This window comes from Aeromonas sp. 602200, assembly GCF_049173895.1.
Classification (GTDB): Bacteria; Pseudomonadota; Gammaproteobacteria; order Enterobacterales; family Aeromonadaceae; genus Aeromonas; species Aeromonas veronii_A.
Window position 1 is genome coordinate 171337 of record NZ_JAAKSL010000001.1, and the last position, 57671, is coordinate 229007.

Annotated in this window: 54 protein-coding genes (2 of these 54 only partly in view); 28 read left to right on the plus strand and 26 right to left on the minus strand. The window is 57.4% G+C overall.

Translation table 11 applies throughout. From position 1 onward, the window contains the following. The 7 genes from pabC to G5221_RS00815 form a co-directional block, all read left to right on the plus strand. On the plus strand, positions 1-30 hold the end of the coding sequence (gene pabC / locus G5221_RS00785) for an aminodeoxychorismate lyase (protein WP_421221736.1). 777 nt of this gene lie to the left of the window's left edge; the window shows 30 of its 807 coding nt (coding positions 778-807); its start codon lies beyond the left edge, outside the window; the stop codon is at positions 28-30. Next, entirely contained in the window at positions 20-1021 is a 1002-nt protein-coding gene (mltG, locus tag G5221_RS00790) for an endolytic transglycosylase MltG (protein ID WP_005333156.1), read from the plus strand. Before pabC ends, mltG begins: the two co-directional genes overlap by 11 nt. Continuing rightward, on the plus strand, positions 1021-1662 hold the full coding sequence (gene tmk / locus G5221_RS00795; protein WP_103252009.1) for a dTMP kinase: 642 nt from the start codon (positions 1021-1023) through the stop codon (positions 1660-1662). The genes mltG and tmk overlap by 1 nt, the downstream gene beginning before the upstream one ends. After that, entirely contained in the window at positions 1647-2594 is a 948-nt protein-coding gene (gene holB / locus G5221_RS00800; protein ID WP_069526838.1) for a DNA polymerase III subunit delta', read from the plus strand. The genes tmk and holB overlap by 16 nt, the downstream gene beginning before the upstream one ends. A gap of 25 nt (positions 2595-2619) precedes the next feature. After that, complete coding sequence (locus G5221_RS00805; protein WP_279504705.1) at positions 2620-3399, plus strand: TatD family hydrolase; 780 nt, start codon at positions 2620-2622, stop codon at positions 3397-3399. 373 nt (positions 3400-3772) lie between these two features. After that, entirely contained in the window at positions 3773-4714 is a 942-nt protein-coding gene (locus G5221_RS00810) for a tyrosine-type recombinase/integrase (protein WP_421262807.1), read from the plus strand. 160 nt (positions 4715-4874) lie between these two features. Further along, a complete protein-coding gene (locus G5221_RS00815) occupies positions 4875-5159 on the plus strand; it encodes a RepB family protein (protein WP_421262617.1) in 285 nt (94 codons plus the stop codon). Positions 5160-5385: 226 nt separating this feature from the next. On the opposite strand, the gene rsmF is transcribed toward G5221_RS00815, so the two are convergent. From rsmF to G5221_RS00835, 4 genes are all read right to left on the minus strand, one after another. Beyond that, positions 5386-6816, minus strand: a complete 1431-nt coding sequence (gene rsmF, locus G5221_RS00820; RefSeq protein WP_421262618.1) for a 16S rRNA (cytosine(1407)-C(5))-methyltransferase RsmF — start codon at positions 6814-6816, stop codon at positions 5386-5388. Positions 6817-6960: 144 nt separating this feature from the next. Continuing rightward, a complete protein-coding gene (locus tag G5221_RS00825) occupies positions 6961-9513 on the minus strand; it encodes an MlaD family protein (RefSeq protein WP_421262619.1) in 2553 nt (850 codons plus the stop codon). Between the two features lie 55 nt (positions 9514-9568). After that, positions 9569-10171 carry a paraquat-inducible protein A gene (locus G5221_RS00830; protein WP_005333132.1) on the minus strand — a complete coding sequence of 201 codons (603 nt, stop codon included), beginning with the start codon at positions 10169-10171 and terminating at the stop codon, positions 9569-9571. Continuing rightward, positions 10155-10781: a paraquat-inducible protein A gene (locus tag G5221_RS00835; protein ID WP_005345516.1), complete on the minus strand. Its 627-nt coding sequence runs from the start codon at positions 10779-10781 to the stop codon at positions 10155-10157. The genes G5221_RS00830 and G5221_RS00835 overlap by 17 nt, the downstream gene beginning before the upstream one ends. A gap of 147 nt (positions 10782-10928) precedes the next feature. Between G5221_RS00835 and prpB the strand changes: the two genes are divergently transcribed. The 3 genes from prpB to G5221_RS00850 are packed head-to-tail and all read left to right on the plus strand — an operon-like array spanning position 10929 to position 14410. Beyond that, positions 10929-11816, plus strand: a complete 888-nt coding sequence (gene prpB, locus G5221_RS00840; protein WP_421262620.1) for a methylisocitrate lyase — start codon at positions 10929-10931, stop codon at positions 11814-11816. Between the two features lie 10 nt (positions 11817-11826). Continuing rightward, complete coding sequence (gene prpC / locus G5221_RS00845; protein ID WP_278174036.1) at positions 11827-12954, plus strand: bifunctional 2-methylcitrate synthase/citrate synthase; 1128 nt, start codon at positions 11827-11829, stop codon at positions 12952-12954. 10 nt (positions 12955-12964) lie between these two features. Then, complete coding sequence (locus tag G5221_RS00850) at positions 12965-14410, plus strand: bifunctional 2-methylcitrate dehydratase/aconitate hydratase (RefSeq protein ID WP_421262621.1); 1446 nt, start codon at positions 12965-12967, stop codon at positions 14408-14410. A gap of 99 nt (positions 14411-14509) precedes the next feature. Here the strand turns inward: G5221_RS00850 and G5221_RS00855 are convergent, their stop codons facing one another. Then, positions 14510-15238 carry an FFLEELY motif protein gene (locus tag G5221_RS00855; protein ID WP_421262622.1) on the minus strand — a complete coding sequence of 243 codons (729 nt, stop codon included), beginning with the start codon at positions 15236-15238 and terminating at the stop codon, positions 14510-14512. A gap of 259 nt (positions 15239-15497) precedes the next feature. Between G5221_RS00855 and G5221_RS00860 the strand changes: the two genes are divergently transcribed. After that, on the plus strand, positions 15498-15830 hold the full coding sequence (locus tag G5221_RS00860) for a polyhydroxyalkanoic acid system family protein (RefSeq protein WP_164536816.1): 333 nt from the start codon (positions 15498-15500) through the stop codon (positions 15828-15830). Positions 15831-16085: 255 nt separating this feature from the next. Beyond that, on the plus strand, positions 16086-17516 hold the full coding sequence (locus tag G5221_RS00865; RefSeq protein WP_421262623.1) for a wax ester/triacylglycerol synthase family O-acyltransferase: 1431 nt from the start codon (positions 16086-16088) through the stop codon (positions 17514-17516). A gap of 115 nt (positions 17517-17631) precedes the next feature. Here G5221_RS00865 and G5221_RS00870 read toward each other — a convergent pair whose 3' ends face one another. From G5221_RS00870 to G5221_RS00885, 4 genes are all read right to left on the minus strand, one after another. Continuing rightward, a complete protein-coding gene (locus tag G5221_RS00870) occupies positions 17632-18420 on the minus strand; it encodes a hypothetical protein (protein ID WP_058058147.1) in 789 nt (262 codons plus the stop codon). Positions 18421-18445: 25 nt separating this feature from the next. Then, a complete protein-coding gene (locus tag G5221_RS00875) occupies positions 18446-19087 on the minus strand; it encodes a TetR/AcrR family transcriptional regulator (protein ID WP_227342928.1) in 642 nt (213 codons plus the stop codon). A 1-nt stretch (position 19088) separates the two neighbouring features. Next, complete coding sequence (locus G5221_RS00880) at positions 19089-20276, minus strand: patatin-like phospholipase family protein (protein ID WP_108612728.1); 1188 nt, start codon at positions 20274-20276, stop codon at positions 19089-19091. A 94-nt stretch (positions 20277-20370) separates the two neighbouring features. Then, positions 20371-20943, minus strand: coding sequence for a phasin family protein (locus G5221_RS00885; protein WP_005333118.1), 573 nt, complete (start codon positions 20941-20943; stop codon positions 20371-20373). Positions 20944-21191: 248 nt separating this feature from the next. On the opposite strand from G5221_RS00885, the gene G5221_RS00890 reads away from it, so the two are divergent. Beyond that, positions 21192-23165 carry an SDR family oxidoreductase gene (locus tag G5221_RS00890; RefSeq protein WP_421262624.1) on the plus strand — a complete coding sequence of 658 codons (1974 nt, stop codon included), beginning with the start codon at positions 21192-21194 and terminating at the stop codon, positions 23163-23165. 90 nt (positions 23166-23255) lie between these two features. Here the strand turns inward: G5221_RS00890 and G5221_RS00895 are convergent, their stop codons facing one another. Beyond that, on the minus strand, positions 23256-24131 hold the full coding sequence (locus G5221_RS00895; RefSeq protein ID WP_204383173.1) for an esterase/lipase family protein: 876 nt from the start codon (positions 24129-24131) through the stop codon (positions 23256-23258). A 170-nt stretch (positions 24132-24301) separates the two neighbouring features. Here G5221_RS00895 and G5221_RS00900 point away from each other — a divergent pair, with 170 nt between their 5' ends. From G5221_RS00900 to G5221_RS00915, 4 genes are all read left to right on the plus strand, one after another. Then, a complete protein-coding gene (locus G5221_RS00900) occupies positions 24302-24604 on the plus strand; it encodes a YebG family protein (RefSeq protein ID WP_005333111.1) in 303 nt (100 codons plus the stop codon). A 380-nt stretch (positions 24605-24984) separates the two neighbouring features. After that, the gene (locus G5221_RS00905; RefSeq protein WP_421262808.1) at positions 24985-26265 is read left to right on the plus strand and encodes a tyrosine-type recombinase/integrase; all 1281 of its coding nucleotides are present in this window, start codon (positions 24985-24987) and stop codon (positions 26263-26265) included. A gap of 200 nt (positions 26266-26465) precedes the next feature. Beyond that, a complete protein-coding gene (locus G5221_RS00910; RefSeq protein ID WP_216953580.1) occupies positions 26466-26801 on the plus strand; it encodes a hypothetical protein in 336 nt (111 codons plus the stop codon). Between the two features lie 724 nt (positions 26802-27525). Beyond that, entirely contained in the window at positions 27526-27675 is a 150-nt protein-coding gene (locus tag G5221_RS00915; RefSeq protein WP_216953579.1) for a hypothetical protein, read from the plus strand. 24 nt (positions 27676-27699) lie between these two features. Here G5221_RS00915 and G5221_RS00920 read toward each other — a convergent pair whose 3' ends face one another. After that, complete coding sequence (locus G5221_RS00920; protein ID WP_216953578.1) at positions 27700-28131, minus strand: hypothetical protein; 432 nt, start codon at positions 28129-28131, stop codon at positions 27700-27702. A 140-nt stretch (positions 28132-28271) separates the two neighbouring features. Here G5221_RS00920 and G5221_RS00925 point away from each other — a divergent pair, with 140 nt between their 5' ends. Continuing rightward, positions 28272-30248, plus strand: coding sequence for a Lon protease family protein (locus tag G5221_RS00925; RefSeq protein ID WP_421204908.1), 1977 nt, complete (start codon positions 28272-28274; stop codon positions 30246-30248). A 97-nt stretch (positions 30249-30345) separates the two neighbouring features. Next, the gene (gene fabA, locus G5221_RS00930) at positions 30346-30885 is read left to right on the plus strand and encodes a 3-hydroxyacyl-[acyl-carrier-protein] dehydratase FabA (RefSeq protein WP_216954370.1); all 540 of its coding nucleotides are present in this window, start codon (positions 30346-30348) and stop codon (positions 30883-30885) included. An 84-nt stretch (positions 30886-30969) separates the two neighbouring features. Here fabA and rmf read toward each other — a convergent pair whose 3' ends face one another. From rmf to G5221_RS00960, 6 genes are all read right to left on the minus strand, one after another. Then, entirely contained in the window at positions 30970-31149 is a 180-nt protein-coding gene (gene rmf, locus G5221_RS00935; protein WP_005315693.1) for a ribosome modulation factor, read from the minus strand. A gap of 158 nt (positions 31150-31307) precedes the next feature. After that, positions 31308-33218, minus strand: coding sequence for an ABC transporter ATP-binding protein (locus G5221_RS00940; protein WP_421204907.1), 1911 nt, complete (start codon positions 33216-33218; stop codon positions 31308-31310). A 73-nt stretch (positions 33219-33291) separates the two neighbouring features. Continuing rightward, complete coding sequence (locus tag G5221_RS00945; RefSeq protein WP_201951089.1) at positions 33292-33522, minus strand: glutaredoxin family protein; 231 nt, start codon at positions 33520-33522, stop codon at positions 33292-33294. Beyond that, a complete protein-coding gene (gene rlmKL / locus G5221_RS00950) occupies positions 33522-35711 on the minus strand; it encodes a bifunctional 23S rRNA (guanine(2069)-N(7))-methyltransferase RlmK/23S rRNA (guanine(2445)-N(2))-methyltransferase RlmL (RefSeq protein WP_421262625.1) in 2190 nt (729 codons plus the stop codon). The genes G5221_RS00945 and rlmKL overlap by 1 nt, the downstream gene beginning before the upstream one ends. 139 nt (positions 35712-35850) lie before the next feature. After that, entirely contained in the window at positions 35851-35976 is a 126-nt protein-coding gene (ykgO, locus tag G5221_RS00955; protein WP_005336596.1) for a type B 50S ribosomal protein L36, read from the minus strand. Next, on the minus strand, positions 35977-36240 hold the full coding sequence (locus G5221_RS00960) for a type B 50S ribosomal protein L31 (protein WP_005336598.1): 264 nt from the start codon (positions 36238-36240) through the stop codon (positions 35977-35979). A 248-nt stretch (positions 36241-36488) separates the two neighbouring features. Between G5221_RS00960 and G5221_RS00965 the strand changes: the two genes are divergently transcribed. Then, positions 36489-36632 carry a hypothetical protein gene (locus G5221_RS00965; protein ID WP_254127550.1) on the plus strand — a complete coding sequence of 48 codons (144 nt, stop codon included), beginning with the start codon at positions 36489-36491 and terminating at the stop codon, positions 36630-36632. Here G5221_RS00965 and G5221_RS00970 read toward each other — a convergent pair. The 9 genes from G5221_RS00970 to G5221_RS01010 all read right to left on the minus strand — a co-directional run bounded on the left by G5221_RS00970 (position 36620) and on the right by G5221_RS01010 (position 50311). Further along, on the minus strand, positions 36620-37156 hold the full coding sequence (locus G5221_RS00970; protein ID WP_216950796.1) for a cell division protein ZapC: 537 nt from the start codon (positions 37154-37156) through the stop codon (positions 36620-36622). The two genes, G5221_RS00965 and G5221_RS00970, sit on opposite strands and share 13 nt — an antisense overlap. 90 nt (positions 37157-37246) lie before the next feature. After that, complete coding sequence (gene pyrD / locus G5221_RS00975) at positions 37247-38257, minus strand: quinone-dependent dihydroorotate dehydrogenase (RefSeq protein WP_421258825.1); 1011 nt, start codon at positions 38255-38257, stop codon at positions 37247-37249. 77 nt (positions 38258-38334) lie between these two features. Then, a complete protein-coding gene (locus G5221_RS00980; RefSeq protein ID WP_421262626.1) occupies positions 38335-43194 on the minus strand; it encodes an NAD-glutamate dehydrogenase in 4860 nt (1619 codons plus the stop codon). A 278-nt stretch (positions 43195-43472) separates the two neighbouring features. Beyond that, positions 43473-43694, minus strand: coding sequence for a DUF2835 domain-containing protein (locus tag G5221_RS00985; protein ID WP_033136823.1), 222 nt, complete (start codon positions 43692-43694; stop codon positions 43473-43475). Between the two features lie 70 nt (positions 43695-43764). Then, entirely contained in the window at positions 43765-46389 is a 2625-nt protein-coding gene (gene pepN, locus G5221_RS00990) for an aminopeptidase N (protein WP_421262627.1), read from the minus strand. Between the two features lie 143 nt (positions 46390-46532). After that, positions 46533-48548: a carboxy terminal-processing peptidase gene (gene prc / locus G5221_RS00995; RefSeq protein WP_227342895.1), complete on the minus strand. Its 2016-nt coding sequence runs from the start codon at positions 48546-48548 to the stop codon at positions 46533-46535. Positions 48549-48556: 8 nt separating this feature from the next. Beyond that, the gene (proQ, locus tag G5221_RS01000; RefSeq protein WP_421262628.1) at positions 48557-49195 is read right to left on the minus strand and encodes an RNA chaperone ProQ; all 639 of its coding nucleotides are present in this window, start codon (positions 49193-49195) and stop codon (positions 48557-48559) included. A 102-nt stretch (positions 49196-49297) separates the two neighbouring features. Then, positions 49298-49756 carry a GAF domain-containing protein gene (locus G5221_RS01005; protein ID WP_216978778.1) on the minus strand — a complete coding sequence of 153 codons (459 nt, stop codon included), beginning with the start codon at positions 49754-49756 and terminating at the stop codon, positions 49298-49300. Positions 49757-49849: 93 nt separating this feature from the next. Continuing rightward, positions 49850-50311, minus strand: a complete 462-nt coding sequence (locus G5221_RS01010) for a hypothetical protein (RefSeq protein WP_267529354.1) — start codon at positions 50309-50311, stop codon at positions 49850-49852. A 281-nt stretch (positions 50312-50592) separates the two neighbouring features. On the opposite strand from G5221_RS01010, the gene ccoN reads away from it, so the two are divergent. From ccoN to G5221_RS01050, 8 genes are all read left to right on the plus strand, one after another. Beyond that, positions 50593-52017 carry a cytochrome-c oxidase, cbb3-type subunit I gene (ccoN, locus tag G5221_RS01015; protein ID WP_005336616.1) on the plus strand — a complete coding sequence of 475 codons (1425 nt, stop codon included), beginning with the start codon at positions 50593-50595 and terminating at the stop codon, positions 52015-52017. Positions 52018-52033: 16 nt separating this feature from the next. Then, the gene (gene ccoO / locus G5221_RS01020) at positions 52034-52648 is read left to right on the plus strand and encodes a cytochrome-c oxidase, cbb3-type subunit II (RefSeq protein WP_005336618.1); all 615 of its coding nucleotides are present in this window, start codon (positions 52034-52036) and stop codon (positions 52646-52648) included. 10 nt (positions 52649-52658) lie between these two features. Next, on the plus strand, positions 52659-52838 hold the full coding sequence (locus G5221_RS01025) for a CcoQ/FixQ family Cbb3-type cytochrome c oxidase assembly chaperone (RefSeq protein WP_005336620.1): 180 nt from the start codon (positions 52659-52661) through the stop codon (positions 52836-52838). Beyond that, complete coding sequence (ccoP, locus tag G5221_RS01030) at positions 52838-53821, plus strand: cytochrome-c oxidase, cbb3-type subunit III (protein WP_005336622.1); 984 nt, start codon at positions 52838-52840, stop codon at positions 53819-53821. The genes G5221_RS01025 and ccoP overlap by 1 nt, the downstream gene beginning before the upstream one ends. A gap of 140 nt (positions 53822-53961) precedes the next feature. Beyond that, complete coding sequence (locus G5221_RS01035) at positions 53962-54462, plus strand: FixH family protein (RefSeq protein ID WP_421262629.1); 501 nt, start codon at positions 53962-53964, stop codon at positions 54460-54462. Between the two features lie 86 nt (positions 54463-54548). After that, positions 54549-56933, plus strand: a complete 2385-nt coding sequence (locus tag G5221_RS01040; RefSeq protein ID WP_421262630.1) for a heavy metal translocating P-type ATPase — start codon at positions 54549-54551, stop codon at positions 56931-56933. Between the two features lie 138 nt (positions 56934-57071). Next, positions 57072-57260, plus strand: coding sequence for a cbb3-type cytochrome oxidase assembly protein CcoS (ccoS, locus tag G5221_RS01045; protein WP_005336630.1), 189 nt, complete (start codon positions 57072-57074; stop codon positions 57258-57260). Then, positions 57244-57671, plus strand: partial view of a sulfite exporter TauE/SafE family protein gene (locus G5221_RS01050; RefSeq protein WP_421262631.1) — the 5' portion only. 259 nt of this gene lie beyond the right edge of the window; the window shows 428 of its 687 coding nt (coding positions 1-428); its start codon is at positions 57244-57246; the stop codon falls past the right edge of the window. Before ccoS ends, G5221_RS01050 begins: the two co-directional genes overlap by 17 nt.

Below are 57671 nucleotides of genomic sequence, written 5' to 3' on the forward strand. Positions count from 1 at the left end.
TTACAGGAGCGTTTGGTCATTGAAGTTTAATCGGCTTTACACCCTGCTCGCGGGGGCGGCACTGACGGTAGCCGCTGCCGGGGGCTATGTACATTACAAATGGCAACAGGTAGAGACGCTCACCAACAAGGGGCCGACCCGGCTCTTTACGGTGGAGAAGGGCGCCCATGCGGCGCGTCTCATCGCCGAACTTGGGGAGGGGGAAACCAGCCCCTGGGCGGTGCGGCTCTGGCTGCGCAGCCATCCCGAACTGGTGGCCATCAAATCGGGTACCTATGAAATCAAGGAAGGGGCCCCTCTCAAGGAGACCCTTTCTCTGTTCGCATCGGGCAAGGAGTTTCACTTCAGCCTCACCTTCGTCGAAGGTTCCCGTTTCGAGGATTGGCAGAAGCAGCTCTCCAGCGCCCCATACCTTGAGCGGTTGACCGTTGAGCAATCCGAAGCCGACTTGGCGCAAGAGCTCGGCATCGAGAATGGCAAGCTGGAGGGGTGGTTCCTGCCGGAAACGTACGCTTATACCACCCATGCCAGCGATCTCTCGATCTTGCGCCGCGCCCATCAGGATATGGAGACCTTCCTGCAGCAGAGCTGGGAAAAACGTCAGGCTAACCTGCCTTACAAGACCCCCTATGAGGCGTTGATCATGGCCTCCATTATCGAGAAAGAGACCGGCCAGCCGGACGAGCGGGCGCAGATCGCCTCCGTATTCGTCAACCGTCTGCGTCTGGGCATGAAGTTGCAGACTGATCCCACCGTCATTTACGGGGTGAAGGATCGCTACGACGGCAACATTCGCCGCAGTGATCTGACCGACAAGAATCCCTACAACACTTATGTGATCGACGGTCTGCCGCCCACGCCCATCGCCATGCCGGGCAAGGCCTCCATCGAAGCTGCGCTTAACCCCAAGTCGACCGATTATCTCTACTTTGTCGCCAAGGGGGGCGGTGCCCACTATTTCTCCAAGACCCTCGATGAACACAATCGGGCGGTTCGTGAATACATATTGAAGAAACCCTAATGTCTAAATTTATTGTGATCGAAGGATTGGAAGGGGCAGGGAAGAGCTCGGCCGTTCGTTATGTGACCGACTATCTGCAGCGTCACGGCATCAACCGGATCGAGTGCACCCGCGAGCCGGGTGGTACGCCACTGGCCGAGCGGATGCGGGCCATTGTCAAAGAGGTGCACGACGAGCGCCTCACCATCGAGGCGGAACTGCTGCTGATGTACGCCTCCCGGGTACAACTGGTGGAGACCCGCATCAAACCCGCACTGGCCGACGGTGTCTGGGTGGTGGGGGATCGCCACGATCTATCCTCCCAGGCCTATCAGGGTGGCGGCCGTGGTATCGATGCCCAGCTTATCGGAGCCATCAAGCAGGCAGTGCTCGGCAACTTCAAGCCGGATCTCACCCTCTATCTCGATATCGATCCCGCCCTTGGCTTGCAGCGCGCCCGCCATCGCGGCGAGCTGGATCGCATCGAACTGGAGCAGCTCAGCTTCTTCGAGCGTACCCGGGCGCGCTATCTCGAACTGGCCGCCAAGGATGACTCCATTGTGGTGATCGATGCGGCGCAAACGCCGGAACAGGTCAAAACGTCCATTGAGCTTGCATTGGATCACTATCTGTCGAACGAGCCGCTATGTATCCCTGGCTGATCCCCGACTGGCATGCTCTGAGCCAGACGGCCCAGTCCGGTCGTCTCGGCCACGCCTGGTTGTTGCTCGGCGATCCCGGTCTTGGCAAGGAGCAACTGGCCGAGCGGCTGGCACGTTTACACCTTTGCCAGCAACCGGATCGTGGAGAGCCGTGCGGTCAGTGCCACTCCTGCCAGCTGTTTGACAAGGGCAACCACCCGGATCTCGGCACCATAACGCGCGACAGCAAGACCATCGGGGTCGAGGCCATTCGCGAGATCTGCACCCGGCTGCAGGGCTCTGCCCAGCTCGGCCGTGGCAAGGTGGTGATCATTCCTGATGCGGAGCGGATGACCGAATCGGCGGCAAATGCCCTGCTGAAAACCCTGGAAGAGCCGGCCGGCGACAGCTTGCTGTTGCTGATTGCCTCCCAGGTTTCCCGGTTGCTTCCCACCATTCTCAGTCGCTGTCACAAACATGTCTGTCAATTGCCTGCGGAAGGGGAAACAGTACGCTGGTTGGCCGAGCAGGGTCATCAGGCCACTCTGGCTCAGGTGCGGATCTGTCAGGGGGCCCCGCTGCGGGTACTCGACTATATCGAGCAGCAACAGGACGGGACTCGCCGCGAACTGCTGGAACAGTTTGTCGCCCTGAGTCAAAGTCCGGTCAAGGCGACGGCATTGTGCAGCCAGCTTGGTCAGGAGACGCAGGTCAGGTTGCACTGGTTGCAGCTCTTCTTGTGTGATGCCCTGAAAACCCAGGCTGGATGCGGTCACCATCAGCTGGCGATGCCGGACTTGGCAATCTTGAGCCAGCGGTTGGCGGAGCAGCACTCCAGCGAAAAACTGCTGGAGGCAGAACAAGATCTGGTAGCCCTGAAAGCGGCATGCCAGCCGGGCCAGCTCTCCAATCCCACCATCCATCTGATGAACTGGCTCAGTCGCTGGTTATAAGTACCGACAAGCAGAAAGGTTTTATATGTTACTCGTTGATTCCCACTGTCATCTTGATCGCCTCAGCTATGGCAGCAAGCAGACCAGCATGGCTGATGTACTGGCAAAGGCCGCGAAACTGGACGTGGGATATTTTCTCTGTGTCAGTGTAACTCAGGCACAGTTCCCGACCATGCTTGAGGCGATCGCCCCCTATCCCCAGGTATTTGCCTCTTGCGGGGTACACCCGCTCAATCAGGAACCCGGTGTCGATGCCGAGTTGCTGCTCAAGCAAGCTGCCGATCCACGTGTGGTGGCCATCGGTGAGACCGGTCTCGATTACTTTTACTCGCCCGAGAACAAGGACGTTCAGCAAGCCTCTTTCCGCGAACATATCCGGGTTGCTCGCGCGCTGAACAAGCCGCTGATCATCCATACCCGCGATGCTCAACAAGATACCTTGCAGATCATGCGTGAAGAGGGCGCGGATCAGGTTGGCGGTGTGCTGCACTGTTTCACCGAGTCTCTCGAGATGGCGCAAGCCGCAATGGCGATGGGGTTCTATATCTCAATCTCCGGGATCGCCACCTTCAAAAATGCGTCTGCCCTGCAAGAGGTGGTCAAGGCTCTGCCCCTCGACAGATTGCTGGTCGAGACCGACTCGCCCTATCTTGCCCCCGTGCCGCATCGGGGGAGGGAGAACGAGCCCGCCTTTGTGCGAGACGTTGCGCAGTTTATTGCCGATCTGCGTCATATTCCGCTTAATGAATTGGCAGAAGCCACTAGCCGGAATTTCTTTGAACTATTCAAACTGGCGAAAAAATAACACAGAAGCCCCGTTGCTCGGGGCTTTTTATATTTCAAATACCAAGCTGATTACCCACCTGAATATCAACACCGAGCTGTGTTATCTCTCACTTTTTCCTGCCAATTTTACTTTTTCGTTTCTGCCAAACTGGGTTGAATGATATTCCTATGTTTCCTTTATTCAGCGTGGTTAAAGGGCATTAAAACAAGATGTTCTAAGTATCGATAATATTCATTATCGATACTTGATGTATAGGGAAGATCCTGTAAGATCCTCTCAAACTTCATATGAATCATAGAGTTCCGTGGCATTTCCAACCTTGTCCAATCCGGCTCATCAGTCACTGCAGACTGTGTTCGATGCGCAACTAAATAGCCGGGCACGCCGCTTTTTGCGCAGTGCAAAAGCGGATTCCACCCTCAATGCCTATCAGGCGGATACCCGTATTTTTGTCTTCTGGTGCCAATTGCACAGGCTGGATCCGCTGCAAACCACCCATCACGACATCATGAACTTTCTGGCAGATCAGGCCGACGGCGTATTGGCCGACTGGGTATGGCTGGATAAAGAGGAGGGGAAGGGTGAGCTGCGTAACGGTGAACCTCGTAAACCGGCAACCCTGGTGCGGCGGCTTGCCGGGATCCGTTATGCCTTCAAGCAGAAAGGGATTCATCCCATGCCCACCGAGCATCCCGAAATCAAGGAGATGATGCGCGGTATTGTCAGATTGGGAGATAACCGCAAGCGCAAAACTGGCGCCCTGACGTTACAGCCATTGACCCAGGTACTCGATGGCATTGACACCCATGATCTGGCGGGCTTGCGCGATCACACCCTGCTACTGCTGATGTTCAGTGGCGCCTTGCGCCGCTCGGAAGCAGCCCGAATTGAGGTGAGCGATCTCGATTTTGTGGGGCAGGGGATCCGTCTTCGTCTCAAACCGAGCAAGCATCAGCTGCATGAAACCGAGATAGCCTTGATCCCGGGCAAGCACTATTGTCCGGTATCGGCACTGCAAAACTGGTTGCGCAAAAGCCGGATCAGCGAGGGTCCGCTATTTCGGCGGATGAACCGCTGGGGACAATTGATGGCCGAACCACTCGGCCCCCAGGGCATCAATCTGATGATCAAGCGCCGAACCGGCCAAACCATTGACGATCTTTACGTCAGTGGCCATAGCCTGCGCCGTGGATTTATCACCTCGGCGGTGACTGCCGGCAAGCCGATGAACAAGATCATCGAGGTGACGCGCCACAAGGATATGCGAACCCTGCAGGAGTACTTCGATGACGCCCATAAATTCTCCGATCATGCCCTTGATGGCTTGCTTTGACTTCACTGCGTCACTTCATTTTTTATGTTAAATGATATCTTGTTGATCTGATGATATATTTGCCGTGCAGCCAGCAGCCTAAAGGGGAAGGGCATCTTCCAATGGATAATGGCATGTGATGAGAGATAACAAACTCGGAAACGTAATATCGCAAGGACATATGAGCCAAGAAATGACAGTGCGTGAAGAGCAAGAGGCGGGGCCCCAAAACAATGCCGAGCGGCAGCGCCAACATGTAAAACGCAAGCAGGAGACCCATACCCGGCTGCAATGCTGGATCAGCAATCGCCACGCCGAACGATTGGCCACACTGGGTATCCATCTCGAAGACAGTCAGGCATCACTCATCGAGCAGGCGATCGATCTGCTCTACCAACATGAGCTGGGTAGAGAACCTCCGTTTGAAAACAGAGTCGCCACACAGGTCGAAGAGACCGTTGCATAGACACAAGAGTGAAGTAACAGCGATACGTGAAGAGATAAAAAAAGCCAGGTACGAATTCCTTGTACCTGGCATAGGGGAATTGGCTCCTTGCAGAGCCGTGCGCTAACTGGTGTTCGGATTGCCTTAAGCTTAGACAAGGCTCAAGGCTTTTCAAGATCCGAAGAAAAGTTCAACCAGAGTGTGGGTATTTCAGACTCGTTCAAGTGCTGATGCACCGAACGGCCCACTAGGCATTGAACAGATTGTTGTCACGCACCAGCTCGCGGGGGAGGGCATTCTTGACCCGACTCCCCACCCATTTCCCCATGCCCAGGGTATGCCCCTGATAGCGGACGATTACCTCGCCAGTGCCCGCATCCTGTTCTGGCCAAACATCCCGCCCCATCATGAATTCCCGCGCATTGGCGCTATCAAGCTCAACCACGCCCTTGCTCGCTTTATCGCCATAGGCCAGTGCCCACTCATGAGTGAGGCGATAACCTTTCTTGAAGGTCTCGGCCAACTTGATGCCGATGCGATCGAAGCGCAGCTTGCCCTGCACCTGATCAAACAGCTGGGGGAAGAGCCAGATCTCGTCATTGCGGCCAAACAGTTGACCCTGCGGTGCCACCCCGAAGTTGGCTTCGATCTCGCGCAACATGGGTTCCGCCTCTTTGGCAGGAAGCGGCGCAAAAGGGAATTTACCCAGCTTGCCAGGCTTGAACATGGTGTTGGGCACCGAGTGATGCTTGCGCAATCTGGCGACGAAAAAGCCTTCACTATCGAAGATCTGGGGCCAAACGTGCAGGTATCCTTCGTATGTACAGGCCTGCTCTGCATGGGGGAACAGGTCTGCCAGCGAGTCAAAACTCAAGGCGTCGCCAAACTTGTCCAGCAGGGATTGGCAGACCGCCTGATTCTCCTGCTCACTCAAGGTGCAGGTGGAGTAGACCAGCACACCACCCGGTTTCAAGGCATGGAAGGCACTCTCAAGCAACCCTTGTTGCACCGCCGCAATCTCGTCGATGCTCTCGATGCTCCAGTTGCGCAGCGCATCTTCATCCTTGCGCACCGTACCTTCACCGGAGCAGGGGGCATCGAGCAGGATGGCATCGAAGGTCTCCGGCAACCACTGGCCAAATACCTTGGCATCAAAATGGGTCATACCTACATTGGTCACGCCGCAGCGCTGGATATTTGCGCTAAGCACTTTCAACCGGCTGCTGGAAAACTCGTTGGCAACCAGCATCCCCTGATTATTCATCAAGGCGGCTATCTGGGTGGTCTTGGAGCCGGGGGCCGCTGCAGCATCCAGCAACATGCCATCCGCTTTGATCTTGTCACTGGCAAAGAGTGCCGTCACCGGCAGCATGGAGCTCGATTCCTGAATGTAGAAGAGCCCGCTCAAGTGCTCGGCGGTATTGCCAAGGGGGACGGTTTCGTCGCTGCGGGTCAGCCAGAAGCCGGTATCACACCAGGGCACAGGATCGAGCTGCCAACCCAGTGGCTCCATCAGGGCGACGAAATCCGAGACGGCTATCTTCAAGGTATTGACCCGAATGCTGCGGCGCAGCGGACGTCGACAACTGGCCACAAAGTCTTCCATCGAGAGATGGGCCGGCATGATGGCCGCAATGTGGCGTAAAAAGTAATCGGGAAGGAAGGTGTTGTCGTGCACTGTGCCGTCTCATTGACCGAAAAAGAGGGGCGATATCCTACCACAAGGCTAAGAATATTCTGAATCTGAACCCTATCAACAGGTACCGGAATATAAAAAAGCCCGGCACTGTGCCGGGCTTGGATGAGATACAAAGGGAAGAGATCAGGGCTGGATACGCGGACTCCACTCCAGCCACTCTTTCTCGGCCTTGCCGTAGAGCGGATAGCTGTGGCCAGCCTTGACGGTTGGACCCATCTCTTTCTCCGGCGTATTGAAAGCAATGCCGCCGGCCAGCAGGCTCTGCACCGTCTCCACTTCGATGGTGCCGCCGGTCAGCCCGATATCCGCCTTGACCCCAGAGACATTCCAGAAACGGGAGTTGGCCCGCACCAGATGGGCATACTCCTGATCCAGGTTAACGTCGATCACCACCTCGCTACCATCCCGAGCCAGCGCCACCTTGGTGACACTGCCCACCACCATCTTGCGAAACAGCAGCGGGCTACCGACGCTCAGGCCATTGACGGAGGGGCTCTTGAGGGTCAGGGCTAGACCCAGAGGACCGGTCTGACTCAAAGGGAAACGATCTTTGCCAGCGCCTTTACCGGGTTGTGCTTCTACAAACGCCCCCTTGATCAGGGTATCGAGGTGAGCGACACCGCCCAGCCCCAGCTTGGCTTGCACCAGAGTAAAGCGGGCGCCGGACTGCAGGAAACGCTCGGCATAGTGGCCATCGAGTTCCGCCTTGAAGATCACCTGACCCAATGACGACTCCAGCTCGATCTCTTCAATTTTGCCGATATCGACACCGCGATAGCGGATCGGGCTGCCAATCCCGAGCCCCGGATTGCTCTCTGCCACCAGTGACAGCTGGCGCACCTTGGCCTTGGCTTGCTCCCTGGAATCGAACAGTTGATGACTGCTGCGGCCATTGGCTAACCGATCGAACTCGATGGCACCGCGCAGCAAGGTACCGAGGTTGCCCACCTTGACCTGCACCCCATCGACCCGCACCTTGGTGTCGATGGCCGGTTTTTTCCAGAACTGGGGTTGCTGGGCGAGGAGGGGAGCATAGACCCCATCAATCTCGAGTTCGATCTCGACCCCCTCTTTGGCGGCGCGTAGCTGTTTGACCTTGCCCGCTTCCAGCCCCAGATAGAGCACAGGCGAGCCAATGCCAATGCCATCGGCCTGATCTGCCTTGAGCAACCAGCGCTGGGGCTTGGCATCACGGGTGCCGAGCAGTGCCAGCTCCTGACTCGGGTAGAGACGGTTAATCCGCTCACCACTGCTGGCTTGTACCAGCTTGATCCCGCCCCCCAACCAGGCACTGGCCGGACTGGTTTCTACTTTGATGCCGCTCAGATCGGCATCGATCTGCAACGGGGCGGCGCGATAGAAGCGGGCACGGTTGAGCAGATGGCCATAGTTCGGCGCCATCACCAGCTCGACGCTGGCATTGCCGCGCGCATCCAGGGTGAGCTGGCTGATGCGGCCCACCTGCAATCCCTTGTACCAGACAGGGGCATCCTGATTGAGCCCCGCCAGATCGTCAGCCTGCAGCGTCACCTTGGTGCCGCTTTGGGGGGCGCGATCGGTCAGGGTCATCTTCTGTACCGGTTTGCCCGCTACATAGTCGAGGCGAATGGCCGGGCCGGAGAGCAGGCGATCTGCATGCTGCACGCCGGTCGCGGAGAGGGAGACGCTCTCCCACACCAGTTGACTCTTGTCGGTAATGCGATAAGCCTGCTCCGGGTTGATCAGCGCTGTGACCATCCGGCCTTTATCGGTAAGCCGAATGGGGTCGATACGACCGATCTCGATCCCCTCATAGAGGATGGGCATCCCCTCCTTGACCGGAAGATCGCCAGCCGCAATGTCGATACGCTCGCCACGCGCCGCTTCCGCAAGCCCTTTATAGAGGACGAAGGTCTGTCCCTTCTCAGGCTCCGGTGAATCTTTGGGGGAGTCAAAGGCGATACCGCCGCTCAGAATGGAAGTGAGGCTGCCAGCCTCAACGCTGACGCCAGCCAGACTGAAAGAGCCCTTGATACCGCTGATATTCCAGAAGCGGGTATCAGCTTTGACCAGATGTTCAAAACGCGGCTCGATCACCAGATCCAGAATGACGTTCTGGTTGTCCTGACCCAGGCGGGTATTGATGACGCTGCCCACCTCGATACCGCGGAAATAGAGCTTGGCGCCAATCCCCACCGAACCCAGCGAATCGGCGGTCAGGTGCAGCATCCGCCCCTGAGCCTGATAGCCGGGGGGAGGGCCCTCCAGTGCATCAAAGGTCTCCTCCAGCGGATTGCTTTCACGCCCCGGTTGCAGGTTGATGTAGTTGCCGGAGACCAGGGTATCGAGGCCGGAGATCTCGGTGAGCGACGCCTTGGGGCTCACCAGCCAGAAGTCGGATCCCTTGCGGATCAGCGGTCTGGCACGGCTGTCAATCTTGGCCATCACCGCAATCTTGCGGCCATCTTCAGCCAGCTCCAGCTCTTGCACCACGCCGATGGCCACCCCCTGATAACGAACCTGGGTTTTACCCGGCAAGATGCCGTTGCCCTGGGCAAAGTTGATCTGGATAAGCTGGCCACGGCTCAATACCTGCTGATAGAGAAAGCCACCCGCCAGCAGCAGGGCTATCAGGGGTAACAGCCAGACCGGCGATAACCAGCGACGCTTTTCAATGACGGGTTCAGCCCCGATCATAGTGACTCCTTATTGGCTGGATTAAACAGCACATCAGACAAAAACAGAGAAATCATCAACGGGCCGCCTTGTCCCATAGTAAACGGGTATCAAGCATGCGAGCCGACATCATGGTCAGCACTACCACACCGGCAAAGGCGGTGGCTCCGGGGCCTGCGCGGACACTCAGCAGCACACCCCGATCGACCAGTGCCACCATCAGCGAAATCACGAACAAGTCCAGCATTGACCAGCGACCGATAAAATCGATCACCCGATACATCACCAGCTGGCGCTTGCGCCGAACCGGCTTGGCCCGCTGCAACTGCCAGCAGATCCAGCCCAACCCCAATATCTTGCCCACGGGTACCAGTATGCTGGCGGTGAGAACTATGGTGGCAATCCCGCTCATTTTGCTGCGATAGAGCATCATGATACCGCTGAAGATGGTATCTGACTGCAGTAACCCCTTGTTGTAGAAATGGGTAATGGGCAACAGATTGGCAGGCAGCAACATGAAGGTGGCGAGTGCCAGCAAGCCCCACGACCAGGCGAGGGAGCGGGGAATGCGCACCTGTAATTTGCTGCTGCAACGGGGGCAGACTGCCCCGGCTTGATAACGCACCAGCAGACCGCAGGTATGGCAGCGGCAGAGCCCCATCTCACGGGCGCTGGTCATGTTCCGGCTCCTTTAACGGGATCCGCGCCCAGTAGGGGGCGGGGTCAAACAGGATCAGCAGAGTCATGTTGAGCAGCATCAGAATACCGAGGCTGAGCAACCCGCCACCGAGGCGTACATCGGCGATGTCGATCAGTTTGAACAGGGCAACCAGCAGGCTGACGATATAGACCTCCAGCATGGCCCAGTGGCGAAACACCTCGACCAGCTTCAAGGTGACGGGAAGAATGTGCCAACGTTTGGCCAGACCCGAAGCCAGCACAAAGATCCCCGCCAATAATCCCACCGGCGCCAACACGGCGCACCAGAGCACCAGGCTGGCTACCCACCATTCACCTTCGCCAAACAGCACCAAGATACCGCGCAGCAGGTCGGCGTCGGTGTTGACCCCAGCCAGCCGCAGATAGATCAGCGGTTCAAAAAAGGCAGAGGGCAGCAGCAGAAATCCGGTGATGGTCAGGGCCATCAACTGGGAGGGACGAAAGGCATAACGGCCATAGAGATGCTGGTGACAACGCGGGCAGTGGGCATGGCGACGCAGCGGCAGTGCTTTGCGCTGGATCAGCAAGTCGCACGCCGGACAGACAATCACGGAACCGGGCTCCATCATACAATTCAACCTGTTGAAGCAATTGGTGAAATTTACCTTAAAACCGGTTTCCTGTCTTGCCTGCGGCCGGAATGTTACGAAAGTATAATTGACGTTAACGTAAACGTGATATTAGATAGCCAGACTAGACAGGTGAAAGGAGTCATGATGTCCAGTTTGTCCCCCTCGGCAGGCCTGCGCTTTCGCACCGCCCTTGCCAATGAACATCCCCTGCAGATCGTCGGCACCATCAGTGCCTATATGGCGCTGATGGCCGAACGCAGCGGCTTTCAAGCTCTTTATCTCTCCGGCGCCGGAGTAGCCAATGCCTCCTACGGCTTGCCGGATCTCGGCATGACCTCCCTCAACGACGTGCTGATCGATGCCGAGCGGATCACCGCCGCAACCCGTGTGCCGCTACTGGTCGATATCGATACCGGCTGGGGGGGGGCGTTCAATATCGCCCGCACCATTCGCGCGTTCGAGCACGCCGGAGTGGCAGCCGTGCACATGGAAGATCAGGTGGCTCAGAAGCGTTGTGGTCATCGCCCCAACAAGGCGGTGGTCACGCTGGAGGAGATGTGCGATCGCATCAAGGCAGCGGTGGATGCCCGCGAGAATAGCGAGTTCGTCATCATGGCCCGCACCGATGCACTGGCGGTGGAGGGGATGGAATCTGCTCTTGAGCGCACCGCCGCCTATGTGGCCGCCGGGGCCGACATGATCTTCGCCGAGGCGGTGACCGAACTTGCCCAGTACGACCAGTTCAAGCAGGCGGCCAAAGTGCCGATCCTTGCCAACATGACCGAGTTCGGCAAAACCGAGCTGTTTGACAAGGAGCAGCTCGCCGCCCACGGGGTCGACATGGTGCTCTATCCCTTGAGTGCCAACCGCGCCGCCAATCAGGCCGCCCTCAACGTCTATCACCATATTCGCCAGGATGGCCATCAAAGGGCCGTCGTGGAGACCATGCAGACCCGGGAGTCACTCTACGACTTCCTCGGATATCACCACTACGAGCAGACACTGGATCGTCTGTTTACAGCCAAGGAATAGGAGGCAGCTTATGGGACAGCAAAAACCGTTGGGCGGGGCCGGTCTGCGCGGCCAAAGCGCAGGGGAGACCAGTATCTGCACCGTGGGCAAGAGTGGCACCGGTCTTACCTATCGCGGTTACGACATCAAGGAGCTGGCCGACAGCGCCCAGTTCGAGGAGGTCGCCTATCTGCTGCTCAAGGGGGAGTTGCCCGGTGAGCAGCAGCTTGACGCCTACAAGCGCGAGCTGCGTCGCCTGCGCACCTTGCCCCAGCCGCTGCTGGAGGTACTGGAGCGCATTCCCGCCGATGCCCACCCCATGGATGTGCTGCGCACCGGCTGCTCCATGCTCGGCGATCTGGAACCGGAAGATGGTTTCGAGCATGAGCATGAAGTGGCGGATCGGCTGCTGGCCGCCTTTCCGGGCATTCTGATCTACTGGTACAAGTTCAGCCATGAAGGTATTCGTATCGCCCTCGACAGCGACGAGGAGTGTATCGGTGGCCATTTCCTCGCACTGCTGCACCAGAAGGCGCCGAGCGAGCTGGAGCGCCGGGTGATGCATGTCTCCCTCATCCTCTACGCCGAGCATGAGTTCAACGCCTCCACCTTTGCGGCGCGGGTTTGCGCCTCGACGCTCTCTGACATGTTCTCCTGCATCACCGCCGCCATCGGTACCCTGCGCGGCCCGCTCCACGGCGGCGCCAACGAGGCGGCCATGGCGATGATCGAACATTGGCAAGATGAGACGCAGGCAAGGCGCGAACTGCTGGCCAAGCTGGCGGCCAAGGAGAAGATCATGGGCTTTGGCCACGCCATTTACCGCACTTCTGATCCGCGCAACGTCATCATCAAGGAGTGGTCGGCCAAACTTGCCGAGGCGGTGGGCGATGATCGCCTCTATCGCGTCTCCTGCGAGGCGGAGAAGGTGATGTGGGAAGAGAAAGAGCTCTTTCCCAACGCCGACTTCTTCCATGCCAGCGCCTATCACTACATGGGGATCCCAACCAAGCTGTTCACGCCTATCTTCGTCTGCTCACGGGTCACCGGCTGGTGCGCCCACGTGATGGAGCAGCGCGAGCACAACCGGATCATCCGTCCGAGCGCCGATTATGTCGGCCCGGCCCCCCGTCACTTTGTCTCTCTACAACAACGATAAGGAAGTCACGATGTCCGCCAACGTCGACGTCAACCACAGACCAGACCCCGATCAGGTGCTGGTCGATATTGCCGATTATGTCTGCAACCACCCAATTACCAGCCAGGCAGCCCTCGACACCGCCCGCTACTGCCTGATGGATACGCTCGGCTGTGGCCTCTTGGCCCTGCGCTTCCCCGAGTGCACCAAGCACCTTGGCCCCATCGTACCCGGTACTGTCGTGCCCCATGGTGCCCGAGTGCCCGGTACCCAGCTCTGCCTCGATCCGGTCAAGGCAGCCTGGGACATCGGTGCCATCATCCGCTGGCTGGATTACAACGACACCTGGCTGGCCGCCGAGTGGGGTCACCCCTCCGATAATCTGGGGGGCATTCTCGCCACTGCCGATTGGCTCTCCCGTACTCGCGTGGCAGAGGGCAAGGCACCGCTCACCATGGCTGATGTGCTGGTGGCCATGGTCAAAGCCCACGAAATTCAGGGGGTGCTGGCGCTGGAGAACTCCTTCAATCGGGTCGGTCTCGATCACGTGGTACTGGTCAAGGTCGCCAGTACCGCCGTGGTGACTCATATGCTTGGCGGCACCCGCGATCAGGTGATCGATGCGGTATCCCAGGCCTGGGTCGATGGCCAGAGCCTGCGGACCTACCGCCATGCCCCCAATGCGGGGTCACGCAAGAGCTGGGCGGCGGGGGATGCCACCTCCCGCGCTGTGCGCCTCGCCCTTATCACCATGAGCGGCGAGATGGGCTATCCCGGCGTACTGAGCGCGCCAAAATGGGGTTTCTACGATGTGCTGTTCAGGGGCAATCAGTTCGCCTTGCATCAGGGGTACGGCAGCTATGTGATGGAGAACGTACTGTTCAAGATCTCCTATCCCGCCGAGTTCCATGCCCAGACCGCGGTGGAGTGCGCCATGAAGCTGCATGGGCAGGTGAAGGGACGGCTGGAGGAGATCGACCGTATCGAGCTCACCACCCATGAGTCGGCCATTCGCATCATCAGCAAGGTCGGCGCCCTCAACAACCCGGCCGATCGAGATCACTGCCTGCAGTACATGGTGGCGGTGCCGCTTATCTTTGGTCGCCTCATCGCCGAGGATTACGAGGACGATGTCGCCGCCGATCCCCGCATCGACGCGCTACGCGGCAAGATGGTGGTGCAGGAGGACAAGCGTTACAGCCGCGAATATCTGGAGGCGGACAAGCGCTCCATTGCCAACGCCATCCAGATCTTCTTCAAGGACGGTACTCACACCGCCAAGGTGGAGGTGGAGTATCCGGTCGGCCATCGCCGCCGTCGGGAGGAGGGGATCCCGCTGCTGGTGGAGAAATTCCAGCACAATCTGGCCACCCGCTTCCCGGCCAAACGGGTCAGCGACATCCTTGCCCTCTGTCAGGATGGGCCGCGCCTTGCCGCCACCCCGGTACATGCCTTCATGGATCTGCTGGTGATCTGACCGGTCTTGTATTGGGCAACATATCGGCAAACAGTGATAAACGAAAAGCGGGCTCATAGGCCCGCTTTGTTATTCTGGCGGCTTATCCCTCGATAAGCCTTACCCCAGCGCACTGCTGTCGCCGTTAAAGAGCGCCGTCATGATGGCCGTCTCGCGACTGGCGATGGTTTCGAGAAATTCGTTGGCACGCCCCATCTGATGACACACCTGATAACCACGCTCGACAAAAGAAAAGAGCTCGCCAAGCCCCGCCAGATGGGCGGGCCCTGACACAAGCTTGAGGGTTGCCCCCAGCAGCGGCTTTCTCGCCAGTCTGTCCAGCGTCATGCCAAGCTCGCTCACCAGCGCAATCTGATGTTCTCGGCGCGCCTGCTCGCCTACGGCACGATAGGCGATGGTGTAATGGTCCGGCGTGATGGGATCAATGCCATCAATGCGCCGCAGCGCTACCACCATCAGATAGTCCAGCTCTTCGGAGAGAGCATCAAGCTCGATCGCTTGGGCCAGCACCTTGAGACCGGACTCCGGCAACAGCCGCTCGGCGGTCGGCATCACCCGCATCACGTCCGCATCGCGGCGGGCGCAATCCCCGGGGCCATAGAGATCGGTCAGGAAAAACTCGGCCGCCGGGCCGTAGCGGTCACTCTCCAGCAGATCACGATGGGTTTGCCCCAACCGGTCGGCCTGCCACTGGCGTAGCCGATCCCGATCCTGCTGATCTTCCGGGTGGGCACGCATCTGCTCGCGCAAGGCTGCAACCCGCTTGAGCTGGCGGTAGAGCCGACCCAGGGTGCTATCGTCGTCGTGGGCATGTTCTTGATGCGTCATCTACAGCTCTCTGGCCTTGGGCCCATTGATGGGGATTCGGTGATACGAAGATACAAGTGAATGAAAAACAAGCAGCTTTTGCTGACCGTTCCGTGACAAGTGTAGCGCGCACGGTGGAGGGAATAAATGCCATGCCCCGCTGATGGCCTGCATCCCTCTCGACTCTGTTAAGTGAGTCCCATTTATGTGAACCATCCTTTCATTTGTTGTGAACATGTGTTTAATATCAATAACTAACTTATGACCCAGAGTAACGACCATGTTCTTCAACTCGCTCGCTGGCAGCAGCGCACTCTCTACCATCCAGATCAGCCGTCAGCATCCGCTGGGACTGGCCGCCGCCCGGATCGCAGCCGAAGCCATCGCTGCGGACATGAGCGAGAGCTATCAACTCGATTGCGAATGGGCGGATGAAGAGGAGACCGAGCTACGCTTTCGCGGCTCAGGGGTACATGGCACTCTCACCCTGGACGAAGATACCCTGGAACTGGAAGTGCATCTTGGTTTGATGCTGTTGCCGGTACGCAGCGTGCTGGAGCAAGAGATCCTCGATTATGTCGACAATCGCTTACCTTGCCCCAAACATGTTTGAAACTCTTCGTTGCATTGGTTTTAAATAAACCAGCTGTAAACGATGGCTGTTTGAAATAAGTTGGCAAGCCATGTGGCTTGTCAGATTTATTATCCGGCGAGGTCTCGATTCTATTTTGTAAGTAATATTTCATCTTTATTTCATATTTCGAGTCGGCACTCATTAAAGTCATTCTGATTGCATCAAGTCTTCATCCGGATATGAGGACAGGAGCAATTTGCCGCCTCGGTAAATTCATTTTGTAGGGAAACAACCATGCCACTGAGTGAATTTATCTCCTGCGTCGATACCGCCTGGTTACGCATGGACAGACCCAACAACCTGATGCAGATCATCGGTGTCCTGATGTTTGAAGGAGAGCTTGATGAAGCGCGTCTGCGGGCCGGATTGCGCCATACCATTTCGGTGCAACCCCGCTTCCACCAGCGGGCCGTGCTGGAGGGGGGCTCCTACTACTGGCGTCATGATCCCGATTTCGATCTCGATCAGCACCTCAAGCGAGTGATCCTGCCGGGTGAAGCAGGCAAGCTGGAGCTGGAAAAGCTGGTGGCCGATCTCGCCTCGACGCCGCTCAACCACCAGCGCCCCCTGTGGGATATGCACCTGACCGACACTTCGCTGGGTGGGCAAGCGCTGGTGGTGCGCATTCACCACGCCATGGGAGACGGCTTCTCGCTGGTGCGGGCCATGCTGACCATGATGGATAACACCCCGGAAGGGGCGCCGCGACCACCGTCACCGGAGCCACTGGATGACAGCGATGACGAGGATGAGGAGGATTGCCACCAGGGCAGCCGTCTGGTGCGGGCCGGTCTCAAACTGACCGGTAGCCTCTGGTCCAAATATGTCGAAGTGGTCACCCATCCCACCAAGGCGGTGGATTACCTCAAGACCGGACGGGATGTGGCGAGCGAGCTGTGCAATATCGCCACCCTAGGTGATGATTCTCCCTGCCGCCTGCGTGGCAAGACCACCAGCACCAAGCGGGTGGCCTGGTCGGAGCAAATTGATCTGCCGGATATCAAGGCGGTGGGCAAGGTACTGGGCTGCTCGGTCAACGATCTGCTGATCGCTGCCACCGCAGGGGCGTTTCGCCACTACCTGCAGGAGAAGGGGGATGATGCCAACAAGGTCAAGATCCGCGCCCTGGTGCCAGTCAATATGCGTGCGCCGGATGATGAGGGCGCACTTGGCAACCGCTTCGGGCTGGTGGCCCTGGACTTGCCACTGGATGTTGAACACCCGTTGCAGCGGCTCTATACCGTGCGTGACCGGATGCAGGCGCTGCGCACCTCGCTGCAACCCGTGGTGGTGCTCAACCTGTTACATGCCCTTGGCATGGCCCCCAATGCGGTGCAGCAGCAGGCCGTCGAGCTGCTCACGGCCAAGGCCAGTGCAGTGATCACCAACGTGCCCGGCCCGCAGCAGACCCTCTATCTGGCCGGCGCAAGACTGCGTCAGCCGCTGTTCTGGGTGCCGCAATCGGGGGATATCGGCGTCGGCGTCTCCATCCTCTCTTACGATCACAAGGTGCAACTGGGCCTTATCACCGACAAGAAGCTGGTGCCGGACCCTGATCAGGTTGTCGACCGCTTCGCCGTGGAGTTCGAGCAACTGCTGTTGCTGGTGCTGATGGAGCCGGAGCTGTTGTTTGACCCCAACGGACTGGATGCGCTGCTCGGTTGATCGTGCATTTGATAGACCGGTGGCGGCGTAGCCAACCGGTCAGCTCCCATCATAAAAGAGGCCAACCCGTGGGTTGGCCTCTTGTTTTGCTACCTCTTAGTGGCAGGAGTGACGGTTAATCCTCCAGCTCTTCGCGCGCCGCCTCCACATCGAGGCGCTCCATGGCATCCATGGGTTCGCACTCGGCCGCTTCGGCATAGAGGGCTTCGGCGGCTTTCAGGCGGCTCTTGCCGTGCAGCATCACCTGAGCGTTGGCGTACTCCATGCGGGCGATAGCCGAGTCGGGGATCAGCGCCAGCGCCTCCTTGAAGTGACGCTCGGACTCCTCCTTCTTGGCGCCATAGGTGAGGCCGCCGATCATGGCCCCCAACTTGTCGACGATCTCCGCATGCCAGGCGCCAAAGGCGATATGGGCCTCGGCGTGATCTGGTGCCAGATCCAGCGCCTTCTCAAGGCTTGCCTTGATCTTGTCGCCAATGCCTTGCGAGAGGGCCTTGGAGATGGAGATCACCTGACTGTAGCGACCGAGTGCCAGCGCGTGGAAATACCAGGCGTTGGCGTTCTTGGGCTGGCGTTTTTGCAGCTTCTCGGCATGGCTGGCCGCCCGCTCGAAGGCGGCGCGCTTGGCATACTTGTCCTCCAGCAGGTAGCTGGCGTGGATCACCAGTGCCTTGTTTGCCACATTGAGCCCCGCCTCACCGGCCGCTTCACCAAGGGCGACGGCTCGGGCAAAATCCCCGGCATGATAGGCCCGCCAGGCATCCTGTACCTGCTCATCCTCGGGCCAGGGTTCGGCATCCCCCTGATGGAGACGATCCCAGTTGTCCGCCAGCTTCTGGCCGGCATACTCATAGGCCGCATCCGCGTAGGGGAAGGGGACAAATTCGAGTTGTGAAGTGGTCATGCTTGTTCTCCCTGTAGCATGTGAATCAAACCTTGTCGGTGTAGTGGTGGGCGAGGGCGCCCAAATGAGCGCGAGCATCGGCCCGCAAATAGGGTGCGACCAGCTGCATCACCTGAAAGACGCCGAGGGCAATATCGGCGTCCGCCTTGGGGTGCAGTGCCCGCTGATAAGAGATCCAGAATGTGCCCACCAGCGCCACATTGGCCGCCAGCGTGCGCATCTGTTGCGCCGTGCCCTCCATCAGCCCGACCGTTTGCAGATGGTTGCAAATGGCGATGGCAGTCTGCTCCTTGCGGCGCAGCAGGGCGGAAAAGCGGTGCTCTACCTGATGATAACCACTCATCAGGGTCGCGATATCGTAGTAGAGGAAACGGTACTGCCAGATGGCTTCAAACATCAGGTGGAGAAAGAGCCAGATATCTTCTGGCTCATCGGACGGGGTGCTGACCGCCTCCAGCAGGCGATCCATCTGCTGTTCAAATTCGCAGAACAGGGCGTTGACGATCTCCTCCTTGTTGTGGAAGTGGTAGTACAGATTGCCCTGGCTGATCTCCATCTCGGCCGCAATGGCCGAGGTGGTGACGCTGGGTTCCCCTTGTCGATTGAAGCAGGCGAGGGCAGTGGTCAGGATCCGCTCCCGGGTACGACGTTTGGGTTTGCGATCCATGCTACTCCTTTGGTGATGAACGACGCACGCCGTGGCGATAGCGTTTGGCAAGCCAGTGCTGCAGCTGCTCCAGCGACTTGTCGAGGGCGGCAACCGAGCCAATGCCGGGGGCCAGCAGGGTGCGATCTTCATCGGCCAGCGCGGCCAGATTGAGCTCGAGGCCATGCTTGGCCAGCACCGGCGCCAGCTCGTCACGGCGCTGCCAGAGATCGCGGCGGGTATGCTGGTAAGCGTGCTCGCAGAGGCGGCGGCGATCCCGATAACTGAACACATTGGTGAAGAACATCTCGCCATCGGCAGAAGAGGGCTCAAACAGCAGGGCGTCGGCGTCCGGATATTGGTGTTTGTAGCGATCCATCCCCACATGCATGCGGGAGTGGATGATGGCGCGAAAGGTCTGGGCCAGTACCACCGGCAGACCGCTGTCCACCAGATTGGTGGGCGCGCCGGCGGCCATGTCCGCATCATAGGGCACCAGCGGATTGATGCAGAACACCAGATCCGCCCCCTCTTCCAGCGCTACCGAAGCGTGCAGAGTCTTGATCAGCGCCCCGTCCACATAGTAACGCCCGTTAATCAATGAAGGGGGAAAGAGGCCGGGCAGGGCGGCCGACGCCTGTACCGCCGCCGAGATGGGCACGTCATCGAGCCCCGGGCTGCCGAAGGCGACCGGATGGCCGGTATCGAGTTCGGTAGCGACCACAAACAGTCGGCTGCGCAGCTGGCGGAAATCGTTGCTGCGGCCGGGACGAGAAAAAAACTGGGTCAGGGTGCGATCCACCCCGCGGTTGTCGAACAGTCCGGTCGGAATGGCCTTGGAGAGCCCCTGCAGCGATTCAAACAGGCTGCGTTTCCAGGGCGCCGCCAGATAGTAGGTCAGGCTCTGCCACGCCAGTGGTGGGATCGAGGTCAGACGGTCAGCGTATTCACGAAAGGCGGGGCGCAGCAAGGTGGCCGGGTCAAACATCTCCCCCGAATCATCGCTGAGCAGGATCCGCACCAGCTTAGCCGGCGAGATGCCGTTGGCCAGCGCCGATGCCACCACGGCCCCCGAACTGACGCCGACATAGATATCGGCATGGTCAAGGCGCAAGCCACTGATGCTGTCAGAGAGGGCAGCGCAGGCACCGATCTCGTAGATGCCGCCGAGGGGCCCGCCGCCAGCAAGGGCAATTGCGATGGTACTCATAGCGTCGCCTCCCTATCCATGACATTCACCATGACAAGACCGGCCCAGCGCAGGGCATGGGCCGGTATCAATCACCTTCCGTCACCGCGAGGGATCAGGGCAGAACGCTCTCGGCCTTGGCCTTCACCTCTTTGACTGCATCTTCTGCAGCGGAGAGAAGATCGGCGGCCTGCTCAACCACGGCCTCTTTAGCCTTGGCTACCGGTGCCTTCTTTACCGGAGGCTTGCGGGCCGCGGGCTTTTTGGCGGCAGCCGGTTTGGCTTCAGCGGCAGGGGCCTCCTCTTCCTGTGCATCCAGCAGTTGCTGGACCACATCGGTCAGCTCAGCCATGCGCTTGGAGAGCTTGTCGATATCCTTGCGGGTCGGAATGCCGAGGCTGGCCACAGCGCGGGCCACGCGATCTTCGAACACCTGCTCCAGACGGCCCCAGGTATTGGCGGTCTTGTCGGTCACCGCGGCAATCTTCTCATCTGCGCTCTGACGGGTTTTTGCCTGCAATGCTTCCCCTTCCTGCACCAGGGCTTCAAAGATCTTGCCGCCCTCTTCCTGCGCCTTGGCATAGGCACCCAGACCCGCCAACCAGATCTGCTGGGTGGACTCCTTGATGGTGGAGGTGAGTTGGTTGTCGGTCACTGACCCTGCCAGCGCTTTCAATTTCTTAGCCATGATCTTCTCCTTGAATAACGACTGTTAAATGTAATGGCGACAACGAAACTGCAATCGGGTTGTGGCATTACTGATTTTTCAACTTCAGTCTAGGGACAAAAAATAGAGGGTTCTACCTAATAACGGAACTGGCACACCACCGAAATTAGGGTTTGCTCACGAACCGACAATCAAATTGCGGATTCCCATATGAATCGTGATATATCTAACAACCTAGTAACACCCTAATCAGTAGCAGGATTCTCTTTATGAACTATTTCATTACTGGCGGTAGTGGTTTTATCGGGCGTCGATTGATCAAAAAGTTATTCCAACAGCATCCCGACTGTACCGTCTATTTTCTGATGCGCGCCTCTCATCAGGAAAAATTGCCAGAGCTGTTCTCATTCTGGAATGTGGATGAATCGCGCGCAGTCCCGGTTTTTGGGGACATGACGCAACCGCTGCTGGGGGTATCGGTCGAGATGCAGGAGCCGTTGATCGGCAAGATCGACCACTTCTTCCATCTGGCTGCCATTTATGATCTCAACGCCAAGGCCGGGATCCAGCAGCAGGTCAACACCGAAGGGACCCGTCAGGCTGTGCAACTTGCCGAGCGGCTAGGGGCAGGGCAGTTCCACCACTGCAGCTCCATCGCTGCAGCGGGCCTGTTCGACGGTCTGTTTCGCGAGGACATGTTCGATGAGGCCGAACACCTCGACATGCCTTACTTCCAGACCAAGCACGAAGCGGAAGGGATTGTGCGCAATGAGTGCACAGTTCCGTGGCGCGTCTACCGTCCTGGCATCGTCGTCGGTGACTCCAACACCGGCGAGATGGACAAGATCGACGGCCCTTACTACTTCTTCAAGACCATCCAGAAGCTGCGCCGTCTGCTGCCGCCCTGGATGCCAGCCATCGGGGTGGAAGGGGGCCGTATCAATATCGTGCCGGTCAACTTTGTGGTCGATGCCATGGTGCATATCGCCCATCAAGAGGGCGAGGAGAACAAAACCTTCCACCTGACCGACCCCAACCCGATGCGGGTTGGCGACATGCTGAGCACCTTCTCCCGCGCCGCCCATGCGCCGGAGCCTGCGATCCGCATCAACGCCTCTCTCTTTAATTTCATTCCCCGCCACCTGACCGCCATGCTGATGACCATGGCGCCAGTGCGCCGCATCCGCGATGCCGCCATCGCCGATCTGGGTCTGCCCAAGGATGTGTTCCGCCTTATCAGCTATCCCACCCGTTTCGACAGTCGCGAAACCCAGCGGGTACTGAAAGGGACAGGCATCGAAGTGCCGCCGCTGAACAGCTACGCCTGGCGGTTGTGGGATTACTGGGAGCGTCACCTCGACCCGGAGCTCTTCATCGATCGCTCCCTGCGTGGTCGGGTAGAAGGCAAGGTGGTGCTGGTGACCGGGGCCACCTCCGGCATTGGCCGAGCAACCGCGCGCAAGCTGGCGGGAGCGGGGGCCAACGTCGTTACCATCGCTCGCGACGAGCAGAAAATTGCCGAGACTAAAGCTGAGTTTGCCGAGCTGGGGCTGACCATCGAGATCTATCAGGGGGATCTCTCCAATCTGGCGCAGGCCGAGGAGATCACCGCTCGCATCGTGGCCGATCACGGTGGCGTCGATATTCTGGTCAACAATGCCGGCCGCTCCATCCGCCGCTCCATCGAGGACTCCTTCGATCGCTTCCACGATCTGGAGCGCACCATGCAGCTCAACTACTTTGGCGCGCTCAAGGTGATCATGGGGGTGCTGCCCACCATGATTGAGAAGAAAAAAGGGCACATCATCAACATCTCCTCCATCGGGGTGTTGACCAATGCGCCGCGCTTCTCCGCCTATGTTGCCTCCAAGTCGGCCCTCGATGCCTGGGTGCGGACTGCCGCCTCCGAGTTTGCCGACAAGGGGGTGAGCTTCTCCATCATCAATATGCCGCTGGTGAAAACGCCGATGGTCGCACCGACCAAGGTCTATGAGCAGGTACCGATGATGACGCCAGAAGAGGCGGCCGATCTGGTATGCGATACCATCATCAACAAGCACGTTCGTCTGGCCACTCGCCTCGGGGTATTTGGTCAGGTGGTTCACGCTCTGGCTCCGCGTGTCGCTCAGGTCATCATGAACACCAGCTTCCGCACCTTTGCCGATCCCAAGGATGGCGACAAATCCAAGGCCACCGCCGATCAGGTTGCCGTCTCGACCCTGATCAAGGGGATACACTTCTAACCGGGTGATGGGATAAAGAGATCAACAGGGACCTGAGCAATCAGGCCCCTGTTTTATTTGGAATAGCAGATGAAGAACGGTTAAGGAGGGTCAGACTCGGGACAGCAGATAAAGCAGCAGATCAGTCGTGCGGCGCGAGTAGAGCAGAGAGAGATGGCCAATGGCAGGCAACTCGATATCTTCCATTCCCGCCAAGCGTTGCCGCTCCTGCGGCATCACCACATTGTCGTGACTGGTGCGCACCGAGATGCCGGGTACGCAGAGAGGAACCGAGGCGAAACGCTGCAACCAGCCGGAACCGGGCTCCATCTCACGGGCATTGGCCCCAAGCCCAAGGGCGGCAAGCTGACTGCCCTGATGGGGGGTGGCCAGGGTGATCAGGCACTCTACCTTGTCACCACCATGGATAGCCAGATAGTCGCGGCAGACCAGCCCGCCCATACTGTGACCGACCAGCACCAGCTTGTCAGCCCCAGTTTGCGCGAGCACATCGTCAATTCGCTTGGCCAGTAGCGGCACCATCTCATCGATATGACCAAATGGTGGCATCAAGGTAATGGTGGCGACCACATGGCCTGCGGTCTCCAGTCGGGTGCGCTGGGTACGCCAGATCCCGCGACTGCAACCGTAACCATGCACCAGCAATACGGGGCGCTGGCACGGACGCAGCCGATCGGGTGCCATTAGCAAAGGCTCGAACGGTAGCAACAAGGTGAAGGTGTAAAGGTAGGCCAACATCTCCTGCGCCATCATCTTCACCCTGCGCCAGGGGCCGATAGCTGGGGAGGGGTAGAAACGGGTAAACAGCCAGCTGCTGAGCACCACCAGACAGCGCAATCCAAGCAGGGCAAACACGACAAACAGCAGGGTCAGTAACCAGGGGAGTCCCACGACCAAATGGGCGATACTCCCGAGGAGCAGCACCTCTACCATCAGCAGAATAAACAGGTGTCGTACGATCGTCATAAGGCCATGATCCGACCAGTCTGGCGTGGAAGTCAAATGACACTTTGAGACAGCTTGATCCAACGCGGCTTTTGTCGCTAAACCCCGGCGAACTCTTTTCCGGTGAGGTTATTTGCAATACTGTATATCCATACATATACTCTATCCATCATCACCAAGAGGAGGCCATCATGGCTGTCGAGATCAAATATGTGGTTGTTCGTGGGGGAGTGGAAAAAATGACCTTTGCCAGCAAAAAAGAGGCCGATGCCTATGACAAGCTGCTGGATACGGCCGATGAGTTGATGACCCTGTTGGCTGGCGCCCCGATCGAACTGGCACCAGAGCAGCAAGAGAGTCTGGCATTCTACCTGGCAGAGCAGCGCGATGTGCTGCAAACCCTGCTGCGCGGCGGTAAGGTTCAGGCAGGCACGAAAGAGGAAGAGGCCCCAGCAGCCAAGCGCAAGGAGAAGCCACTAAAGCAGGTGGCCTGATTGCCCAAGCCTGCTATTTCTCGGGATAAACAGCTCGCCACATTCACTTTATTTGCATTTAAAACCACTTTTACGGCTATTTACCCCGAGAATTTTTTAACAACGGTGCATATCCAATGCATAACTGATTAGCGTGCACCACTGAGCTCCATCAGCCAGATCTATGAGGAAATAATGAGCAAACAGTGGAGAGAACGTTATCCAGATCGCTCCCGGTTACCTTAATCAGCAACAACAAGAGGCAGTACCAATCCCAATAGAAGCCGCATTCATCTATCACGAGCACTTTTCTATCAACTCGGCTCACAGGCTCATATCGACTCATCTCAGCATCAACAAGCAACACCATGACTCAACAACCATTATCCTTGCCGCCAGCCATGCCGCTGTTTGACAGCCTTATCTATCTGGAAGCTGGCAATCCGCAGGTCAATCAGTACCTTGCCAACCTCAGCCTCAACGATGTGCCCGATGCAGGGCTAGTTTACGAACTGGCGGTCGATTGGCTGCTGGAGCAGCGCAACAGCGAAAACAACTACAAAACCTATCGCAGCGAACTGACCACTTTTTTACACTGGTGCTTTCGAGAGGCGGCCATCAGCCCGAAAGATCTCACTCGCCGCATCATGATCCGCTATCTCGACTACTGTCAGTCCCCCCCTGACGAGTTGATCGCCTACCGCAACGTAGCGCAATTTGTCCTCGACAAGGAGTGGGGAGAGCGGTTGCCCAATCCACAATGGCGACCGTTTCTCGGTAAGCGGGAGCTGGGCCGCACCTTGCCCTATCGTCTTAGCGAGCAGGCGATGAAGACCAAACTGGCCATCCTGTCGGCCTTCTTCCAGTTCCTGATCCAGGAGGAGTACATGGACAGGAATCCCGCTCTGCTACTGCAGCGGGTCAAACGGCCGCAACAGCAGGAGGCCGATGATCAGGTGCAGGCCTTCAGCGAGTTGCAGTGGTCATACGTGATGCAAGCTGCCGATACCCTTGCCAACGACCATCCGGAGCAGCATGAGCGCAGCCGTTTTCTCACCATTCTGATGTACGCCTGCTATCTGCGGATCTCTGAGGTTGCTGCCCGGCCGGGCTTTACACCAGTGATGGGGCAGTTCAGGCGGGATCGCAAAACCGGCGTCTGGGGCTACTTTATTCCGCAAAGCAAAGGGGGTAAACGGCGTACCGTGGCGGTATCCCAAGCGCTGTTGGCGGCACTCGAACGCTACCGCCGTTTCCTCGGTCTCTCTCCCTTGCCGACACCGGATGAACAGACGCCACTGTTCGTTCGTCATAAAGCGGCAGCCCACGGCCGCGAGCAGGGGGAGATCAACGCCAACCTCGGCATTCGCCAGTTACGGGATTTGATCATGGTGATCATCGGTAAAGGGGCAGAATTGGCAGAGCAGGATGGATTTGCCCAGGATGCAGCCGAAATGCGGCAACTATCTCCCCATGCGATCCGCCATACCGGGATCACCCATGACATCAATCTGCACGGGCGGCCGCTCTCCCACGTACAGGCCGATGCAGGACATGACAGCATCGACACCACTTCGAAATACCTGCACACCAGCAACAGTGAACGACATGAGAGCGCGCAACAAAAACCGCTAGACAGATTGAGCCAACAAACGAGAGATAATCGTTCAAAGGGCGGGTGAGCATCGTGACCTAAAAAAGTGATTCATTAAGGTCTCATTCAAGCTGGTGCCGTTATTTTGTACTTCTCTGGATAGCAACCGGTTCAGGGAACAGCAGGGCTGTTAAGAACGAGCAGGTAGCCATCCGCGGGATCAATATTTATTCCGTATCAGAGAGAAAAATAACCAAATCGCTTGCTCAAACATCGAGACAACCCCCTATGCCGATAGACATTATCAAGAAGACCTACAAGATTGTCGGACAAGGCGATCTGATGGCGCAATTTACCCTTATCCCCTCAGGCACGTTGAATATCTGGTTTCCCGAAACAGGATTGCAGATGGAGGCACCCTGTAGCCAACTTCGTTTTGAAAATGACACCCTGCTCTATACCAACGGCATGCACTACAGCCAGGCGAGAGCATTCTGGTCGTTAACACTTCACTCTGTCGATATGAATGAACTGAAGAGGTTAATCATGGATATGTGCAGCAATGTCCACATATCCCATCCGCGAACGCCCATACCCAAACGCAAACATTGGCTAATAGCCTGATCAGCCGGAATGAAAGAACAAGACCCGTCTCGCAAAAGGCGGGTCTTTTTCATTCTCTCTGTGGAGTGCATTGAGGTCTAAAAAGGTGATTTGATGACTTATACGAATGGTCATCGTCGTGGGCTACCGAAAACTCTCAGGAGCCAGACGCCACCTAACGTAAATATATGAATGGTTACGTTAAATTCACCATTATAAAATTCACGGAAACCAAGAGGGAAGGGAGCGCTTATTGCATCAAGGGCATTGATGATCCGGCACTGTTGTAAGTGTGAACTATTCAATACGGGAAATTTGCATTTTTAGCATTTTGAGTAAGGGCAGGGGATCTGTCACCCATTAAGGCGACTACTTTAACCAGGTCAAGACAGCCTCTAATAGTGGACTCTTGTCTCAAGATGGGACATTTGTGGTTTCAGAATATCGACTAAGGGGAGGGGACATGGTCCCAAGACATGTTCGGGTACAGCTAAATGAGCAGTTGGTGAACTAGCCAATTCTATTGCCAACGCTATGGCACCAAGCACGATGCATTGCCTGCTTTAGGTGAGGTTCTTCTGCATTTGGCTGCAAGGTATCAAGATGGTTCTTCATCATGGATCGCATTGACCGGAGTTGTGTCGCCGTAGTGGTTAAATTCACTCAATGTTATCTCTCACAGAGATGCCGATAAATGGGGTTATCGGCATAATTTGTAAAGACTCTGTTATTTTTGACCTTCAACATGTCTCACCCAGAAATGACCGAGATCATCAGCGTCCTGCAAACCGGCAGCGCCTGGCCTGTGGATGTGGTGCGGCGCATCAGCCCAGGGGAAATGTCCGACGAGCTCCATGCTGCACGCCGCGAGGTCGCGCCAATCGATCATGCCTGAGCCATCCAACCCGGTGAGCAATGTTTAGGGCTGGCCTATAGCACTAGCGTTCACCGACAGGCCACGGGCGCGGGCCTCCCGCAGGCAGCGCTGCCAAAAGTACCTGCCACTGGGCGAATCCCATTTAACCTGGTAACGACTGGATAGCCAACAAATCGCCTCCAGCGGCAGATGGGCAAAATCCTGTTGATGGGTGTACCAAAAGGCCCGCCAGTCGTGGATAACCGCCACACGGTTGACCAACTGCCAGCGGCAGATCCACAACGGGGTGTCCTTATGAATCAACACCAACGCACCGGCCAACGGGAACACGTCGAACCACAGCAACTGGTGGTCATCGGGCACACTGATATCTAGCTGCCGAAACCGATGGCGCCGCAGTGGTGTCAACAGATCGACACCGGCGGTTAATGCATCCAGCAAGAGTCGATCCTGTGGGCGACGGCTGTGTTTCATCGGAAATAACTCCAAAACGTAGAAACCCATCACTGCGCATAATGCATATTATGTTAAATATAGTATCTTGTTTCCTGTCACCGCTTATTGAACTGTGTATAATGGCAACAATTGATCCTATCTTCGACCGGATGTCTTAAGTGGCTGAATTAACATCAGAACAATTAAAACCCGCTTTTGCGATTGAACAGTTCCCCAGGCTTTGTGAGCTTGAGCCCATCCCCTTTGCCGCTCTGCAACCCAGAGCAATCTCCGGTATCAAACGTCTGGCCAGTTTTGATGGTGATTGCCCGGTTATGCTGCTCAACGGTTTCCCCGGTGCCGATTATGAAGATGTGTGCCGCACTCTGATTGCCGACTCCAATGGTAAGGATGGCGATCTGTTCGACCTCTGCTATACCGAGAATCTCAACAACCCGTTCAAACCTATCTGGCTGCGACTGCAACCCGGTACTGGCGTTGAGTTTTGCGAAATGGTTGGCGAGCTACTCAAGTTGCTTAGCCACCATCTCGATGCCGAGCGAATCGTAACCCGCATCATGCGCAAGCAAAACAACGATCCAAAGATCGATGACTTTCTCTCGGATCTGGCGGCCCATGTGGCATTGGGACTGGAGTTTCAGCATCCGGTGCTGATCAACCTGCTTATTCATCACGAAGAGCAGGAAGCACCGGTAATTTACGGTCGTGATCTCAACTGGGATACCCTGTTTGGTTCCATCAACTATCAGACAGAACAGGGTTCTGTCTACGCGAATCAGCACTTGCTGGAACCAGGTTTGCTACGTCAGGCCAATGGTGGCTACCTTATTCTTCAACTGGATGAGCTGCTCGACCAGCCTCATCTTTGGTTTAAGCTCAAAAATGCCATGCAAAAAGGCGAGCTGGACTGGAACGCCTATCAGGAAGGCAAGACACTAACCCCCTTCTTTGCACCTGAAGCGACCCCCATCAAGCTCAAGCTGATCCTGGTGGGTGACCGACTCGACGTGGCTGAGTTCCAGATGCTGGATCGCGATATGTCCGAGCGCATCTTCCTGCGCGCGGATCTGGTTTCAGAGGTGAATATTGAAGAGGATCTGCAGGAATTTCTGCAGTACCTGGCCTGGCTGCGCCAGCGCTGGAACCTGCTGGACTTCACGCCAGCCGCCCTCGCCGCCCTTTGTCGTCATGCCAGCCGCCTCTGTGACCATCAGGAGTGGTTGTCGCTCTCCGAAGTGCAACTCTCCGCCATCATGCGGATGGCTGACAGTCTGGCCCGGGAGCTGGAATCTGATGTGGTCACCGACGAGCATATTCGCGGCGCACTGGAAGAGCAGGATTACCGCCTCAACTATCTGGTTGAGCAGTCCGATCAGGGGGTTATCGACGGCCAGATCCTGCTGCAAACCGATGGCGAAGAGATTGGCCAGATCAACGGCCTGTCTGTCATTCAGGTCTCCGGTCACCCTTATGACTTCGGCGAGCCGGTGCGCCTCACTGCTACCGTACACCTTGGTGATGGCGATGTGGCGGATATCGAGCGCAAAGCTGAGCTGGCCGGTCATATCCACGCCAAGGCGATGATGATTATCCACGGCTATCTCTCCAACAAATTTGGCGCAGAGAACCCCTCCCCCCTGTCGGCCAATCTGGTGTTTGAGCAGTCTTACCACGAAATTGATGGCGACAGTGCCTCACTGACCGGCTTGTGTGCCCTGCTCTCTGCCCTCGCCCGCCAGCCTATCTATCAGCACTTTGCCGTGACCGGCGCGGTCGATCAGTTTGGCAATGTGCAGGCCGTTGGTGGTGTAAACGAGAAGATTGAAGGCTTCTTCCGGGTATGCAAGATCCACGGACTTACCGGCAAACAAGGGATTATTCTGCCAGGCACCAATGTGCAGCAGTTAAACCTTTCTGATGAAGTGATCGCAGCGGTCGAAGCAGGCCAGTTCCACATCCATCCGGTGGACCATGTTGAAGAGGCCATCGAGCTACTGACCGGTTGTGTGGCCGGTGAGCCTGATATGCCTGACACCTTGTTTGGCCGTATTCAGGAGCGTCTGGATGAACTGAACGGCACCACAGCAAAAGCCGGGCTACTACGCTCGCTGCTGGAGCGCTGGTTGGGCCGTTAATGAAGTGATCGGAGTTGTTTAGCTAACAACTGTACGCTAGATTGACGCAGCTTTATTCATTTGAAGGAAACTCAGTGTGACCGTAGACAATCCAACCATGGAAGCCCGCCTTTCCCTGTGCGAACAGGGCAAGAACTCTTTTACCCGTGAGGAGCTGCTGGCTTGCAGCCGTGGCGAACTGTTTGGTGAGGGTAACAGTCAGCTGCCCGCCCCCAACATGTTGATGATGGATCGCATCGTCAAGATTAACGACCACGGCGGCGAGCACGGCAAGGGAGAGATCCTCGCAGAGCTCGACATTACCCCTGATCTCTGGTTCTTCGATTGTCACTTCCCCGGCGATCCCGTGATGCCTGGCTGTCTCGGTCTGGACGCCATGTGGCAGCTGGTTGGCTTCTTCCTAGGCTGGAAAGGCGGTCCTGGCAAGGGTCGTGCTCTGGGCGTGGGTGAAGTGAAATTCACCGGCCAGATCCTGCCGACCGCCAAGAAAGTGACCTACAAGATCACCTTCAAGCGGGTCATCAACCGCAAGCTGGTGATGGGAATTGCTGATGGTGTGGTCGAAGTCGACGGCCGTCCGATCTACAGCGCCACCGACCTGAAAGTGGGCCTCTTCAAAGATACCACCGCATTCTGATCTCTCTGATTGGTGGTAAAACAGCATTAACGCAAAGGGGCCACAACGGCCCCTTTCCTTTTGTAATGAGTGATGAAGTACCTGCTACTTCATGAAGAGGCCTGAGCCCCGCCCTTCCATGGCGTCACGCCAACCACCAAGCCAATGCCCACGGGCATCCAGGCATTGATACGGACACGCTTCTTTCTGTTTGCCGACCACGCCAGCCTGATAACCACGAGCACGAGCTCTTTCCAGACGGTCCCGCTTCTGTCTCTTCATCATCTACGACCCTCTTCGTGGAACAAAAAAAGCGACCAAATTCTCATCGGTCGCTTTCATCTTTACTCCTGCGAGCGCACTCGGTCAAACAAAAACTTCCACCCTAACCGGGCTATGTGACACAAGGCACTGAACTGGATTAAGTTTTAATTACAGGGAACTTACTCCTGATTTTTGAGTCCTTCCAGCTCTTCCCAACGAGCAAATGCCTCCTCCAGCGCCGTCTCGGCTGCACTCAATTCGGCCAGTTTGGGCTGGGTCTGCTCGCTTGGCAGGGAGAAGAAACCGGGCTGGTTGATCTCGCTTTGCAGCGCATCGAGTTCGGCTTCCAACTGCTCAAGACGCGCCGGCAGACCATCCAGTTCAAGCTGTAGCTTGTAGGAGAGTTTTTTGCCTTTCTTCGGCGCTTCGCTCACTGTGGCTACCGGCTCGGGAGCCTTCACAGGCGTGCTCTTGGCCTGTTGCTGAGCACGCTGCTGCTCGCGGGTCGCAATCATGTCGGCATAGCCGCCCACGTAGTCGCTGATGCGGCCATCCCCCTCAAACAGCCAGCAACCGGTTACCGTATTGTCGATGAAGCGACGATCGTGACTGACCAGCAGCAGAGTGCCTGGATAGTCCGCCAGCAGCTCTTCCAGCAGCTCCAGAGTCTCGACGTCGAGGTCGTTGGTCGGTTCGTCGAGGATCAGCAGGTTGCTGGGTTTAAGGAACAGCTTGGCCAGCAGCAAACGGTTTTTCTCACCGCCAGAAAGCGCCTTGACCGGCGTTCTGGCCCTCTTGGGTTCAAACAGGAAGTCCTGTAGATAGCCGAGGATATGGCGGGAGCGACCGCGCACCATCACTTCCTGCTTGCCCTCCCCGACGTTGTCCACCACCGTCTGCTCGGGATCGAGCTGTTCGCGGTACTGATCGAAGTAGGCCACTTCCAGATTGGTACCCTGACGCACCGAACCACGAGTGGCATCTAGCTGACCCAGCAGCAGCTTGATCAGGGTCGACTTGCCGCAACCGTTGGGGCCGACCAGCGCAATCTTGTCCCCACGCAGCACCTGCAGATCCAGCCCCTCGAACAGGGTGCGATCACCAAAGTCGAGTCCCAACCCTTCAGCTTCAAATACCAGCTTGCCGGAGCGGCTCGCCTCGTCGAGTTGCAGCTTGGCTTTGCCCTGCAGTTCGCGACGCTGGGTACGCTCCATGCGCATCGCCTTGAGGGCGCGCACTCGCCCCTCGTTACGGGTACGGCGCGCCTTGATCCCCTGGCGTACCCACACCTCCTCCTGCGCCAGCTTGCGATCGAACTCAGCATTTTTCAGCTCTTCGACCCGCAGCCACTCCTCTTTGCCCTGCTGGTACTCGTCATAGTTGCCGGGCCAGGAGGTGATCACGCCGCGATCCAGATCGATGATCCGGGTCGCCAGCTTGTGGATGAACTCACGGTCGTGGGAGATGAAAACGATGGCGCCACGGAAATCCTTGAGGAACTCTTCCAGCCAGTTGATGGCCTCGATATCCAGGTGGTTGGTCGGCTCATCGAGCAGCAGCAGATCGGGATCGCATGCCAGTGCACGGGCCAGCGCTACCTTGCGCAGCCAGCCACCGGAGAGACTGTCGAGGGTCACGTCAGGATCAAGACCAAGCAGGGTCAGCACCTGATTGATGCGGGTCTCGTACTGCCAGCCATTCTGATAATCGAGCTGCTCCTGCAGCTGGCTCATCTTGCGAATGTTGGCATCGGACGGGTCACTCGCCAGCGCCATGGAGACGTGGTGATACTGCTTGAGCAGCTCACCGACTCCGGCCAGCCCTTCGGCGGCGTAATCAAACACGGTGAGCTCGCTCGAGGTGGGCGGATCCTGCTCAAGACGAGTCACTTTCAAGTCCTGCTGCAACACCAGACGGCCATCATCGAGGGGCAATTCACCGGCAATTACCTTCATCAGGGTGGACTTGCCCGCCCCGTTGCGGCCCACCAGACAGAGGCGCTCGCCTCGCTCTATGGTCAGCTCGGCCTTGTCGAGCAACGGAAAATCACTGAACGACAGACACGCGCCGTGCAATGTTAAAAGAGCCATGTTCGTTCCTTATCTCATATGAAAAAACGGGCAACAGACTGGGTCTGCTCCCGTTTCATCGTCAAATCACAAATCAACCCTGACGAGCGAGCCAGCCTTTGAGCTCCACCAGCGTGAAGGGCCAGCCCAGCTCGCGGCCAGCCTCGTCCCGCAGCACCGGAATACGCACCCGATAGGCCTCAAGCCAGCTGGCATCGTCCATGATGTCGCAGCGGCGGGTCACATCGCTTGCCCCCGCCTCCTCCACCAGCGCCCAAGCTTGCTCACACAGGTGGCAACCGTCGGTGTGAAACAGGGTCAGCATCAAGCCTCAGCCTCCGCATGGGTGATGATCCAGCAGTTGTGGATGTGCTGGTTGCGCTCGAAATCCTTGGGCCGGGTCTTGCCGGTGATGTTCTGCGCTTTGAGACCGATGGCCTCGAGACCGGCCAGATCCATCTTGAAGTGGCGCTTGTTGTTGGAGAACACCAAGGTGCCACCAGCAGCCAGCAAACGCTTCAGGTGCTGCATGAGCAGCAGGTGATCGCGCTGCACATCGAAGCTCTCATCCATCCGCTTGGAGTTGGAGAAGGTGGGCGGATCGATGAAGATGAGGTCGTACTGCTCGTCCGCTTCAGACAGCCACTTCAGGCAGTCAGCCTGCACGAACTTGTGCTGACGGCCCACCAGCGAGTTGAGGCGCATGTTGTCCTGTGCCCAGTTGAGGTAAGTGCGCGACATATCCACTGTGGTGGTCTCGCTGGCACCGCCAAGACCCGCGTGCACGGTGGCACTGCCGGTGTAGGCAAAGAGGTTCAGGAAGCGCTTGCCCTTGGCCATCTGACCCAGCATGCGGCGGGTCTGACGATGGTCGAGGAACAGACCGGTATCGAGGTAGTCGTAGAGGTTGACCCACAGACGGGCACCATACTCCTGCACTTCCATCCGGTGCTGCTCTTCGGATAGCTTCTGGTACTGCTGCTTGCCCTCCTGACGCTCGCGTACTTTCAGGATCACCTTCTCGCCGTCCATCCCGGTCACCTTGATGGCGGCTTGCACCATGTCGAGCAGACGCTGACGGGTCTTCTGGGCAGGAATATCCTTGGGCGCCGCGTACTCCTGCACCACCAGATAGTCCTGATAACGGTCGATGGCGGCGTTGTACTCAGGCAGGTCGGCGTCGTAGAGACGGTAGCAGTCGAGATTCTCTTTCTTGGCCCACTTCTCGAGCGCCTTCAGATTCTTGCGCAGACGGTTGGCAAAGTCCTGTGCCACCTCTTTTTGCGAGGCCACGGAGTCCAGTGCGATTTGATAATTGCGCAGCTGACACTCGAGGGCGCCGTTGAACAGGCGATATTGTTTGTCGGCGCGCAGGCGCAGACAGCTGAGCAGCTCGGGCGATGCAGAAAGAATGGAGACTTTCCAACCCTGGAAGCTGCGACGCAGGGCATCGCCGAGGGCCTGATGCACTTCCAGCAGGGCCGGGAACTCGCCAAGACGCTCGCCATAAGGCGGGTTGGAGATCAGCATACCGACCTGGCGGGCCTCCCCTTGACCTTCTTCCCCTTCAACAGGGGCAGGCATCGGCAGCGGGTTTTCCAGCTTGGTGACATCGGCCTGCTTGAAGGTGATGAGATGGGCCACACCGGCCGCTTTGGCATTGTCGCGAGCTTTGAGCAGCACGCGCTGGTCGGCATCACAGCCAAACAGCTTCACTTCGCAACGTTGCATGCCGCGTTTGGCACGCACTTGCGCTTCCATCATCAGGCTCTGCCACAGCTCGCTATCGTGCTGCAGCCAGCGATCGAAACCGAAGCGCTCGCGGCGCAGCGCAGGCGCCATGTCGGCGGCGATAAAGGCCGCTTCAATCAGCAAGGTACCGGAACCGCACATGGGGTCCATCATGGGCTCACCGGCCCAGCCGCTACGGGCAATCATGGCGCAGGCCAGGTTCTCTTTGAGGGGTGCTTCACCCGTGCCCTGACGATAGAAACGCTGGTGCAGCGCCGGGCCTGACAAGTCCAGCGTGATATTGGCCTTGCCTTTGCCCAGGTGCGCCATGATGCGAATATCCGGCGCCTTTTTGTCCACGTCCGGACGCACGTGACCGCGCTTGGTGAAGCGGTCGACGATGGCATCCTTGATTTTCAGCGCGCCATATTGGGTATTGCGAATGGCAGGGTTGGTACCGGTAAAGTCCACCGCGATGGTAGAGGTACCGGAGAAGTGCTCTTCCCAGGGGATGGTGTGGGCGCCCAGATAGAGATCCAGATCGTCGTTCATCTGGAATTCGGAGAGCACCAGCACGATGCGGGAGGCAAAACGGCTCCACAGACAGGCCTTGTAGCCAATCGCCAGTTCGCCTTTGAAATGGACGCCAGCCACGGTCTCACGGACCTGCTCTGCGCCAAGATTGGTCAGCTCATCGGCCAACAGGTTTTCCAGCCCCTTGGGGCAGGTTGCAAAAAATTCTTTCATCACGCTCACGGGGAACCCATAAAAATAGTGCCGCATTATACCTCATCAGGCGGGCTGGAGCATGCAAAAGTCGGCGCAAACAGCAGGATGGAAACAGATTGATAGGTGGCGAAAAGGTAAAAGGCCCCATGACTACCCGATGGCGAGATCATGGGGCCAGACATCATTTAGCGGATCACTTCATACGAGCCTTGAAGCGGGGATTGCTTTTGCAAATCACGAACAATTTGCCCCGACGACGCACCAACTGACAATCGGGATGACGCGCCCTTGCGGATTTGAGTGAACAGACGACCTGCATTCAGGACTCCTTCTTGCTTGAAAATGCGCCAAAGCGCTTGTTGAAACGGGCCACACTCCCCTCACTCGATACCTGCTTCTGCTTGCCGGTATAGAACGAGTGCGACTGGCTGGAAACATCGAGCGATACGTAGGGATACTCCTTCCCGTCTTGCCACGTATAGCGGCGATCGCTCTTGATGGTTGACCCGACCAGGAAAAAGGCATCTGCTGCCGTGTCATGGAACAGCACCAAACGATAATCAGGATGAATATGAGGCTTCATGGCAACTCCATTTTGTTATGTTATAACAAAATGTAAGTGAGAATAGCTCTCGTTTCAAGCATAAAATGTCGTATGTAGAAAATCGCAGCAGTGAGTGATGTGTTGATAGCGAGGTGGAGGCACTAGGCAAGCAGAACGAAACAAGAATGAGACACCATGCTTGCAGCACGGAAGACCAAGATACTGCGTGGGTCAGAACACAAGGTACAAGTGGATGTAATAAGCCTCAGAGAGGCTGGATCACAACCATGAAGATCAATGAGAATGGGCAAGATGTTCGCGGATCAATGAAGGATCAGAAACGAGGCGCGATTGAGGTGTCCACAGTTAAAACAGGCAGCGGTGTAATCACAGAGATAAAAAGATTGATGAATATATATCAACTGACCTGACGATATTGCTCGGTCACGGTAATACGCGGCTTCATCCGGTTATTCATCACCTTGATCACCCCGAAACGCGGCAGAGTTTTACTGGTGGTCAATACCAGATCGGCTGTGAGGTTCAAACAGACGCTGGCCTGCTCCCCTGTCTCAATGACCATAAATTCGCCGTTGCCATGAGGTGTATTCATCAAGACCAGATCACCGTTTTGCGGGATCACTTGCGGATGCTGTTCACTAAAAAACCAGCTTTGCGGCATCAGGGGTTTATAAAAACGACTGACCGCGATGGCATTAAGCACCAACTGAACCTGATGGGGAATACTCCACTCAAGTTCGACTGCTTTATCCATCAACTGATAATAGAGGGCTGCATCATCGACACAAAAAGGTTGGGTCGTAAACGAGCTGGGCACCAATTGCCGCCCTTTATACTCGGTCGCAAATAACATGTTATCAGACAGGTCCAACATCAGACGGTCACTCTGGGCATCATAGTGCCATTGCCAGCTATCGGTCGGTTGGATAAACATGTTGGAGCCCTTACTTGATAATTACCAGTTGACTTTATTCCATATGCAGGAAATCAGCAACGTCAAATAAAGGGCCCCGCCATCTATTTCTTAAATATTGGTCACAATCTCTTTGACCAACCCCGGCCCATTATAAATAAAGCCGCTATAAATTTGTACCAGACTGGCACCGGCGGCCAATTTTTCACGGGCGGCCATGGCACTATCAATACCACCCACACCGATAATTGGCAGAGCACCATTGAGCGCCTTGGCCAGATGACGGATCACCTCGGTACTCTTGTGCTGCAGCGGACGACCACTCAGGCCACCCGCTTCACCGGCGTGGGGCATGTCATAAATCATCTCGCGCTCGAGGGTGGTATTGGTGGCGATAACCCCATCAATACCATTCCGTACCAGCGACGCGGCCACCTGATCTATTTCTTCAAGGCTTAAATCCGGGGCAATTTTAACCGCCAGCGGCACATACTTTTTATATTGGGCGGCCAGCTCTTGCTGACGTACCTTGAGGGCTGCCAGCAATTCATCCAGCGCCTCGCCATATTGCAGCGAACGCAAACCCGGGGTGTTGGGGGAAGAGATATTGACGGCAATATAACCGGCATGATCATAAACCTTATCCATGCAGATCAGGTAATCATCCTTGCCCTGTTCGATGGGAGTGTCTTTGTTTTTGCCGATATTAATGCCGATGACTCCCTGATATTTGGCCTCTTTTACCTTGGCCACCAGATGATCCACCCCCTTGTTGTTGAATCCCATCCGGTTGATGATCCCCTCTGCCGGAATAACCCGGAACAGGCGCGGCTTGTCATTGCCGCTCTGGGGTCTGGGGGTGACGGTTCCTACCTCGATAAAGCCAAATCCCATGGCGCCCAGCGCGTCAATGCACTCACCATCTTTATCCAGACCGGCCGCCAATCCCACCGGATTGGCAAAAGAAAGCCCCATGACAGTGACGGGGCGTTTCGGCAAATTCTGGCGGAAGAAACAATCGAGTGGCGTACCGAGAAGGCGGGGCAAATATTTCATGGAGAGATCGTGAGCCTGTTCCGGATTGAGCTTGAACAGGAAATGCCTGGCGATGGGGTACAACATCTTTGCTCCTTAAAGAAAGCCCCGGCGACTGGCCGGGGCTTTGGGTGTAATGTCGGTGTCATGCCTTAATCTGGCAATTAAAGTGCCCGACAATTCAACTGGAGCAGGTTCAACTCTCGCAAGGCCACCGAGAACTTGGCGAACTCGTGGGTGCTGGTGGTCTTGAAGTCGGCCAACATGTGGGTCCAACGGGACAAGAGTTGCTCATGCTCCGAAATCCAGTCGGCCAGTATGGTAGCGCATTCTCCCTGATCTTTGCACCCTTCCAGTACCACAGAAGTGAGACTGCGTTGCTGCCAGTCCAGATCTTCGCGGAAGGAGGCTCGCGCCATCGCCTGCCAGTGGTTGCCGACCGGCTGATGGTTGATCTGGTCGAGGAACCAGTGAAGATCCAGTTTGGCCCCGAGGCGATAGTAAACATTGGCGGCGCGCAGAATATCGGTCTTGTGCTCCGCGGCAATCTGCGCCAGATCTAGGCTGGAGAAGAGGCTGCTCATATGGGCGACCTGACGGGCAATGGCCTCCGGCACCTGTTTATCCATCCACTTGGCAACAGCCTGACGATGCTCGGCCACTTCGCTCTCATCCATCACCTCGTAGAGGTGCTTCCCTAAGGTCTCGAACGCAGGACGGAAGAAGGCGATGTTCTCGCTGATGCTCCAGCTGCGATTGCGGGCACGCAGGAACCAGCGGGTGGCACGGCGCACAATGCGGCGGCTGTAGAACATCAGCTCGAGCTGAGTCTGGGCATCCACCAGGTTGTCGCACCCTTCGATATCGCGCCACAGCTGGTTCATGCCAAACACTTCGCGGGCCATGGCAAAGCAGCAAGCCACTTCGGCGACCGAGGCACCGGTTTCGTCCTTCATCCGGCTGGCGAAGTTGAGCCCCATGTCGTTAACCAGCATGTTGGCCACCCGGGTAGCGATGATCTCGCCGCGTAGCGGGTGATCGGCCAGCTGGGCACCAAACTGCTGCTGCACCTTGGCCGGGAAGCTGGTGACAAGCATGTTGGCCAGGAACGGTTCGTCGGTCACTTCCGGGCAATTGAGTTGCTCTTTCAGTACCATCTTGCCGTAGGCCACCAGCACCGCCAGTTCGGGGCGGGTCAGCCCCTGCCCTGCCGCCATCCGCTCGGAAAGCTCCTCATCAGATGGCAGGAACTCCAGCGCACGATCGAGCTTGCCTTCCCGCTCCAACCCCTGAATAAAGCGCTGTTGCTCTTTCAGTTGTTCAGAGCCGCGGAAGCTGGTGACCGAGATGGACTGGGACTGGCGATAGGCGTTGGTGATCACGATCTGCGCCACGTCGTCGGTCATCTCATACAGTATCTGGTTACGTTGCTTGAGGGTCAGATCCCCTGCCGCCACCAACTGGTTCAGCAGGATCTTGATGTTCACCTCGTTATCGGAGCAATCCACCCCCCCCACGTTGTCGGTAAAATCGGTATTGATGCGACCGCCCTGACTGGCGTACTCCACCCGACCAAGCTGGGTAAAGCCGAGGTTGCCCCCCTCACCCACGATACGGGCCCGCAAATCGCGACCATTGACCCGCAATGCGTCGTTGCTGCGATCCCCAACTTCCCCATCGCTCTCCCGAGCGCTCTTCACATAGGTGCCGATGCCGCCGTTCCACAGCAGATCGACATTGAGGCAAAGCAGCGCCTTGATCAGCTCGTTTGGCGCCATGCTGGCCTTGTCGGTGCCGAGCAGTGTCTGCATTTCTGGGCTCAGCTTGATGGACTTGGCCGAGCGCAGGAAGATGCCGCCCCCTTGTGATATCAGCTCGCGGTTGTAGTCATCCCAGCTGGAACCCGGCAGATCGAACAGGCGCTGGCGCTCGACAAAACTCTTGGCCGCATCCGGAGTGGGGTCGACGAAGATATGCATGTGGTTGAACGCGCCCACCAGCCGGGTGTGCTCGGAGAGCAGCATGCCGTTGCCGAACACGTCGCCGGCCATGTCGCCGATCCCGACGCAGGTAAAATCTGTGGTCTGGCAGTTGACGCCGATCTCGCGGAAGTGGCGCTTGACCGACTCCCAGGCACCACGGGCGGTGATGCCCATCTTCTTGTGGTCGTAACCGACCGAGCCGCCGGAGGCGAACGCATCGCCGAGCCAGTGGCCGTATTCGAGGCTTATTTCGTTGGCGATGTCGGAGAAGGTGGCAGTGCCCTTGTCGGCGGCGACCACCAGGTAGTAGTCATCCTCATCGTGGCGCACCACGGATTTGGGCGGGATCACCTCGCCTGCGATGATGTTGTCGGTCACATCGAGCAGACCACGGATAAACAGGCGATAGCAGGCCTTGCCCTCTTCCTGAATAACGGCGCGAGGGGCCCCCGCCGGCATCTGCTTGCAGTAGAAACCACCCTTGGCCCCCACCGGCACGATGACGGTGTTCTTCACCTGTTGGGCTTTCACCAGACCCAGCACTTCGGTGCGGAAGTCCTCTTTGCGATCTGACCAGCGCAGGCCGCCACGGGCAACCTTGCCCCAGCGCAGATGCACCCCTTCCACCCGTGGCGAATAGACGAAGATCTCGAATTTCGGCAGCGGCAGCGGCATGTCGGTAATGCTGGAGGGAGCCAGTTTGAAGGAGATGTAGGGCTTGATGTTGCCCGCCTTGTCCAGCTGGTAGTAGTTGGTGCGCAGGGTTGCGTCGATCATCTCCACATAGCGGCGAATGATGCGATCGTCATCCAGGTTAGCCACCTGATCCAGCTTGGCGGCAAGCTCCTCGTGCAACTTGGCGGATGCCTTGGCATCTTGCGATGGCACCTTTGCGTCCTGCTTGCCGGCCGGGTCGAGGCGTTGCTCAAACAGGGTAAACAGCAACTGGGCGATGTCGGGGTAGCGGGTCAGGGTCTCTTCGATATAGGACTGGCTGAAGGAGACGCCGGTCTGGCGCATGTATTTGGCGTAAGCGCGCAGCACCGAGACCTGACGGCCGGTGAGACCCGCCCCCAACACCAGCCGGTTGAAGCCGTCATCTTCCAGCTGCTTGTTCCAGATGGCGGCAAACGCCTGCTGGAAGCGCTGTTGGCTCTGGGCCAGATCAAAGGGCTGCTCGCCGTGCAGCAGCATGGAGAAGTCGAGGATCCAGAACAGATCACCGCCCGGAGTGCGAACCTGATACGGAGTCTCGCCGATCACCCGCAGTCCCATGTTCTCCAGCATCGGCAGCACGTCGGAGAGGTGAATGGGCTCGGTGCGGTGGAACAGCTTAAGCCGTACCCGACGATCGTTCTCCTCCTCCTGCGCACGGTAGAACAGCATACCCAGCGGCTCGGCTTCGCTCAGGTTATCGAGCGCCATGATGTCGGCCACGGCAGAGCCAGGCAGCACATCTTCCTTGTAAGCGCGGGGGAATGCGGTACTGAAACGGCGGCGCAGCTCGTTGCCACGGGCCTCGCCATAGTGGGAAAGCAGCACGGAGTCGAGTCTGTCGTCCCAGCTGCGGGCCGCTTCAATCAGGTTGTTCTGTACTTCGTTCACATCCACATCCACGTTGTTGTTGTTGACCCGCACTATGTAGTGGGTCCGCGCCAGCACGCCTTCGGTGAAGTAGACGTTGAACTCCACCTCTTCATTGCTGCCAAAATATTTCTGCAAAATTTGCTGGGTCTTGATCCGCAGCGCCGTGTTGTAGCGCTCCTTGGTGACATAGACCATGCAGGAGAAGAAACGACCATAGACATCCCGGCGCACGAACAGCCGCAGCATGTCACGCTCCTGCATCTCCAGCACGCCAAGGCCGGTAGCCAGCAGTTCCTCTTCACGGGCCTGGATCAGCTCGTCACGGGGATAGGTTTCCAGCACGTTCAGCAGCGCCTTGTAGGCGTGGGAGCCCTTCTCATGACCGGAGGCCGCCATGATGCGTTCGAGGCGATGGCTGATGAGCGGGATCTGGGTCGCGCTGGTGTTGTAGATGGAAGAGGCGTAGAGGCCGATGAAGCGATCTTCCCCGATCACCTTGCCATGCTCGTCAAAGCGCTTGATGCCGATGTAATCCACATAAGCCGGACGGTGTACCCGGGACTTGCTGTTGGATTTGGTGAGGATCAGCAGGTCAGAGCTCAGGGCGGCGTGACGGGCGCTGGCAGGCATGTTGCCAAGGCGCTGGCCTACCTCCTTGATGGAGTTCTTCATCAGCCCCAGGCTGGAGCTCGCCTGCGGCAGGATCTCGTGATCCCCCTCCACCGCCTTGACGTCGTAGCGGCGATAGCCCATCAGGGTAAAGTTGTGGGCAGCTACCCATTTGAGGAAGGCAACGCAGGAGGCCACCTCCTCCTTGCTGACCGGGTGCTTGCGCTTGGGCAGTTCGTCGATGATCTCATTGAGCTTGGCCAGCATGGGCTGCCAGTCGCCCACGGCCAGCGCCACTTCACCGGCCACCGAGTTGAGCTCGGTAGCCAGCGCGGCCATCTGCTCCTCGCTGGTGAGGTGATCGATCTCGATAAGGAATGCTGTTTCAACCGAGGTCTGCCCGTCGGTGTTGTCGAGTTCCAGAATGGCGTCAATCTTGCCATCCGCACCGCGAATGAGGTGCAGCGGTTGGTGCAGCATCATGTGGGCGGTGATATTGAGCCGTTTAAGCGCCATCCGGATGGAGTCCACCAGGAAGGGCGAGTCCTGCAGGATCACCTCGACGATGGTATGGGGCGATTGCCAGCCGTGACGGGTCAGCTCGGGATTGTAGACCCGGATGTAGGGATCGGTACCGCTGCGCTGATTGAGGGCATTCCACAGGCTCAGGGCCGCGCCATAGAGATCGCTGTCATTGCGATCGTGCAGGTCGGAGCTCGCCATGTTGCCGTAGAACTTGGCAACGAAGCGCTCGACCAAAGAGGCACTGTTTTTGGGCAACTTCTGATGGATCAGGCTGAGAACGTTTTCGAGCAGAACTGAGGTAGGGGCGTCTTTCAATGCCATTTTTATATTCCTTATCGGACGACATTAACCACCGACGCAGAGGCAACCACCCTGGTTACCCGCTGGTGCAGAGTTGTTGCGAAGTGTAATGGCTTGGATAAGGGAAGGCGAGGAAAGGTGCTAACGAGATGTTAAAAACAAGGTGCAGATCACGGCTTAAACTGTGAGAAATTTTGCAAATAACCAAAAATACAGAAATTCCCACTACCTTTGTGCCAGTTTACCGGATAGATAGTGACGCAAAGCAGATAAACAGTCGGTAATCTGTTCGATTTTTGTTAATTTATGCGTTCGAGGCTGATAAAGCGGTAATCGTCCTGGGTTTTCAGCCGAAAATAGCCATGCACACCATTGATGGCGACAAAGGGCCGTATTTTTTCTATGCCAAGCTCCAAGGTCAATCCCTGTTCGCTGCGCACCACCAGCCGTCTGGCATGGCCCTGATACATCAGCATCACCTCGTCACTGCTCAATGAGAGCCGAAAAGTAAACTGCTTCACGCTTGCTCCTGATCACACGACAAATCACACAATAGGGGCAGGCGCATTCACGCCCCTGCCCCGTCAACACTTACTGCTGTAGTGCCTTGCTGACCTTCTCGAACAGATCCCGTGCCAGCCCCTCAAGGTTGGCAAGACGGGTCAGCTCAGCGCGGATCAGGGCCTTGCGCGCCTCATCCAGTCGCTTGAACTGGATAAGCGGAGTGATGAGACGGGAGGCCACCTGCGGATTCACCTCGTTGAGATCGATCAGCAGATCGGTCAGGAAGCGGTAACCGCTGCCATCCACCGCATGGAACTGCACCTGATTGCTCATGGCGAAGCTGCCGATCAGCGCCCGCAGCCGGTTCGGATTGCGAATGCTGAAAGTGGGGTGACTCATCGCCTGCTTCACTTCGCTCAGCACATCGGCAGCCGGCTTGCTGCCAATCAGCCGCAGCCAGTTGTCCAGCACCAGTCCATCCTTGGCCCACTTGCCTTCAAAATCGGCCAGCAGCGCGGCACGGCATGGCAGCAGATAGCCGTTGGCCACCTGTAGCGCCGCCAGGGTGTCGGTCATGTTGTCGGCGGTTGCGTACTGCTCGCGCGCCAGCGCATCGGCATGCTCCGCATCCAGCGCCGCCAAATAGCCGAGCACCACCCCTTTGAGGGCCCGTTTGGCCATGTCGGCGTGCACCACATGATAACCGTTCAGACGCAGGCTCTGATAGGAAGTCGCCAGGCGCGCGCCAAAGGCCTCGGCAAGACGGGTGTGGATCGCGTCGCGCACCTGATGGATGGCATCGATATCGGCCACCTCGAACAACTCGGCCAGGGTCGCTTCACCCGGCAGCGCCAGGATCTCCGCCTTGAGGGCCAAATCGAGATCGCTGTCGTCCAGAATGGCGACGAAGGCAGCAAGCAGGGTTTGGGATAGCTCAACCCCCTGCCCGTGCTGGACCCGTGCCACCCCGTCGATGACCGCCTTGTTGATCAGCATCTGGGCCGCATCCCAGCGGGCAAACTCGTTGCGAGCAAAGCGCATCAGGAAGGCGAGCGCTTCATCGCTGTAGTCATAGTGCAGTTTGACAGGTGCGGAGAAGTCCCGCAGCAGGGAGGGCACCGGCTTGACCGGCACCTGATCGAATTCGAAGGTCTGCTTCGCTTCCAGCACATCGAGCACGTTGCCGATGGCCTTGCCCTGATATTGCAGTGCAATGACGGCACCTTGCTCGTCATAGAGCTCGATGTCGAGGGGGATATGCAGCGGCAGCTTCTGCGGCTGATCCTGAGTCGGCGGGGTGTGCTGGCTCACATGGAGGCGATAGATACCACTGGCGGCATCGTACTCGTCGGTCACGGTCAGCTCGGGGGTGCCGGACTGGCTGTACCAGCGGCGGAAACGACCGAGATCCACACCGGACGCATCCTCCATCGCTTGCACGAAATCATCGCAGGTGGCGGCCGAGCCGTCGTGACGCTCGAAGTAGAGGCGCATACCGGCCTGGAAGGCCTCTTCACCTAGCAGGGTGTGCATCATGCGGATCACTTCCGACCCCTTCTCATAGACGGTCAGGGTGTAGAAGTTGTTCATCTCGATCACCACATCCGGGCGGATCGGATGCGCCATGGGGCCGGCATCTTCGGCAAACTGCGGGCCGCGCACGGTACGCACGTTGTTAATGCGGTTGACGCCGCGGGAGCCCAGATCGGAGGAGAACTCCTGATCCCGGAATACCGTCAGCCCCTCTTTCAGGCTGAGCTGGAACCAGTCGCGGCAGGTGACGCGGTTGCCGGTCCAGTTGTGGAAATATTCGTGACCGATCACCCGTTCGATACCGTGGTAGTCGCTGTCGGTAGCGGTGGCAGGATTGGCCAGCACGAATTTGGAGTTGAAGATGTTTAGCCCCTTGTTCTCCATGGCGCCCATGTTGAAGAAGTCCACCGCGACGATCATGTAGATGTCGAGATCGTACTCGAGGCCGAAACGCTGCTCGTCCCAGCGCATGGAGTTGATGAGGCTCTCCATGGCAAAACCGGCGCGATCGAGGTTGCCCTTGTCGACGAAGATCTCGAGGGCCACTTTGCGGCCGCTCTTGGTGGTGTAGTGGCTGCGCTCCACATCGAAATCACCGGCCACCAGCGCAAACAGGTAGCTCGGTTTGGGGAAAGGATCCTGCCACTGCACGAAGTGACGGCTGCCATCCAGATCACCGCTGTCGACCTTGTTGCCATTGGATAGCAGGAAGGGATATTTGGCTTTGTCGGCGGTAATGCGGGTGCTGTAGCGCGCCAGAATGTCGGGGCGATCCAGATAATAGGTAATGCGACGAAAGCCCTCAGCTTCACACTGGGTGCAGTAGGCATCGCCAGACTTGTAAAGCCCTTCGAGTGCGGTGTTGGCGGCCGGATCCAGCAGGGTGACAATGGTCAGCACACATTCGGCCGGCAGGTTGAACAGGGTCAGACTGCTCTCGCCTTGCTCGTAGTGGTCACAGGGAATGCCATCGATGGCAATGCTCTTGAGGGTCAGCTGCTCGCCATCGAGGACCAGCGGCGCATTGTGCTCGCCGTTGCGGCGAATGCGGGTGATGGCAGTGACCTGGGTCAGCGGCTCCTGCAGTTGGAAATCGAGGTCGATAGTGTCGATCCAGTAGAGCGGCGCCTGATAATCCTGGCGATATTTGGCCGTCATGGCCTGGGAGTGATCGGTCATTATTGTCTGCTTCCACGCTTGTTAAAGGCGAGAAAGAGGCTGTCACAACCAACTGGCGGGGTCAAACAATTTGCATGACGTCAGATGTGCCAGACAAAAAGAAAGGGCGACCGCAGTCGCCCTTGTGTATTAGAGTCGCCTTGTCAGCTGGGTTTGCTGATCTTGGCCAGATCCGCCGTGATATTAGCTGCTTCGATGAGATACTCATCGGGCGCCTCAAAATCCGCAGGCAGTTCGTCCAGACTCTTCACCGCCGGTTTGCCAAGGCGAGCCAGCCGCTCGTTGGTGCGTTTGAGCGCTTGCTCATCCTGTTTCGCCTGCTCGGCAACACGCTCCGCCTCGTTGAGGGAGACCGACTTCTTCTCCTTCTCCACCTTGTAGTCGGCAATATCTTGCATCACGTAGGCGAACTCGGGATCCTTGGCGATGCGGGCATCATGAGCCGCCTGCAGCTTGGGCAGCAGAGTAGTGAAATTGCCCAGAGTCTGATAGTTGGCAGAGGCTATCTTGTCCCACGGCAGCGCATTGAACTCACGGCTTTCACCCGTCTCTTCCGGCGCAACCGGTGTCGGGAAGCTGATATCCGGCGCAACGCCCTTGTTCTGGGTACTGCCACCGTTGATCCGGTAGAACTTGGCGATGGTGTACTGCACGTGACCCAGCGGCTGCTCGTAGAAGTCATAGACCTTGGCGAGGCTGCGATGCTGCTGCACTGTCCCCTTGCCGAAGGAGTTTTCCCCAAGGATCAGGGCTCGCCCATAATCCTGCATGGCTGCAGCAAAGATCTCGGAGGCCGAGGCACTGTATCTGTCGATCAGCACCGACATGGGACCGCCGTAATAGACGTTGCCATCGTCGTCACCGTTGACCGTGATACGGCCCATATGATCACGGATCTGAACCACAGGACCGCTGCCAAAGAAGAGACCACTCAGGGCAGAGGCTTCAGTCAGGGCGCCACCGCCGTTACCGCGCAAATCGATGATAAGACCATCGATCTTCTGCTTGTTGAGGCTGGAGAGCTCCTTGATCACGTCGTCATGCAGATTGACGTAGAAACTCGGGATCTCGATGACACCAATCTTCTTGCCTTCGGCGTTAATCACCTTGGACTTGGCGGCTCTGTCTTCAAGGCGCACCTTGTCGCGGGTCAGCTCGATCTGCTCGGTCTTGGCGGTTGCGCCCTTGCCGCGCTGAATTTCAAGCTTGACCTTGCTCCCCTTGGGCCCCTTGATGAGCTCGACCACGTCATCGAGACGCCAGCCGATCACATCAACAATCTTGCCATCTTCCTGCCCTACCCCGGTGATCTTGTCATCGGGCTTGAGGTGGTTAGATTTGGCAGCCGGGCCACCGGGCACCAAAGAACGGATGACGGTAAAGTCATCTTCCGCCTGTAACACGGCCCCGATCCCTTCCAGCGAGAGGTTCATCTCGGTGTTGAAACGATCGGCACTGCGCGGGGAGAGGTAACTAGTGTGTGGTTCGATGGCGCGAGCGAAGGAGTTCATGAAGAGCTGGAAGACATCTTCGCTCTCGGTCTGGGACATCCGCTTGATGGCGTTGTTGTAACGCTTGCCAAGCAGCTCCTTGATCTCGGGCCACTCCTTGCCGCTGAGCTTTAGGCTCAGGGCATCGAATTTGACCCGCTGACGCCACAGCTCGTTGAGCTCTGCTTCATCTTTGGGCCAAGCCGCCCCTTCCCGATCAAACACATAGTTGTCGGTCTGGGTAAAATCGAAAGGAGTATCAAGCAGTTTGAGGGCGTATTCGAACCGCTCATAACGCCGCTGCTGACTCAGGTTGAACATCTCGTAGGCGGGAGCCAGACGGCCTCTTTCGAGGTCGGTGTCAAAACCGTTACGGTACTTTTCAAAACGGCTGATATCAGAGGCCAAAAACAGGTTGCGGCTGTAGTCCAGATTCTCCAGATATTTATCGAAAATCACGGAGGAAAAGGCATCGTCCAGCTTGAACTGTTTGTAGTGCGAGCGGGTAAACAGATTGGTAATTCGCTTGCTGGCCGTAGCATGTTGGCTCTCTTGAGCCAACACAGGCAAATCACTCTCCTTGAGCACCGGCTCGATGGCCTGTGCAAGCCCGGCAAGCGCCAAGCTACAGGCAACGAGGGAAAAACGAATTACGCCATGCTTCAACATTTGTCTCCTTAGAGAACCAAGTGCTCTGATTTGACCCGCACCATCATGCCGGTCTGCAGTTGGACCTGTACATCGTCCTTGGTTACTTCCTTGATGGTTGCCGGAACCGGGAATTTACCCATAACGACGCGCACATCCTGGCCCACTTTCAGCGTAGCGGCATCCACTTTAACCAGCGGAGCGTCAGCGACCGGTGCCTTGGCGGCAGCTTTCGGCTTGGCAGCTACATCAGCTTTCTCGGTTTTGCGCACAGCAGGACGACGGGGCTTCTTGGCCTTCTCATCCTTCTCTTTGGTATTGGTACGACGGCTGGCGAATACGCGATCTTTGCTCTCTTTCAGAGCTTGCTTGGCGTGTTCGATGTGCTCTTCGGTCAGCAGCTCGCCCGGGTTGCCATCCAGATCAACGCGAGCCTGGCCAGCTTTGAGACCGTGCAGGTAGCGCCAGCTGGAGGTGTATTGACGCAGTGCGGAACGCAGCATGGTCTTGGAGACTCTGGCATCGTCAGCAAGACGCTCGGCCAAATCCTGGAAGATGCCAATCTTGAGCGGCTTGGCCTCTCCTTCAGCAACGAAGCAGGCCGGGAATTTCTCGACCAGGTAGGCAACGATCTCTTTACTGTTCTTCAGCTTCTCAGTGTTTTCCATGTATAACCTTGGCTTTCATATAAACGCACGGGCACGTCCCGAGCACAACAAAGGCCCCATTATAGAGAGCTTGGGGCCTTTTGCGAACCATCTAGCAATGACTTAGAGCATGCTTTCCAAAATTTGCACCGTTTCTTCGAGGCCAATCCGGTCTTCCTGGTTGAAACGGTTAAAAATCGGACTATCGATATCGAGTACCCCGATGATCTCGCCACCACGGCGCACCGGGATCACGATTTCCGAGTTGCTCGCGCCATCGCAAGCGATGTGACCATCGAACTGGTGGACATCGTCAATGAGCTGGGTTCTCCCCTCTGCCACTGCCGTACCACACACCCCGCGGCCGACCGGGATCCGCACGCAGGCCGGTTTGCCCTGAAATGGCCCCAATACCAGGGTCTCGCCCTGCAACAGATAAAAACCGACCCAGTTGATCTCCGCCAGCTCCTGATTCAGCAGTGCGGAGAGGTTGGCCAGATTGGCAATCAGATCGGTTTCCCCCTCCAGCAGCGCCTTGGCCTGCTGGTTGAGGGTGCGATAAAATGGTTGTTTTTCAATCATGATTAAATGAACTTCACTCCCTGATGGTTTGGGGAAGGTAACGCCTGGCCGGGAAATTTCAAATATTTTTTCCACTCCCCGCTCCTTGCGCCGTTATTCCCGGGCAACGGAAAGCGCCAATTGCTGGCGTTGACCATTACTCCACTCGATATTTAACAACCAGATCATGACGGGTGATGTACAGCTCCCCACCTGGGTTACCCCCTGCCACTGTCCGTCTATTTGTTCAAAACTCACCGGAATGGTGCCCATAAACATATCTTTGCCTTCGAGTGTCGCTTTCACCGGTTTGATGGCCGGATCGCCGCCGGTAATAGCGATGGCAAAGTCATGTTCAGCGCGCAGCGGTAATTCCTTGATGGCGACCGTCAGCGGCTTGTCACCAATCAGCGCGCTGCAAGGGGTGTGGGAAAGATCACAAATCTGATCTTTTTTCTGGTCAGCAGAGACGCTGTTATCGGCCGAAAACCAGGTGCGATAAGCCATCAGCGCCAATAACAGCGCCAATACCAGTACGAGGTGCAAAACTTTACGTGCGGTAAGTCTCTCTTTCATCAAAAACAGCCCGATTAAGATGCAATTAAAATGGTTTTTTGTGATCTCGAACAAGGTAAAAAACTGCCATATCGAGACCGGACGGAGCCAAATATATCACTGTTTATACTGTTATTTTACCTGTCAGTTCAGTATCATTCCCATGCAGTTTTCATTTAGCCATCTTTTGCTTTTCCTTTCGTTAACAGATGTTAACAACTGGTCGGCGGTGGCTGATGAAGCCAGTCCGGTCCTCCGGATACAAAACCAAACAACAGCAGCATCGGAAGCGGAATATAACGATGAGCCATACAACTAACCATCCTGAGTACAACTACACCGTTGTTCGCCAGTTTACCGTCATGACGATTGTCTGGGGAATTGTCGGCATGTCGGTTGGCGTACTGATCGCAGCCCAGTTGATCTGGCCTGCCCTCAACTTCGAGACCCCGTGGCTAACTTACAGTCGTCTGCGGCCCCTCCATACCAACGCAGTGATCTTCGCCTTCGGCGTCAGTGCACTGATGGCCACCTCCTTCTACGTGGTTCAGCGCACCTGTCAAACCAGACTGTTTGGTGGCCCGCTGGCAACCTTCGTGTTCTGGGGCTGGCAAGCGATCATCCTCTCTGCCGCCATCTCTCTGCCGCTGGGTTACACCTCCGCCAAAGAGTATGCCGAGCTGGAGTGGCCGATTGATATCGCCATCACTGTGGTATGGGTCGCCTATGCCATCGTCTTCTTCGGCACCCTGATGAAGCGCACCACCTCCCACATCTATGTGGCGAACTGGTTCTTCGGCGCCTTCATCATCACCGTTGCGGTGCTGCACATTGTCAACAACATGGAAGTGCCGCTCTCCGGCATGAAGTCCTACTCCATGTACTCCGGCGCCATGGACGCCATGGTGCAGTGGTGGTATGGCCACAACGCGGTGGGCTTCCTGCTGACCGCCGGCTTCCTGGGGATGATGTACTACTTCGTGCCCAAGCAGGCCGGTCGTCCGGTTTACTCCTATCGTCTCTCCATCGTCCACTTCTGGGCGCTGATCTCCCTCTATATCTGGGCCGGTCCGCACCACCTGCACTACACCGCACTGCCTGACTGGGCTCAGTCGCTGGGCATGGTGATGTCCCTGATCCTGTTCGTACCCTCCTGGGGCGGCATGATCAACGGCATCATGACCCTCTCCGGTGCCTGGCACAAACTGCGTTATGACCCCATCCTGCGCTTCCTGATCGTCTCCCTCTCTTTCTACGGCATGTCGACCTTCGAAGGCCCGATGATGGCGATCAAAACCGTCAACGCCCTCTCCCACTACACCGACTGGACCGTCGGTCACGTGCACTCCGGTGCGCTGGGCTGGGTTGCCATGGTCTCCATCGGTGCTGTCTATCACCTGATCCCGAACCTGTTCGGCCAGGGCCGGATGTACAGCGTCAAGCTGATCAACGTTCACTTCTGGCTGGCGACAGTGGGCACCGTGCTCTACATCGTTGCCATGTGGATTTCCGGCGTGATGCAGGGCCTGATGTGGCGTGCAGTCAACGAAGACGGCACCCTGACCTACAGCTTCGTTGAAGCGCTGCAGGCATCCTATCCCTTCTATTTCGTGCGCTTCCTGGGTGGCTGCTTCTTCGTCACCGGCATGTTGCTGATGGCTTACAACGCCTATCGCACCATCACTGCGCCCAAAGGTTCTCTGGAACCTGTCGCCCAGCCAGCATGATTGAAGAGGTCAACCCATGAGCAACAATAACCGTCACGAAATATTTGAAAAAAGCGTTCCCATGCTGGTGGTCGGCATCATCTTCGCCATCAGTCTGGGAGGGCTGGTTGAAATCACTCCGCTGTTTTTCCAAAAGCAGACCACCGAGCCGGTGGAGGGCCTCAAGCCCTACACCGCTCTGCAGATGGAAGGACGCGACATCTTCATTCGCGAAGGCTGCACCAACTGCCACAGCCAGATGATCCGTCCGTTCCGTGCCGAAACCGAGCGTTACGGTCACTACTCGGTCGCCGGTGAGAGCGTCTGGGAGCACCCCTTCCTGTGGGGCTCCAAGCGTACTGGTCCGGATCTGGCCCGTGTCGGTGGCCGTTACTCCGATGAGTGGCACAAGGTTCACCTGATCAACCCGCGCGATGTGGTACCGGAATCCAACATGCCCGCCTACCCCTGGCTTGATACCAATGTGCTGACCGGTGAGATGACGGCCAAGAAGCTGGCGCTGTTCCGCGATCACTTCGGTGTGCCCTATACCGATGCCGATATTCAGGGTGCGGGCGAAGCCGTCAAGGGCAAAACCGAGCTGGATGCGCTGGTGGCCTATCTGCAATCACTGGGTCATGCCCTGAAATAAGGAGGCGAAGATGGACTACGGCACATTTCGCGGTCTGTATACCCTGCTGTTGATGGCCATCATGATTGGCATCATCGTCTGGGCCTACAGCAAACGCCGCAAGACCTCTTTCGACGAGGCTGCCAATCTGGTTTTTGCCGATGATGAGCAACCCGGTGCTGATAAAAAGAACGCAGGAGCGAAACAATAATGAGCACTCTGTTTAGCATTTTTGTGACTGTCATCAGTCTGGGAACCATCCTCGGCTGCTTCTTGCTGCTGATGTGGTGCCGCAAGGACAAGATGGGTGTTGAAGAAGGCAAATCGATGGGTCACTCCTTCGATGGCATCGAGGAGATCAACAACCCGCTGCCGAAGTGGTGGACTTACATGTTCCTCTTCTTCATCGTCACCGGTCTGGTCTATCTGGTCGCCTTCCCGGGGCTTGGCAACTTCAAAGGCCTGCTGGGCTGGCAAAGTTCCAACCAGGACGTGCGCTCGCTGGCCGAGTCCAAGGCTGCAACCGAATCGGCCAAGGCCGAAGGTCGCGCAGTGGAGTATGACCGCGAGGTCGCCAAGGCTGACGAGATCTACGGCGCCAAGTTCCGTGAACTCACCTACGAAGCGGATGGCAAAACCTATCGTGCCATTACCGAGATCGCCAAGGATCCGGAAGCCCTGAAAGTGGGTCAGCGTCTGTTCCTGCAGAACTGCTCCCAGTGCCACGGCTCCGATGCCCGTGGTGGCCGCGGCTTCCCGAACCTGACCGACAGCGAATGGCAATGGGGCGGCCAGCCTGATCAAATCAAGACCACCATCATGGGCGGTCGCCAGGGGATCATGGCTGCCTGGGGTGAAATCCTCGGCAAAGATGGCGTTCAGGAAGTGGCCTCCTATGTGCTTAGCCTCTCCGGTCGCAAGGTCGACCTGGTGGAAGCGAAGAAAGGTGAAGCACGCTTTGCCATCTGCGCAGCCTGCCACGGGGCCGATGCCAAGGGCGGTATCGCCGTCGGTGCGCCAGATCTGACCAACAACACCTGGCTCTACGGTGGCTCCCGCGAAGTGGTGGTGCAAACCATCACCCACGGTCGTCACGGTGTGATGCCAGCCTGGAAAGACATTCTGGGTGAGGACAAGGTTCACCTGCTGGCCTCCTACGTTTACAGCCTGTCTCATCAACAGTCTGCCAAATAAGGTTCGCCCGTAACGTTGTAACATGTGATAAACACGTGATTACACAGCAAAAAGCCTCGACTCCTCGAGGCTTTTTGTTATCTTGTGTTGCGTAAAAACCATCTTCCACGTTAATCATTCGTTTCATGGCAGTAGCAATCATGACCCAACCTCTATCCAAACCGTGGTATCGCCAATTCTGGCCCTGGTTTATCATCGCCCTCCCCACTGCCGCCGTTGTCGGCAGTATCGCCACCGCCATCATCGCCAGCAAGGATGGGGTCAATCTGGTGGCCGAGGACTATTACAAACAAGGGAAAGAGATCAATCAGGACTTGAGCAAGTTTGACCGCTCCGAAGCGCTCAATATCCGCTTTGGGCTGGAGGTTGACGGCAATGAGCTGACCCTCAAACCCATCAGCGGTGACATTCCTGCCGGGCAAGCTCTCTATCTCTCATTGTTCCACCCGACCTTGGCCGGTCAGGACAGCGAACACATGATCACCGCCGATGCGAGCGGCATCTATCGCCTCCATTTCGACAAGCCGCTGGTCGGCAAGTGGCACATTCGGGTCGATGCTTTCGATCACGAGTGGCGATTGCAAGAGACCGTCCAGCTGCCCACCCTGGCCCCTGTCGAACTCGACCCGAAAGGACGCTAAGCCATGACCGGCTGTTCTCACTGTGGCGAGCCGGTGCTCGCCAGCGCCCCTGCTGCTTGCATTCTGCATTCAGGGGGACATAAAGCATGACCCCCTGTTTTCACTGTGGCGAGCCGGTACCCGCCAATAGTGGCTATTCCCTCGAGATAAAGGGGATTGTTCGCCCCATGTGCTGCCCCGGTTGTCAGGCGGTGGCGGAAACCATCATGGAGTGCGGCCTCGCCAGTTACTACGATCACCGCACCGCCCCCGGCACCAAGGGGGATCTGGTACCCGAAGAGCTGGCCGCCCTCACCCACTACGATCTGGCAGAAGTGCAACAGGAGTTTGTCACCGATAGCGGTACCCTTCGCGAAATCCAGCTGACAGTTGAAGGGCTCACCTGCGCCGCCTGTGCCTGGCTGATCGAACGCCACCTGATGACCCTTGGCGGCCTGCGCTACATCAACGTCAACACTACCACCCACCGGGCCCGCATCAAGTGGGATCCGGAGCTGCTCTCCCTGAGTGACATCCTCAAGGGATTTGCCCAGATCGGCTATCGCGCCTATCCGTTCCAGACCCATCAACAGGAGGCGCTCTACGCCAAAGAGGTGCGCAGCTATATGTTCCGGCTGGCACTGGCGGGGCTGGGCTCGATGCAGGTGATGATGTGCGCCGTGGCCCTCTACATGGATCTCTTCATCAGCGTTGAAGATGAGTTCATGGTCTACTTCAAGTGGATAAGCCTGCTGCTCTCAACCCCCATCATGATCTACTCGGCCCAGCCCTTTTACGTGGGTGCTTGGCGCAGCCTTAAACAGGGCCACCTGTCGATGGATGTGTCGGTGTCGCTGGCGCTGATCGGGGCTTTTATCGCCTCCATGTGGGCAACTGTATTCAATACCGGTGAGGTCTATTACGACTCCATCACCATGTTCGTCTTCTTCCTGCTGCTGGGGCGCTTTCTCGAGTTGCGGGCCCGGCGCAAGGCGTCGGAGTCGAGTTCCAACCTGGCGCGACTGGTGCCCATCATGGCGACCCGCATCGATGATGAAGGGGAGCATGAGGTAGCGGCCAAGACCTTGCAGGTCGGCGATCGGGTTCGGGTACTGGCCGGCGCCACCTTGCCGGCGGACGGTATCATTGTCGAAGGGCAAGCCAGCCTCAACGAATCCATGCTGACCGGCGAACAGCTGCCCCTGCTCAAACAGCGCGGTGAGCAGGTCTATGCCGGCACCATCAACACGGATGCGCCGCTACAGATCCGGGTGACCCACCGCATCGAAGAGTCGCGGATCGCCCAGATCATGCGGCTGCAGGATCACGCCCTCGATGACAAACCAGCCATCGCCCAGATGGCGGATCAGCTGTCGCGCCACTTTATTCTGGTGCTGCTGATCATTGCCGCTGCGGTCTGGACCTTCTGGCACTTCCATCAACCGGATCAGGCATTCTGGATCACCCTCGCCGTGCTGGTGGCCACCTGCCCCTGTGCCCTGTCGCTGGCCACCCCGACGGCGCTGACCTCGGCCACCGCCAATCTGACCCGCAACGGCATTCTGCTGCGCCGCGGTCATGTGCTTGACGTGCTGACCAAGGCCAACCGGATCGTGATGGACAAGACCGGCACCCTGACCACAGGGGAGATCAGTCTGACAGGCACCACCACCTTGGCAGAGATGGACGAGACGCAATGCCTCGCCATCGCTCGGGCCATGGAGGTGCAATCCGAACACCCCATTGCCCGCGCCTTCCGGCTGCCAGCCGACAGCATCGCCGTGCTGCCATCCGCCCGCGAGATCACCCCGGTCATCGGTCACGGTATCACTGCGCTGGTGGATGGCGTACGTTACCGCATCGGCAGTGCCCGCTGGCTTGGGCTGGATCCGGCGCAAGAGCATGGCCGCGGTCTGGCTATCTATCTGGCCGATGAGCAGCAGGTATTGGCTCGCTTCAATCTGGAAGATACCCTGCGCTCTGATGCCAAGGCGCTGATCGCGGCATTCAAGGCAGCCGGTCTGCACACCACAGTGCTGACTGGCGACAGCTCTTTGCAGGCAGACGAGATTGCCCGCGAGCTGGGCGTGGATGAGCTGGTCAAGGGGGTCTCACCCGATGGCAAGCTGGCCTACCTCAAGGCCCGGGAAGCCCAGGGGGATATCAGCATCATGGTGGGCGATGGCATCAACGACGCGCCGGTACTGGCTGGCGCTCACGCCTCGTTCGCCATGGCTGGTGGCACCGATCTGGCGAAAAACAGCGCCGATGCCATCCTGCTGGCCGATGACCTGAGCCGACTGCTCGAGGCCAAAGTGCTGGCAATGCGTACCCGCAAGATCATCATCGAGAACTTCGCCTGGTCCATCGGTTACAACCTGCTGGTGCTGCCGCTGGCAGCCTGCGGCTGGCTGCCCCCCTATCTGGCGGCGGCGGGCATGTCGCTCAGTTCACTCATCGTGGTAACCAACTCCATGCGCCTCAACCGATGAGGCTGGTGGCGGAAAATATCTGAAAATGTGGCCTGCCTCCGATGCAGGCCACATTTCTAATTGATAGCGGCTGGCCCTCTGCCCGAACAAGGTTACCATAGGGGACGCTTGCCAAGGATGAACGCCAAGGTACCTCTCATGAATATAATTTTTGTCCTGATCCCCATCGCCATCCTGTTTGTGATCATCGCCGGGGTCGTCTTCTTCTGGGCCATTCGCTCCGAACAGTTTGAAGATCTCGACCGGCAGGGTTCCAACATCCTGTTTGACGAAGAGCAACCTGCCCACAAACCCGTAAAGCCTGCTGACCATGACCCACAACCTTGATCTGGCCGGCGCCCTGCTGGTCGGACTGGCAGGCTCTGCCCACTGTATCGGCATGTGCGGTGGCGTCTCCGCCGCGATCTCCATGGCGATCCCCGCCAACAAGCAGCACTTCTGGGGGCGGCTTGCCTATCTGCTCAACTACAACCTCGGCCGGATCCTGAGCTATGTGATTGCAGGTGCACTGGTGGGCGGCCTGCTCGCCACCACCAGCGAGCTGGGCGCAGGCAAACACGCTATTGCCGGCTTACGCCTGGTGGCGGCGTTATTGATGATTGCGCTTGGTCTCTATCTGGCAGGCTGGTGGCAAGGGATCTTGCTGCTGGAGCGGCTCGGCGCAAGACTTTGGCCCCGTATCAAACCGCTGGCGGGCAAGTTTCTCCCCTTCACCTCACCTGTGCAGGCACTGCCCTT

Excerpts from the sequence above, each read along its gene's own strand:
- fabA (WP_216954370.1), top strand. The coding sequence starts at position 30,346 with ATGGAAGCCCGCCTTTCCCTGTGCGAACAGGGCAAGAACTCTTTTACC.
- G5221_RS01025 (WP_005336620.1), top strand. The coding sequence starts at position 52,659 with ATGGACTACGGCACATTTCGCGGTCTGTATACCCTGCTGTTGATGGCC.
- holB (WP_069526838.1), top strand. The coding sequence starts at position 1,647 with ATGTATCCCTGGCTGATCCCCGACTGGCATGCTCTGAGCCAGACGGCC.
- ccoS (WP_005336630.1), top strand. The coding sequence starts at position 57,072 with ATGAATATAATTTTTGTCCTGATCCCCATCGCCATCCTGTTTGTGATC.
- G5221_RS01010 (WP_267529354.1), bottom strand. The coding sequence starts at position 50,311 with ATGAAAGAGAGACTTACCGCACGTAAAGTTTTGCACCTCGTACTGGTA.
- G5221_RS00830 (WP_005333132.1), bottom strand. The coding sequence starts at position 10,171 with ATGACCAGCGCCCGTGAGATGGGGCTCTGCCGCTGCCATACCTGCGGT.
- G5221_RS01040 (WP_421262630.1), top strand. The coding sequence starts at position 54,549 with ATGACCCCCTGTTTTCACTGTGGCGAGCCGGTACCCGCCAATAGTGGC.
- G5221_RS00815 (WP_421262617.1), top strand. The coding sequence starts at position 4,875 with ATGAGCCAAGAAATGACAGTGCGTGAAGAGCAAGAGGCGGGGCCCCAA.
- G5221_RS00895 (WP_204383173.1), bottom strand. The coding sequence starts at position 24,131 with ATGACGATCGTACGACACCTGTTTATTCTGCTGATGGTAGAGGTGCTG.
- G5221_RS00870 (WP_058058147.1), bottom strand. The coding sequence starts at position 18,420 with ATGACCACTTCACAACTCGAATTTGTCCCCTTCCCCTACGCGGATGCG.
- G5221_RS00900 (WP_005333111.1), top strand. The coding sequence starts at position 24,302 with ATGGCTGTCGAGATCAAATATGTGGTTGTTCGTGGGGGAGTGGAAAAA.
- G5221_RS00825 (WP_421262619.1), bottom strand. The coding sequence starts at position 9,513 with ATGATCGGGGCTGAACCCGTCATTGAAAAGCGTCGCTGGTTATCGCCG.
- G5221_RS00855 (WP_421262622.1), bottom strand. The coding sequence starts at position 15,238 with ATGACGCATCAAGAACATGCCCACGACGACGATAGCACCCTGGGTCGG.
- prpB (WP_421262620.1), top strand. The coding sequence starts at position 10,929 with ATGTCCAGTTTGTCCCCCTCGGCAGGCCTGCGCTTTCGCACCGCCCTT.
- G5221_RS00980 (WP_421262626.1), bottom strand. The coding sequence starts at position 43,194 with ATGGCATTGAAAGACGCCCCTACCTCAGTTCTGCTCGAAAACGTTCTC.
- rlmKL (WP_421262625.1), bottom strand. The coding sequence starts at position 35,711 with ATGCGGCACTATTTTTATGGGTTCCCCGTGAGCGTGATGAAAGAATTT.
- rmf (WP_005315693.1), bottom strand. The coding sequence starts at position 31,149 with ATGATGAAGAGACAGAAGCGGGACCGTCTGGAAAGAGCTCGTGCTCGT.
- G5221_RS00910 (WP_216953580.1), top strand. The coding sequence starts at position 26,466 with ATGCCGATAGACATTATCAAGAAGACCTACAAGATTGTCGGACAAGGC.
- G5221_RS00920 (WP_216953578.1), bottom strand. The coding sequence starts at position 28,131 with ATGAAACACAGCCGTCGCCCACAGGATCGACTCTTGCTGGATGCATTA.
- ccoP (WP_005336622.1), top strand. The coding sequence starts at position 52,838 with ATGAGCACTCTGTTTAGCATTTTTGTGACTGTCATCAGTCTGGGAACC.
- G5221_RS00885 (WP_005333118.1), bottom strand. The coding sequence starts at position 20,943 with ATGGCTAAGAAATTGAAAGCGCTGGCAGGGTCAGTGACCGACAACCAA.
- G5221_RS00915 (WP_216953579.1), top strand. The coding sequence starts at position 27,526 with ATGTCTCACCCAGAAATGACCGAGATCATCAGCGTCCTGCAAACCGGC.
- ykgO (WP_005336596.1), bottom strand. The coding sequence starts at position 35,976 with ATGCAGGTCGTCTGTTCACTCAAATCCGCAAGGGCGCGTCATCCCGAT.
- G5221_RS00960 (WP_005336598.1), bottom strand. The coding sequence starts at position 36,240 with ATGAAGCCTCATATTCATCCTGATTATCGTTTGGTGCTGTTCCATGAC.
- G5221_RS00945 (WP_201951089.1), bottom strand. The coding sequence starts at position 33,522 with ATGCTGACCCTGTTTCACACCGACGGTTGCCACCTGTGTGAGCAAGCT.
- G5221_RS00850 (WP_421262621.1), top strand. The coding sequence starts at position 12,965 with ATGTCCGCCAACGTCGACGTCAACCACAGACCAGACCCCGATCAGGTG.
- G5221_RS00905 (WP_421262808.1), top strand. The coding sequence starts at position 24,985 with ATGCCGCTGTTTGACAGCCTTATCTATCTGGAAGCTGGCAATCCGCAG.
- G5221_RS00865 (WP_421262623.1), top strand. The coding sequence starts at position 16,086 with ATGCCACTGAGTGAATTTATCTCCTGCGTCGATACCGCCTGGTTACGC.
- G5221_RS00965 (WP_254127550.1), top strand. The coding sequence starts at position 36,489 with ATGAAGATCAATGAGAATGGGCAAGATGTTCGCGGATCAATGAAGGAT.
- ccoO (WP_005336618.1), top strand. The coding sequence starts at position 52,034 with ATGAGCAACAATAACCGTCACGAAATATTTGAAAAAAGCGTTCCCATG.
- G5221_RS00890 (WP_421262624.1), top strand. The coding sequence starts at position 21,192 with ATGAACTATTTCATTACTGGCGGTAGTGGTTTTATCGGGCGTCGATTG.
- G5221_RS00940 (WP_421204907.1), bottom strand. The coding sequence starts at position 33,218 with ATGGCTCTTTTAACATTGCACGGCGCGTGTCTGTCGTTCAGTGATTTT.
- G5221_RS01035 (WP_421262629.1), top strand. The coding sequence starts at position 53,962 with ATGACCCAACCTCTATCCAAACCGTGGTATCGCCAATTCTGGCCCTGG.
- pepN (WP_421262627.1), bottom strand. The coding sequence starts at position 46,389 with ATGACCGATCACTCCCAGGCCATGACGGCCAAATATCGCCAGGATTAT.
- G5221_RS00880 (WP_108612728.1), bottom strand. The coding sequence starts at position 20,276 with ATGAGTACCATCGCAATTGCCCTTGCTGGCGGCGGGCCCCTCGGCGGC.
- proQ (WP_421262628.1), bottom strand. The coding sequence starts at position 49,195 with ATGGAAAACACTGAGAAGCTGAAGAACAGTAAAGAGATCGTTGCCTAC.
- prc (WP_227342895.1), bottom strand. The coding sequence starts at position 48,548 with ATGTTGAAGCATGGCGTAATTCGTTTTTCCCTCGTTGCCTGTAGCTTG.
- G5221_RS00805 (WP_279504705.1), top strand. The coding sequence starts at position 2,620 with ATGTTACTCGTTGATTCCCACTGTCATCTTGATCGCCTCAGCTATGGC.
- G5221_RS00835 (WP_005345516.1), bottom strand. The coding sequence starts at position 10,781 with ATGATGGAGCCCGGTTCCGTGATTGTCTGTCCGGCGTGCGACTTGCTG.
- G5221_RS00860 (WP_164536816.1), top strand. The coding sequence starts at position 15,498 with ATGTTCTTCAACTCGCTCGCTGGCAGCAGCGCACTCTCTACCATCCAG.
- ccoN (WP_005336616.1), top strand. The coding sequence starts at position 50,593 with ATGAGCCATACAACTAACCATCCTGAGTACAACTACACCGTTGTTCGC.
- G5221_RS01005 (WP_216978778.1), bottom strand. The coding sequence starts at position 49,756 with ATGATTGAAAAACAACCATTTTATCGCACCCTCAACCAGCAGGCCAAG.
- prpC (WP_278174036.1), top strand. The coding sequence starts at position 11,827 with ATGGGACAGCAAAAACCGTTGGGCGGGGCCGGTCTGCGCGGCCAAAGC.
- G5221_RS00875 (WP_227342928.1), bottom strand. The coding sequence starts at position 19,087 with ATGGATCGCAAACCCAAACGTCGTACCCGGGAGCGGATCCTGACCACT.
- G5221_RS00970 (WP_216950796.1), bottom strand. The coding sequence starts at position 37,156 with ATGTTTATCCAACCGACCGATAGCTGGCAATGGCACTATGATGCCCAG.
- pyrD (WP_421258825.1), bottom strand. The coding sequence starts at position 38,257 with ATGTTGTACCCCATCGCCAGGCATTTCCTGTTCAAGCTCAATCCGGAA.
- tmk (WP_103252009.1), top strand. The coding sequence starts at position 1,021 with ATGTCTAAATTTATTGTGATCGAAGGATTGGAAGGGGCAGGGAAGAGC.